At 59.1% G+C, this 57671-nt stretch carries 45 protein-coding genes; 15 read left to right on the plus strand and 30 right to left on the minus strand.

Annotated features, from left to right (window positions below):
* From ABVT36_RS10055 to ABVT36_RS10065, 3 genes are all read right to left on the minus strand, one after another.
* On the minus strand, positions 1-796 hold a 796-nt coding region (locus tag ABVT36_RS10055), incomplete at its 3' end, for an IS5 family transposase (protein ID WP_368456549.1).
* 30 nt (positions 797-826) lie between these two features.
* Positions 827-1366 (minus strand): alpha/beta fold hydrolase, encoded by a 540-nt coding sequence (locus ABVT36_RS10060; protein ID WP_368456456.1) that lies wholly within the window; start codon positions 1364-1366, stop codon positions 827-829.
* Between the two features lie 61 nt (positions 1367-1427).
* A complete protein-coding gene (locus tag ABVT36_RS10065) occupies positions 1428-1589 on the minus strand; it encodes a hypothetical protein (RefSeq protein ID WP_368456457.1) in 162 nt (53 codons plus the stop codon).
* A 609-nt stretch (positions 1590-2198) separates the two neighbouring features.
* Between ABVT36_RS10065 and mutS the strand changes: the two genes are divergently transcribed.
* The 5 genes from mutS (at position 2199) to ABVT36_RS10090 (ending at position 11518) form a co-directional block, all read left to right on the plus strand.
* Positions 2199-4778, plus strand: a complete 2580-nt coding sequence (gene mutS, locus ABVT36_RS10070) for a DNA mismatch repair protein MutS (protein ID WP_368456458.1) — start codon at positions 2199-2201, stop codon at positions 4776-4778.
* Between the two features lie 123 nt (positions 4779-4901).
* Positions 4902-5225, plus strand: a complete 324-nt coding sequence (gene fdxA, locus ABVT36_RS10075) for a ferredoxin FdxA (RefSeq protein ID WP_367149028.1) — start codon at positions 4902-4904, stop codon at positions 5223-5225.
* 288 nt (positions 5226-5513) lie between these two features.
* The gene (locus ABVT36_RS10080) at positions 5514-6689 is read left to right on the plus strand and encodes an efflux RND transporter periplasmic adaptor subunit (RefSeq protein ID WP_368456459.1); all 1176 of its coding nucleotides are present in this window, start codon (positions 5514-5516) and stop codon (positions 6687-6689) included.
* A gap of 15 nt (positions 6690-6704) precedes the next feature.
* On the plus strand, positions 6705-9845 hold the full coding sequence (locus ABVT36_RS10085) for an efflux RND transporter permease subunit (protein ID WP_368456460.1): 3141 nt from the start codon (positions 6705-6707) through the stop codon (positions 9843-9845).
* Between the two features lie 212 nt (positions 9846-10057).
* Positions 10058-11518, plus strand: coding sequence for a S41 family peptidase (locus ABVT36_RS10090; protein WP_368456461.1), 1461 nt, complete (start codon positions 10058-10060; stop codon positions 11516-11518).
* Between the two features lie 512 nt (positions 11519-12030).
* Here the strand turns inward: ABVT36_RS10090 and ABVT36_RS10095 are convergent.
* The gene (locus tag ABVT36_RS10095) at positions 12031-12558 is read right to left on the minus strand and encodes a carboxymuconolactone decarboxylase family protein (protein ID WP_368456462.1); all 528 of its coding nucleotides are present in this window, start codon (positions 12556-12558) and stop codon (positions 12031-12033) included.
* A gap of 86 nt (positions 12559-12644) precedes the next feature.
* On the opposite strand from ABVT36_RS10095, the gene dinB reads away from it, so the two are divergent.
* The 3 genes from dinB (at position 12645) to ABVT36_RS10110 (ending at position 14932) form a co-directional block, all read left to right on the plus strand.
* The gene (gene dinB / locus ABVT36_RS10100; protein WP_368456463.1) at positions 12645-13736 is read left to right on the plus strand and encodes a DNA polymerase IV; all 1092 of its coding nucleotides are present in this window, start codon (positions 12645-12647) and stop codon (positions 13734-13736) included.
* 252 nt (positions 13737-13988) lie between these two features.
* Positions 13989-14504, plus strand: coding sequence for an RNA polymerase sigma factor (locus ABVT36_RS10105; protein ID WP_368456464.1), 516 nt, complete (start codon positions 13989-13991; stop codon positions 14502-14504).
* Complete coding sequence (locus ABVT36_RS10110; protein ID WP_368456465.1) at positions 14501-14932, plus strand: hypothetical protein; 432 nt, start codon at positions 14501-14503, stop codon at positions 14930-14932. Before ABVT36_RS10105 ends, ABVT36_RS10110 begins: the two co-directional genes overlap by 4 nt.
* Positions 14933-15010: 78 nt before the next feature.
* Here ABVT36_RS10110 and ABVT36_RS10115 read toward each other — a convergent pair whose 3' ends face one another.
* The gene (locus tag ABVT36_RS10115; protein WP_367149141.1) at positions 15011-15988 is read right to left on the minus strand and encodes an NADPH:quinone oxidoreductase family protein; all 978 of its coding nucleotides are present in this window, start codon (positions 15986-15988) and stop codon (positions 15011-15013) included.
* Between the two features lie 750 nt (positions 15989-16738).
* Here ABVT36_RS10115 and ABVT36_RS10120 point away from each other — a divergent pair.
* Positions 16739-17245, plus strand: coding sequence for a cytochrome b (locus tag ABVT36_RS10120; protein ID WP_368456466.1), 507 nt, complete (start codon positions 16739-16741; stop codon positions 17243-17245).
* A gap of 81 nt (positions 17246-17326) precedes the next feature.
* On the opposite strand, the gene ABVT36_RS10125 is transcribed toward ABVT36_RS10120, so the two are convergent.
* The 5 genes from ABVT36_RS10125 to ABVT36_RS10145 form a co-directional block, all read right to left on the minus strand.
* On the minus strand, positions 17327-18109 hold the full coding sequence (locus tag ABVT36_RS10125; protein WP_368456467.1) for an SDR family NAD(P)-dependent oxidoreductase: 783 nt from the start codon (positions 18107-18109) through the stop codon (positions 17327-17329).
* Entirely contained in the window at positions 18110-18886 is a 777-nt protein-coding gene (locus tag ABVT36_RS10130) for an SDR family oxidoreductase (protein WP_368456468.1), read from the minus strand.
* A 75-nt stretch (positions 18887-18961) separates the two neighbouring features.
* Entirely contained in the window at positions 18962-20020 is a 1059-nt protein-coding gene (locus ABVT36_RS10135; RefSeq protein ID WP_368456469.1) for a phosphotransferase family protein, read from the minus strand.
* A 10-nt stretch (positions 20021-20030) separates the two neighbouring features.
* A complete protein-coding gene (locus ABVT36_RS10140) occupies positions 20031-21245 on the minus strand; it encodes an acyl-CoA dehydrogenase family protein (protein ID WP_368456470.1) in 1215 nt (404 codons plus the stop codon).
* A gap of 90 nt (positions 21246-21335) precedes the next feature.
* A complete protein-coding gene (locus ABVT36_RS10145) occupies positions 21336-21485 on the minus strand; it encodes a hypothetical protein (protein WP_368456471.1) in 150 nt (49 codons plus the stop codon).
* A gap of 200 nt (positions 21486-21685) precedes the next feature.
* Between ABVT36_RS10145 and ABVT36_RS10150 the strand changes: the two genes are divergently transcribed.
* Positions 21686-23707, plus strand: a complete 2022-nt coding sequence (locus tag ABVT36_RS10150) for an FAD-dependent oxidoreductase (RefSeq protein ID WP_368456472.1) — start codon at positions 21686-21688, stop codon at positions 23705-23707.
* Positions 23708-23787: 80 nt separating this feature from the next.
* On the opposite strand, the gene ABVT36_RS10155 is transcribed toward ABVT36_RS10150, so the two are convergent.
* Positions 23788-25041, minus strand: a complete 1254-nt coding sequence (locus ABVT36_RS10155) for an MFS transporter (protein ID WP_368456473.1) — start codon at positions 25039-25041, stop codon at positions 23788-23790.
* A gap of 598 nt (positions 25042-25639) precedes the next feature.
* On the opposite strand from ABVT36_RS10155, the gene ABVT36_RS10160 reads away from it, so the two are divergent.
* Positions 25640-26188, plus strand: coding sequence for a histidine phosphatase family protein (locus tag ABVT36_RS10160; protein ID WP_368456474.1), 549 nt, complete (start codon positions 25640-25642; stop codon positions 26186-26188).
* A gap of 79 nt (positions 26189-26267) precedes the next feature.
* On the opposite strand, the gene pepN is transcribed toward ABVT36_RS10160, so the two are convergent.
* Positions 26268-28895: an aminopeptidase N gene (pepN, locus tag ABVT36_RS10165; protein WP_368456475.1), complete on the minus strand. Its 2628-nt coding sequence runs from the start codon at positions 28893-28895 to the stop codon at positions 26268-26270.
* Between the two features lie 268 nt (positions 28896-29163).
* Positions 29164-30876 carry a gamma-glutamyltransferase gene (ggt, locus tag ABVT36_RS10170; protein ID WP_368456476.1) on the minus strand — a complete coding sequence of 571 codons (1713 nt, stop codon included), beginning with the start codon at positions 30874-30876 and terminating at the stop codon, positions 29164-29166.
* Between the two features lie 109 nt (positions 30877-30985).
* On the opposite strand from ggt, the gene ABVT36_RS10175 reads away from it, so the two are divergent.
* The 3 genes from ABVT36_RS10175 (at position 30986) to ABVT36_RS10185 (ending at position 34802) form a co-directional block, all read left to right on the plus strand.
* Positions 30986-34093 (plus strand): YdbH domain-containing protein, encoded by a 3108-nt coding sequence (locus tag ABVT36_RS10175; protein WP_368456477.1) that lies wholly within the window; start codon positions 30986-30988, stop codon positions 34091-34093.
* Positions 34094-34269: 176 nt separating this feature from the next.
* A complete protein-coding gene (locus ABVT36_RS10180; protein WP_368456478.1) occupies positions 34270-34464 on the plus strand; it encodes a YnbE family lipoprotein in 195 nt (64 codons plus the stop codon).
* Between the two features lie 11 nt (positions 34465-34475).
* Entirely contained in the window at positions 34476-34802 is a 327-nt protein-coding gene (locus ABVT36_RS10185; RefSeq protein ID WP_368456479.1) for a YdbL family protein, read from the plus strand.
* A gap of 171 nt (positions 34803-34973) precedes the next feature.
* Here ABVT36_RS10185 and ABVT36_RS10190 read toward each other — a convergent pair whose 3' ends face one another.
* The 13 genes from ABVT36_RS10190 to tilS all read right to left on the minus strand — a co-directional run bounded on the left by ABVT36_RS10190 (position 34974) and on the right by tilS (position 47342).
* The gene (locus ABVT36_RS10190; protein WP_368456480.1) at positions 34974-35264 is read right to left on the minus strand and encodes a hypothetical protein; all 291 of its coding nucleotides are present in this window, start codon (positions 35262-35264) and stop codon (positions 34974-34976) included.
* 79 nt (positions 35265-35343) lie between these two features.
* A complete protein-coding gene (gene rpoS, locus ABVT36_RS10195; protein WP_367149058.1) occupies positions 35344-36384 on the minus strand; it encodes an RNA polymerase sigma factor RpoS in 1041 nt (346 codons plus the stop codon).
* A gap of 179 nt (positions 36385-36563) precedes the next feature.
* The gene (locus ABVT36_RS10200; RefSeq protein ID WP_368456481.1) at positions 36564-37337 is read right to left on the minus strand and encodes a peptidoglycan DD-metalloendopeptidase family protein; all 774 of its coding nucleotides are present in this window, start codon (positions 37335-37337) and stop codon (positions 36564-36566) included.
* Between the two features lie 223 nt (positions 37338-37560).
* Positions 37561-38511: a DUF368 domain-containing protein gene (locus ABVT36_RS10205; protein ID WP_368456482.1), complete on the minus strand. Its 951-nt coding sequence runs from the start codon at positions 38509-38511 to the stop codon at positions 37561-37563.
* Positions 38508-39149 (minus strand): protein-L-isoaspartate(D-aspartate) O-methyltransferase, encoded by a 642-nt coding sequence (locus ABVT36_RS10210; protein ID WP_368456550.1) that lies wholly within the window; start codon positions 39147-39149, stop codon positions 38508-38510. The genes ABVT36_RS10205 and ABVT36_RS10210 overlap by 4 nt, the downstream gene beginning before the upstream one ends.
* A gap of 107 nt (positions 39150-39256) precedes the next feature.
* On the minus strand, positions 39257-40222 hold the full coding sequence (truD, locus tag ABVT36_RS10215; protein ID WP_368456483.1) for a tRNA pseudouridine(13) synthase TruD: 966 nt from the start codon (positions 40220-40222) through the stop codon (positions 39257-39259).
* Complete coding sequence (gene ispF, locus ABVT36_RS10220; protein ID WP_368456484.1) at positions 40215-40718, minus strand: 2-C-methyl-D-erythritol 2,4-cyclodiphosphate synthase; 504 nt, start codon at positions 40716-40718, stop codon at positions 40215-40217. The genes truD and ispF overlap by 8 nt, the downstream gene beginning before the upstream one ends.
* A complete protein-coding gene (ispD, locus tag ABVT36_RS10225) occupies positions 40715-41437 on the minus strand; it encodes a 2-C-methyl-D-erythritol 4-phosphate cytidylyltransferase (protein ID WP_368456485.1) in 723 nt (240 codons plus the stop codon). The genes ispF and ispD overlap by 4 nt, the downstream gene beginning before the upstream one ends.
* Positions 41427-41723, minus strand: a complete 297-nt coding sequence (locus ABVT36_RS10230; RefSeq protein ID WP_368456486.1) for a septum formation initiator family protein — start codon at positions 41721-41723, stop codon at positions 41427-41429. Before ABVT36_RS10230 ends, ispD begins: the two co-directional genes overlap by 11 nt.
* A 65-nt stretch (positions 41724-41788) precedes the next feature.
* Positions 41789-43075: a phosphopyruvate hydratase gene (gene eno / locus ABVT36_RS10235; protein ID WP_368456487.1), complete on the minus strand. Its 1287-nt coding sequence runs from the start codon at positions 43073-43075 to the stop codon at positions 41789-41791.
* A gap of 115 nt (positions 43076-43190) precedes the next feature.
* Positions 43191-44051 (minus strand): 3-deoxy-8-phosphooctulonate synthase, encoded by an 861-nt coding sequence (kdsA, locus tag ABVT36_RS10240; RefSeq protein ID WP_368456488.1) that lies wholly within the window; start codon positions 44049-44051, stop codon positions 43191-43193.
* A gap of 238 nt (positions 44052-44289) precedes the next feature.
* Positions 44290-45918 carry a CTP synthase gene (locus ABVT36_RS10245; RefSeq protein ID WP_368456489.1) on the minus strand — a complete coding sequence of 543 codons (1629 nt, stop codon included), beginning with the start codon at positions 45916-45918 and terminating at the stop codon, positions 44290-44292.
* A 122-nt stretch (positions 45919-46040) separates the two neighbouring features.
* A complete protein-coding gene (gene tilS / locus ABVT36_RS10250; protein WP_368456490.1) occupies positions 46041-47342 on the minus strand; it encodes a tRNA lysidine(34) synthetase TilS in 1302 nt (433 codons plus the stop codon).
* 502 nt (positions 47343-47844) lie between these two features.
* Between tilS and ABVT36_RS10255 the strand changes: the two genes are divergently transcribed.
* A complete protein-coding gene (locus tag ABVT36_RS10255) occupies positions 47845-48753 on the plus strand; it encodes a DegV family protein (RefSeq protein ID WP_367149070.1) in 909 nt (302 codons plus the stop codon).
* A 96-nt stretch (positions 48754-48849) separates the two neighbouring features.
* On the opposite strand, the gene accA is transcribed toward ABVT36_RS10255, so the two are convergent.
* From accA to ABVT36_RS10275, 4 genes are all read right to left on the minus strand, one after another.
* Positions 48850-49806: an acetyl-CoA carboxylase carboxyl transferase subunit alpha gene (accA, locus tag ABVT36_RS10260; RefSeq protein WP_368456491.1), complete on the minus strand. Its 957-nt coding sequence runs from the start codon at positions 49804-49806 to the stop codon at positions 48850-48852.
* A gap of 248 nt (positions 49807-50054) precedes the next feature.
* The gene (gene dnaE / locus ABVT36_RS10265; RefSeq protein ID WP_368456492.1) at positions 50055-53582 is read right to left on the minus strand and encodes a DNA polymerase III subunit alpha; all 3528 of its coding nucleotides are present in this window, start codon (positions 53580-53582) and stop codon (positions 50055-50057) included.
* Between the two features lie 480 nt (positions 53583-54062).
* A complete protein-coding gene (locus ABVT36_RS10270; protein ID WP_368456493.1) occupies positions 54063-55763 on the minus strand; it encodes a Zn-dependent hydrolase in 1701 nt (566 codons plus the stop codon).
* A gap of 73 nt (positions 55764-55836) precedes the next feature.
* Complete coding sequence (locus tag ABVT36_RS10275; protein ID WP_368456494.1) at positions 55837-57633, minus strand: ABC transporter ATP-binding protein/permease; 1797 nt, start codon at positions 57631-57633, stop codon at positions 55837-55839.
* Positions 57634-57671: the final 38 nt, after the last annotated feature.

Genomic DNA, 57671 nt, shown 5'->3' on the forward strand with positions numbered 1-57671 from the left:
GTACGCTTGCCTTGGTCGTTTCAGCTCGCTCAATGTCTGCAAATTTTAGCTGCTTTCGCCTACCAGGCCGCATCGCAATATGCCAATCCAAATTCCTTGATGAGAGTGCCTCCCGGTTTTGTGCACCTGTGTAACCCGCATCCGCCCAGACGCGTTTTTCTTCTCCATGAAGTAGCTTGTCCACCACATTCAGATCATGCTCGCTAGCTGGTGTGGTTTCGATACTGTGAATCAAGCCGAGCGATTCATCGACGCCAATGTGCATCTTCATACCAAAGTGCCATTCATTGCCCTTCTTTGTCTGGCGCATTTCCGGGTCACGCTCACCGCCCTTGTTCTTCGTCGAACTCGGGGCTGAAATAATGGTGGCATCCACTATGCTGCCTTCTCGCAAAATCAGACCGTGCTGCCCTAAGTGCTTGTTGATCTTGTTAAACAGTTTTTTGCCAAGCTGATGCTCTTCAAGCAGGTGACGGAAGTTTAGGATCGTTGTCTCATCCGGCACGCGATCCAACCGAATACTGGCAAAGCGGCGCATTGATTCTATCTCATAAAGAGCGTCCTCCATGGCGGGATCGCTCAAGTTGTAGGCCAACTGCATAATGTGGATACGCAACATGGCGGGCAGTGGATAAGGTGGCCGACCCATGCCGCCACGGGCATAGTACTTGGCGACGGATGACTCCAACTGCCTCCACGGCAACAGCTGATTCAGCTTCTCGAGGAACAGTTCGCGCCGTGTTTTGCGTTTCTTGATAGTGTATTCGGCTTCGGCGAAGGTCAGTTGGCTCATGATTGAATCTGTGTATGTTGGAAATGGGGTAAATTATGCCAGACTGGAGCAGTTTTTCAGAGGTTCCTTAACAGGCCCTAGTTTAACTTGAGCAATTTCCTTTTCTGCTTTTACAAGGTCAATTTGTCTCATGATATCTACGTCGTGTTCAGAGGCTGGCTCAACCAGCATCAACCCAGCAACCCATTCGGGATAGCTAGCAGCGAAGTGCCTAGCGATATAAGCACCATACGAATGAGCCACATAAACAACTGGCTTTCTAACATTTAGAGATTCAAGAACTAAACGAGCCTCTTCGGCATGCTCTTCAGAGCTGTAATTTTTTCTTAATTTTTCTGAGCCGCCGTTACCAATCCGTGAATAACGAACAACACGCGTTTTTTTGGCAAGACTTTCAAAAATAGGATCCCAATCAGATAAACCTGCTGAGCCTCCTGCCTCTAAAAAAACCGTGTGTTTTCCACTACCTGATATTTCGTATTCGACATCATAGCCGTTAATTGTGATGAAACTAGGTTTCGCAAAAACAATCGTGGGAACACAAAAAGTTAAAAACGACCGCCCTAGTCTCATTTCTTCTCCTTAAACACTAACATCTGAATACTGGTCACCATGATCACTATTATCCCGATGCTCATCCCAGAAGCAATTCCGCGCCGATTACCCACATCCGCATTAAAAACAGCCAGTTGCATGGATGCGCCGGGAGTTCAGGCAGGCGCTTACCATCAGCCGGGTCCTGCAGAACCTGCTTCCAGGCGTCCCGAAAAGCGGCCTCTTGCTCTTTGGTCGGCATCTGTGACACTACGCTCCAGCCCATGTGGCAGTAAGCCGCATAGACCGCTGGGTTTAACTGGGTGAAATCCCGCTTTACATGCCTCGGCCCAAAAAAACGAGCCTCCTGGGCTTTTTGGGGAGGCTAAACAACTTCCCAAAGTCATGTGCCTCTATCTATTCCACACCCATGACAAGCGCACCCCATACAGCTATCGAGCCATCCGAGACGCTTTTAACCGAGCCAGACTGAAAGCTGGAGTGGAACACACCACTATCCACGACATTAAGGAGAAATCATTAACGGATGCTAAACGTGCCGGCATTGATGCTCAGAGACCAGGGCCTGTTCACATTAACGGAGTTGGCCCTGTTGTGACAGAAAAGGTGCCAATCGAGGCAAGAGGAGCGAGGTTCCTGCCTTGCAGGTCACAAAACCTGAAGCAGCAGGGCTATCTCAGTTAATGTGAACAGGCCCTAGCAGGACACACCAGTCCATCTATGCAGGAGTGCTACATTCGCCTCCGGTTAACTGATAATGTAGCCGGCCCGAGTCTTGAACACCCTTTACACAATAGGCATTAAATTGGAAGAAAATGCAATAAAATCAAAGACTTCGCAACATACTCCGATGATGCAGCAATACCTGCGCATCAAGGCCCAGCACCCGGCGGAGCTGGTGTTTTACCGCATGGGCGACTTTTACGAACTTTTCTACGACGACGCCAAGAAGGCGGCGGAACTGCTGGATGTCACCCTCACCTCGCGGGGCAAATCCGGCGGACAGCCGATTCCCATGGCGGGCATTCCCTATCACGCGGCGGACGGCTATCTCGCGCGACTGATCAAGGCGGGGGTGTCGGTGGCAATCTGCGAGCAGATTGGCGACCCGGCCACCAGCAAGGGGCCGGTGGAGCGACAGGTGGTGCGTATCGTGACTCCAGGCACCGTCACCGACGAAGCCCTGCTCAACGACCGCCGCGACAATCTGCTGGGCGCCATCGCCAACCACGGCGACCGGTTCGGCCTGGCGCTGCTGGATCTGGCTACGGGCCGTTTCGTGGTCCAGGAACTCGATTCCACGGCGGCGCTGGCGGCACAGGTACAGCGACACGAACCGGCGGAACTGCTGGTACCGGAGGATCTGAATCTGCCCGCGGAGGTTTCGCGCCGCACCGGCCTGCGCCGCCGGGCCCCCTGGGAGTTCGAGCTGGAGACCGCCCTGCGCCTGCTGAACCAGCAGTTCGGCACCCTGAACCTTGAAGCTTTCGGCTGCAGCCACCTGCACGGCGCCATCATGGCCGCGGGCTGTCTGCTGCACTATGCACGGGACACCCAGCGCACCGACCTGCCCCATATTCGCAGCCTCACTACCGAAACCGACGATGAGACTGTGGCCCTGGACGGCGCCAGCCGCCGCAATCTGGAAATCGACCAGAACCTGAGCGGAGGGGATCAGAATACACTGCTGTCGGTATTCGACAGCTGTCAGACTTCCATGGGCAGCCGTATGTTGCGACGCTGGCTGAACAATCCGCTGCGCCAACCCTCGACACTGGACCAGCGGCAGGACGCCATCGCCACACTAATCGACGGCTACGCATTCGAGCCGTTGCGGGAGTCGCTGAAACCGGTTGGCGACATGGAGCGTATCCTCGGCCGCCTGGCGCTGCGCTCCGCACGGCCCCGGGACCTGGTTCGGCTGGGCGCTTCCCTGGCGCAGTTTCCGGCCATCCAGCAGCAACTGGCGGAAAACCGCTCGCCGCTGTTGGAGACGCTGGGCGGCCAGATTGGTGAATGGCCGCAGACGGTGAGCCTGCTGCAGACCGCCCTGGTAGAAAACCCGCCCGTGGTGATTCGCGACGGCGGCGTTATTGCCACTGGTCACGACAAAGAGTTGGACGAGCTGCGCGCTATCAGCGAAAACGCGGGCGACTATCTGCTGCAGCTGGAACAGCGGGAAAAGGAGCGCACCGGCATCCCCACCCTAAAGGTGGGTTACAACCGGGTACACGGCTATTTTATTGAAATCAGCCGAGGGCAGAGCGACAAGGCGCCGGCGGAATATATCCGCCGACAGACGCTTAAAAACGCGGAGCGTTTTATTACCCCGGAACTAAAGGAGTTCGAAGACAAGGCTTTGTCCGCCAAGAGCCGCGCCCTGACGCGGGAAAAAGCCCTGTATGAAGACCTGATCGACCAGCTGAACGAATCCCTGCCGGAACTGCAGGCCGCCGCGGCAGGGGTCGCCCAACTGGATGTGCTCGCCTGCCTGGCAGAGCGCGCGGACGACCTGCGCCTGTGCCGCCCGCAGTTGAGCGCGGACCCGGGGCTGGATATCGTGGGGGGCCGCCACCCGGTGGTGGAACAGGTGCTCGATGAGCCTTTCGTGGCTAACGATGTCCGCCTGCACGACAAGCGCCGCATGCTGGTGATTACGGGCCCCAATATGGGGGGTAAATCCACCTATATGCGCCAGACGGCGCTGATTGCACTGCTGGCCCACTGCGGCAGCTATGTGCCGGCGGAATCCGCCCGCATCGGCCTGCTGGACCGGATCTTTACCCGCATCGGCAGCGCCGACGACCTGGCCGGCGGCCGCTCCACTTTTATGGTGGAAATGACCGAAACGGCCCATATATTGCGCAATGCGAGTACCAACAGCCTGGTGCTGATGGACGAGATCGGCCGCGGCACCAGCACCTACGACGGCCTCTCGCTGGCCTGGGCCTGCGCCCACTACCTGGCCGGCAGTGTGCGGGCCTTCACCTTGTTCGCAACCCATTACTTCGAGCTGACGGCGCTGCCGGAACAGTGTCAGGCCGCCGCCAATATCCACCTGAACGCCACTGAGCACGGCGATGGCATTGTCTTTCTGCACAAGATTGAGGAGGGGCCCGCGTCCAAGAGCTACGGCCTGCAGGTGGCCAGACTGGCGGGGGTCCCGGAGCCGGTCCTGGCGGAGGCGCAACAGCGGCTGCAGGCCCTGGAGGCCGACGACTCCCAGACCTCGGCAATGAAGCGCCAGGCCACCGCCGACCCGGCGCTGACGACGCAGCCGAATCCACCCGCGACTGACACACCCCGGCAGGTGGATCTGTTTGCAGCGCCGCCCCATCCGGCGGTGGAGGCACTGGCGGGCCTGGACCCGGATGAGCTGACTCCGCGACAGGCTCTGCAGCAGTTATACGCTCTGCGAAACTTGTTATAAGCAGTCAGCCGTTTGGGCTGAAAAGCCTCTACAATTGGCGCCAGTAATTGCTAAAATCCGCAGCCGTACCGCACCGCCAACACCCTGCCGGCGGTGACCAGAACGCAGCTTTGAGGGACAGACATGACATTCGTAATTGGGGAAAACTGCATCAAATGCAAATACACCGACTGTGTGGAAGTGTGCCCGGTGGACTGCTTCTATGAGGGCCCCAACTTTCTGGTCATTCACCCGGACGAATGTATCGACTGCGCCCTGTGCGAGCCGGAGTGCCCCGCCAACGCTATTTTCTCCGAGGATGAAGTGCCGGATGACCAACAGGAATTCATCGAGCTGAACGCCGAACTGGCCGAGATCTGGCCCAATATCACAGAAAAGAAAGACCCTCTGCCCGATGCCGACGAATGGGACGGGAAAAAAGGCAAGCTGGAGCAGCTGGAGCGCTGAGCCCGGGGCTGATAGTTCCAGTGCCTACAGCCGCCCGTCGGGGCGGCTTTTTTATGCCCCCTTGCCCCGGGTCAGACTATCGGGGAACAAGTCACTCCGTCCGCCGCATTGTGTCCACTGGCGGATAAATTTTGCGGCACACTGCATCCAAATCCCCCTGCCATCCCGTCAATAGAATCGCTGGCATCCAGGGCCCGGGGAACCCTTGAGATTTTGTACTCTTGAGGGAATCGGGCGACGATGATGACCGCCGTCGGCGAATCTGGCAATTCAGGCAAGAAGGACGCAATGAAAAACAAATATTTAAAGGCTGCAGCACCGGTCGCGGTGCTGGCTCTGGGCTTTGGGGCTGTGCAATTAATGTTCTCCGCGAAACCGGAACCGGAGAAGAAAGAGGAGGAACAGCGCCTGGTGTCGCTGCTGTATGCGGAGGCCCGGGAGGAATCTGTAAGACTGACGGTCACCACACAGGGGGAAGTACGTCCGCACACCGAGATAGATCTCACACCTCAGGTTTCCGGACGCATTTCCTCTATTTCGGACAACTTCGCCGAAGGCGCGGGGTTCAACGCAGGGGAGGCACTGGTAGAGCTGGATGACGCCGATTACCGATTGGCCGTAGCCCGCGCCGAAGCGAGTGTGGCACAGGCCGAGGTCCTTTTGCTGCAGGCCAGGGCCCAGGCCAGTATCAAACGCCAGCAGTGGCTGGCGGCCGATCCCAACCGGGAGCCGACGCCCCTTCAGGTCAATGAGCCGCAGGTGGCGGAGGCGGAAGCCATGCTGCGGTCCGCGAAAGCGGAGCTCAGCGACGCCAAGACCAATCTCCGGCGCACCCAGATCAAATTGCCGTTTCGCGGCCGTGTAATCAGCCGCATCGTCGGCGAGGGCCAGTATGTGAGTGCCGGCACGCCCCTGGGGCGGGTGTTTGCCACCGACCGTGTGGAGGTGCGCCTGCCGCTGACCGACTCGCAACTGGTGGAACTGGGCCTGCCCATGGGTTTTGTCGCCACCGGCGCACACCCGGGACCGGCGGTGCAGCTGTCGGCACAATTTGGCGGAACACTGCACCAGTGGCAGGGGCGCATAGTGCGCACCCAGGCGGCCATCGACCAGCAGACACGCCTGATTTATGCCATAGCGGAGGTGCGGGACCCCTATGGCAAAGGCGCCAGCGACGGGGTGCCCCTGGCTGCGGGGCTGTTTGTGACCGCGCAGGCGGAGGGTATGCAACCGCACCAGGCGCTGGTATTGCCGCGGGAAGCCCTGCGCAACGCCGATAAGGTCTACGTCATCGACGGGGACAACCGCCTGGACATCCGCACCGTGGAGGTGATGTCCACCTCGGAAAACCGTGTGGTGGTGGCCTCCGGGGTGGCCGACGGGGAAAAGGTGGTGACCTCCACTATTGCCAATGCCGTGGATGGAATGCAGGTGCAGCCCGTCACCCAACTGGCTCAAAAATAACAACGGAAAGCGCGCATGAATAAGTTAATCGAATGGTGGGCGCGCAACAGCGTGGCCGCCAACCTGATGATGTTGGGGATTTTCGTCACCGGCTTCATGGGCTTTGGCATCATGGAGCGGGAAATGGACCCGCAGGTGCGTTTCCCGGGCCTGGAAATCGAGGTCTCCTGGCCGGGGGCGGCCCCGCAGGAAGTGGAAGAGCAGATTGTCGCCCGGATCGAGGAGGCGGTCAGCGACCTGGACAATATCGAGTGGGTGCGCTCCACCTCGGCGGAAGGTTATGGAGGCGTCTATATACTGGCGGATACCGACGTCGATTTCCCCCGTTTTATGAACGAGGTCAAAATCCGTGTCGACAGTATCTCCTCCTTCCCCCGCAGCATAGAGCCGCCGCAGGTACGCCAGTGGGTAAACCGCGACGAATATATCCGCGTGGCGGTACACGGCGACTTGAGCGAACGGGAACTGAAACGCCTGGCGGAGCAGTTGCGACGCGAGGCGGTAGCCCTGCCGGCTATCTCGGTGGTGGAACTGTTCGGCACCCGCATGGAAGAAGTCTCCATCGAGGTCAGCGAACAGGCGTTGCGCCGCTACGGCATGACCTTTCAGGAAGTTGCAGACGCTATCCGCGCCGACTCCCTCAACCAGTCCGCCGGCACGGTGCGCACCGAGGTGGGCAGCTACCAGCTCAAAGTCCGCAACCAGGCGGATACGGAGCGGGAGTTTGCCAGTATCATCGTGCGGCAGACCGCAGATGGGGGCACCATTCGCATCGGCGATATCGCCAGAGTGGTGGACGGCTTCGAGGACAATGAAATCCTCGCCACCCTGAACGGCGAGCCGGCGGTGCTGTTGCAGGTGATGACCACCGAGACCATGAATATCGTCGCCGCTTCCGACTCCATCCGCCAGTGGATCGAGGAGCGGCGCGAAACACTGCCGGCCGGAGCCCAACTCACCCTGTGGACCGATAACGCCGAGGACTTCAAGGGTCGCATGGAGACCATCGGGACCTCCGCTTTTCAGGGGCTGCTGTTGGTTATGCTGGTGCTGGTGTTCAGCCTGCGCCCCAAGGTGGCCTTCTGGGTGGCGATAGGTATCGCCACTGCCTACGCCGGCGCCTTTGTATTGCTGCCCAGCGTGGGTGTATCCCTCAATATGCTGTCCACATTCGCCTTCCTGCTGGTGCTGGGTATCGTGGTCGACGACGCCATAGTGGTGGGGGAAAGTATCCATACCCAGTCCCACCTCCCGGAGCACCAGGGGCCGGGCGGCAGCCTGCGCGCCGCGACATTGGGCACCCAGCTGGTGGCCAAGCCGGTCGTCTTCGCGGTGGTGACCACCATCCTCGCCTTTTTGCCGTGGATCTTTCTGCCCGGCTCCACCAGTGAGTTCACCCGCCATATCACCTGGGTGGTCATCCTCGCACTGGTGTTTTCCCTGGTCGAATGCCTGTTTATCCTGCCGGCGCATTTGCGCAACCTCAAACCGCGCACCAAACTGGGCAGGTTTGGACGGGTACAAAAACGCATTGCCGACGGCATAGTCCTGTTCGCCCAAAATCACTACCGCCGCATCGGCCAGTGGGCAGTCAACCGTCGCTACCTGACCCTGAGTATTTTTATCGCCACCCTGATGATCGGCATGGGCATGTTTGGCAGCGGCTGGGTAAAGAAAAGCTTTATGCCCGACATCGAATCCGACGAGGTGATCGTCAATGTGGTGATGCCCGAGGGTGCGCCCTATAGCCGCGCACTGGAGATACTGGCGCAACTGCAGGACGCGGAAAAGCGCCTGGAGGAAGAGGTAAACCAGCGCACCGACGGCCAGGGCGTCCTCATCGAGAACTGGTATACCCGCTCCCGGCGCGACAGTGTGATCGCCATAGTGCAGCTGGCTCCACCGGAAGTGCGCGATATGTCCGCCAAGGACGCCGCCCTGCGACTGCGGGAGCTGATCGGCGAGATTCCCGATGCCAAAGAGGTCTCGGTGCGCTATTCGCTCAACGACAACGGCCCCGGCTTCGAGTTGTCCATCCGCCACCCGGACCTGGACGTGCTGCGTGCCGCCACCGCGGACCTGGAAACCCAACTGCGCAGTTACGAAAGCCTGTACGACGTACGCAACAATCTCGAGGGCGCCTCCGAGGAAATCCGTATCGACCTGAAACCCGGTGCGACCAAACTCGGGCTCACCCTGGCGGAAGTGAATCGCCAGGTGCGCCAGGCCTACTTCGGCGAAGAAGTGCAGCGCCTGCCCCGCGCCGGTCAGGACGTCAAGGTGATGGTACGCTACCCCCTGGCTTCGCGCCGCTCCATCGAGAGTCTCAAGGACTTTCGCGTGCGTACCGCCGACGGCCGCGAGGTGCCCCTGCTGGCAGTGGCTGACCTCGAATATGCGCCGGGTATCAAGCGCATCCAGCGCTGGAACGGCAATCGCGCGGCGCGGGTGATGGCGGACCTGAAGGACGATGTGCGCGGCGACATCATGAAGGATCTGGATGAAAATTTCTTTCCCGACTGGGAAAAGCGCTACCCGGGCATTATTCGCGGTGCCGTGGGTCAGGCCGAGGGGGAAAAACGCTTTATTCAGGAGGTTCTAAAACTCTACACCACCGCCTTCTTTGCCATGTACAGTCTGCTGGCCATCGCCTTCCGCAGCTATTCCCAGCCGATCCTGATCCTGATCGCGATTCCCTTCGCGTTTGTGGGCGCCATCTTTGGCCATGCGGTGACCGGCATGACCATGGCCATTTTCAGCTACTTCGGTATCGCTGCCGCTGCCGGAGTGGTGGTGAACGACAACCTGGTGTTGATGGACCACTGCAACCGCTTGCGCGACGGGGGCATGAAACCACTTAATGCCATAGTGGAGGCGGGTGTCGCGCGCTTCCGGCCCATCCTCCTGACCACCGTCACCACCATTGTCGGCCTCTTGCCGATGATGCTGGAGCGGAGTATCCAGGCGGCCTTCCTGCAGCCGATCGTGGTGGCGCTGGCCTCCGGTGTGTTCGTGGCCTTCTTCGTCACCCTGCTGCTGGTGCCGTCACTCTATGCGATCGGGCAGGATATCAGCGCATTTGCCGCGCGCCAGCGGCGCCGGCTGGCATCGCTGCTGAACAGGGATATGGATGAGGCGGTGGTTAGAAGCGAGTAAGGTTGCTTCGGAATGGCTTAGGGCCTGGGACGAGCGCCGCCGCCCGGGCCCGGTCATCATAGTGTTTGGCCACTATTACTCAGTGTCCCACTCGACCTCGAAGGCGGCCCCGCTGAGGCCGCTGCGGTATGAATAATCGAACCTCTACAGTGTCCACGGAGCGGTAACAGCCGCCCCGCGGCATCTCCGGCACCCACAATCCGAGATCGAATATGAATTTTCGCATTGTCTCCCGCGGGATTGGTCTCGCAGTCATACTACTGGTGACCGCTTGCCGGGGGGAGCACCAGCAAGTCTATTTGGATCTTGAGGACGAGTCCGTGATGGATCGGGTGTTTCCCGAAGACCAGCTCCGCGAGGATGTCGAATACCTATTCGCCAGACTCCATGAGTTGCATCCTGATCTCAACGCGCGCCTGCCAGAGCAGGAACGCCTCGCGCTGCTAACATCGCTGCTCGCCGGCATCGACCGGCCGATGAACCGGCGTGAGTTTCATCGGCTGATTGGCGTCGCGACGGAGAAATTCCGCGACGGCCACGCGGGTGTTTTCTATCCCTACCCGGAATTCGACCGCTTCACCGAAAATGGCGGCCAGGTGTTCCCAATGACCGTGTCCGCGACTGCGGCGGGCCTGTTTGTGAAGAACGACTACTCGTCGACGGGTGCACTCCCAGCTGGAGTCCGCCTGTTGGACGTCAATGGCATACCCGTGCCCGAGATACTCGCAACAATGGCGCGCTATACCCGTGGCGAGAGCCAAGTGCTGCGCGAGCAGATCGCCGCGTCGCACTTCTCGACGCTACTGTGGCACTTCTACGATTTCCACACCGACTTCCGCGTCGGCTACGAGATCGACGGTATGGTCCGATCGGCTCAGATCACCGGCATTTCCCACGAGGCGTTCAACCGCAAGGTGAAGGAGATCGAGGAAAGCGGCGGTGTCAACCTGGCCTATCGTTCGCTGGGCCACAAGGTCGGTTATCTCGACGTATCCTATTTCGGCGGCGACAAGGGTGACTTCAAGCGGGCGATCAAGCAGGCGGTCGATACCGCACAGGAGGAGGAGACCCGGGCGATCGTGGTGGACATCCGCCGCAATCCCGGCGGTTCTACAGACAATGTCGAAACCCTGCTGGCGCGGCTGGCTCCGAAGGAGTGCGGTCTGGTGTCGGAGGTAATGGAGAAGTTGAACGACAAGAGCGCGAGTGGTCTCTTCTCGAAAGGGAAGCCGGGCGACCTCGTGCCCGCCGGCGGCAGTGTAACCGTTTACCCTGAATCTGAGTCCAGGCGCTTCCCGGGCAAGGTCTATCTACTCATAGGCCCCTATACCTATTCCGCTGGCATCGTGATGGCGACCGCTGTTCAGGACTGCGGCGTGGGCACCCTGGTCGGTGAGGAAACCGCCGGTTTCGCCAACCAGACTGGCCAGATCTATTTCTTTAATCTTCCGCACACGCAGCTGCGGGCTTTCGCCCCGACACGTGCCCTGCTGCGCCCCAGCGGCGACAGGAAATGGCATGGTGTCGTGCCTGATCATGTATTCGCACCCAGTGCCGAGCAACTGCGCAGCGGTAGGGACGCGGTAATCGAGTTCACCAAGGATTTGGCACTCACAGCACACTCTACCCGAGTTCAGGACCGAGACCAGGCGCCCGACGGGTCCCAGGAGTGATCGTACCCCGCCCGCGCACGCCCAAAATTGACCAGCTACCTCAGGTAGAGGAGTCGAAACCTGTGGAAGGTGAGTGTTGAGCTTTGGAGCAACATACATCTATGCTTCAGTCTGCGGATTGTTCTCAGCTGCGGCATTTCAAATAGCAGCTATCCGTTTCTTAATATACTGTTGCTGGAGCTAATCGGCTGAAAGCCAGGCCCTGTTCATACTATCAGCCCGACCATTCAATAGATGATCCTTCATCAATTGGATTATCGCTGGCCGCGACTCGGCTGAGGCACATCCCTGTACCCCATGAATCCGGCAACTTATTTTAGTGGCCTGGCCCTGGGGAACCTCTGAATAAATCAGGGATTCCCTGGCAGACTGTTGGAAAGTGTTTTTCAGCAGCCTGCTGTCCCAAACAGGGATGTTCGGGCTGCAAATCAATCATGTAACTGCTTGATTTGTCGGACATGCGCCGCAAACCCGGGTTGAGGGAAGCCAGGGAGGGCTTTGTCAACAACCTGCTAGTAGTCGGAAGGCAGATTGAGGATGGCGGCGAGCTTGCTGGCTCCCGCATACCACTCCATCATCCCCAGGGCTTCGACAATCTCCTCGTCGCTGGCCCCCTGGGCCCGGGCTGCGTCCAGCCACCGCTCGCCGTGGTCGTAGGGCGTCAGATTGGCATAGCGTGCCAGCTCCAGCAGTGCATGGTCCTTGGGAGACAGATGGGGTTCATCGGGATGGGTGCGGATACGCAGAACCTCCTGTGGATCCACTCCCAGCTCCTGCAAAACCGCGGTGTGGCGGCGGATAAAGTAATCACACTGATTGTCCGTCGCCACCACCAGCGCTATACACTCCTTCAACACCACCGACAGGCAACCGCCGATCATCAGGGCCTTGAACCTGGACCAGTTGGTTTCGAGCAGACGGGGATCGTGGGCGTAAGCCCGATAGATATTCGGAATACACCCCTTTTCGTCGAGAATTTCCTGAAATATCGCTGCAACCCGCTTATCCGCAGAATTCTCAACCAGTGTTATCCGGTCCATAGTGTTGGCCCTGTGCTCATGTGCCCCGGCTTCCCCGGCTACCGGCGCAGTTTCCGAAAATTGCAGATACTGGATATAATCCCAGCATGCGCAAGATCATCCACTTCGACTGTGACTGCTTCTACGCCTCCGTGGAAATGCGCGACGATCCCTCTTTGCGGGGACGACCGCTGGCCGTGGGCGGCAGCAGTGACCGGCGCGGTGTGGTCTCTACCTGCAACTACGAAGCCCGCAGTTACGGCGTACACTCCGCCATGCCGACGGCCCAGGCAAAAAGGCTGTGTCCCGACCTGATTGTAGTACCCGGTAATATGAAAAAGTATCGGCAGGTGGGGACAAATATCCGTGAAATTTTCCTCGAGTACAGTGAACTGGTGGAGCCTTTGTCCCTGGATGAAGCCTATGTGGACGTATCCGAGAGCGGCCACTGCCAGGGCAGTGCCACACTGATCGCCCGGGAGATCCGGCAAAAGGTCAAGGATACCCAGGGCATCACCGTGTCGGCCGGGGTGGCGCCAAATAAGTTTTTGGCCAAAATTGCCAGCGACTGGCGCAAACCCGACGGTCTCACTGTTATAGAGCCGGATGCCGTCGACACCTTTATTCTCCGCTTGCCGGTAGCCAAAATCCATGGTGTAGGGAAGGTCACCGCGGACAAAATGCGTCGCGACGGTATTCACACCTGCGCCGACCTGCGCCAACTGTCGCAATTGGAGCTGGCCAAATCCTACGGCAAGTTTGGCGGGCGTCTGTACGAACTGTGCCGGGGCATCGACAACCGCCCTGTCGAAAGTGACGGCTCGCGCAAAAGCGTCAGTGTCGAACACACCTTCAGCGAAGACCTGCCGACCCTCGCCGACTGGCAGCAACAGCTGCCAGAGCTCTATGGGCGCCTGATGGAGCGGCTCGAGAACCTGGACGATCACTACCAGATCAGCGGCACCGGGATAAAAGTGAAATACAATGATTTTTCCACCGTCACCCAGGAGCGCGCCAGCCATTCCTGCCGCCTGTCGGAATTCCTCCGCCTGATGGAGCAATGCTGGGAAAGGCGCCCAGAAGCGATCCGACTGTTGGGTCTGGCGGTCAAACTAAAAGACCTGCGCGCCGAATCCGGGCCGCAGCAGCTTTCCCTGCCACTGGAGCGGAAGGAGCACCAGGCAAGCCATTACCCGTGAATTCTCCACACCAGATGGCAACCACCGGTCAGCAAATCTGGCGTAGGGCTGTACCTCTGATCCGCAGGGACCAAGCCGCACATCTATAATTAGCCTACCGGCAAAGGTGCTGGATGCCATTCACCCGGCAATTCAATAAGTTGCCCGGTTAATGCAGCACGGGGATGTGCCGCCGCCAGGCGGAGGCCGGAGCAAACCCTCCCCTGTTTCGGGATTATGAAAAGGACATACTGCGCAGGGAGGTGCGAGCTGTTGTCACCCAGTAAATTTCCACAGCTCAGCGACGAGGATCTCCTCGGTCACTACCATAGGACACGGAACTTCAAAGTTTTCCGCCAGCTGTATCTGCGCCACAAGGATGCGCTCTACCGCTACTGTGTACAAATCAATTCGGTTGCGACACACCCGCTTGTACAGCGGCTTTGGCAGGACCTGCTGGAGCGGCCGCCGGAACTCTGTGGTCGCCTGTTCCGCAATTGGCTTTATATTCGCGTCAACAAAATGCTGGGACAGGAAAAAGTCGAACACGTGGAGCCGCCGGCCGGCGGTAACAGGTTACTCGAAGCCATACAGCACCTGCCGAGGCTGGAAAAAAATTTATTCCTGCTGCATAACGAATGCGGTTTATCGTTGGCCACCGCGGCTGACATCGAGAAAATATCGCTCAGTGAATGCACTGAACACTATCGGTCTGCAAAAGCAATGATGGAAGAATTTCTGTTCGGCGCCAAAGGGCGGCCCTGGCCTGTGCGTGAGGTCGCCGTATGAGAGAGTGGGAGAAGCAGTACAGAGCAGCAGTGGGCAATACCCGTTCGCCAACCTGCCTGGACGACCAGATTTTTCGCATGGCCCGCCGATACAAGCCTGTCAGGCAGCGCAATTCCTGGAGCACTGCGGCGGGCAACAGCATCGCCACTATGGCCGTAGTAGCGATGTTGATCCACCCGGCGCAATACCTGGGCGCCCTGACACCCGCTCCCCCCCCTGGCATCAATAGTGCAAACCGGCCCTGGACTGGCACCGAAGCAGTCGACCACAGATGGTTTGCGTTGCGCAGCGAAGTACAGGCGGGGAACTATATTGAACTCTGTAACCAATGGCGGCGACAGCAGCGGGGGTCCAGCGAAAACGCCCTACCCCGCGATCTGGAACAAAAAGCGAGGTTGCACTGCCGTATCCTTCCGACCCGGCGATAGCTTCGCAGGCTGTTGGCAATTGTTTTTCCACAACCAGCCAGCCAGAGCCACAAAGCCGCCTTCCTTGGTCGGGCTGTATCATTCAAACGACAATATGACCTTGCCCCGAGCGCGGCGCTCCGTGATGGTGGCAAAGGCCCGCGCGTAGTCCTCAAACGGGTAAACCTCGGTCACCAGGGGGTCGAGTTTTCCCTCCTCTACCATCTGCAGTAGGTCGGCGAAATTTTCCAGATTCCTGTCCGGATCCCGCTGTGCCCAGCTACCCCAGAAGACCCCCATGATGTCGCCTGCTTTCAGTAACGGCAGGTTCATGGGCAGACGCGGAATGTCCCCTGAGGCGAATCCAATCACCAGGTAACGGCCACTCCAGGCGATGGAGCGATACGCCTGCTCCGTGTAGTCGCCGCCCACGGGATCCATAATCACATCGGCACCGCGCCCGCCGGTCAACTCCCGGATGCGCTCCTTTAAATCTTCCGTGCGGTAGTTCACCAATTCGTCGGCGCCAATCCTGCGACAGAACTCCAGCTTTTCGGCGGAAGAGGCGCAGGCGATAACACGGGCGCCCAGGGCTTTGCCCAACTGGATGGCGGTAGCCCCCACTCCACCGGCGGCGCCCATCACCGCCAGAGTTTCATCGGGCCTGATATCCGCCCGCTGCTTGAGCGCATAATAGGAGGTGGCGTAGGTGATGCAGAAACCGGCCGCCTGGGTAAAGCTCATCCTTTCCGGCATCGGTACCAGCTGCTGCCGATCCACCTGCACCTGTTCTGCGAATGCGGCCATCCCGGGCATGGCGATCACCCGGTCGCCAACTTGAAAATTATCAACCTCCTCACCCACTGCACTAATAACCCCGGCGCATTCGCCACCGGGAACAAATGGCAGTGAAGGCTTAACCTGATATTTCCCGGCGATAATCAGCGCATCGGGAAAATTCATACCCGCCGCACGCACATCGACGCGTACCTGATGCGGCTGCAATAGCGGCAGATCCCAGTCTTCAATGGCCAGCGATTCGGCCGTACCGAACTGGCTACATACCAGTGCTCGCATCATTTCCCCTGTTTTCCTCTACACCCGTGGGAACTGGACAATTTGGCAATGGGATTCAGCACGGTTTCCCTTTGCGGTCAGGCCAATAGACAGGTTTTTTTCACAGTGAATTTATAGTCTCAATACCACTGCCCGACAGTATTGCAGCTCCCTCGAATTAGGTTGCTCGCGGCGAAGGCGCCTTTAACAGAGGCCCCTTACTTAATAGTAAGGGCACCAGGTCGTTCAGACTTTATCGCTGTCAGCCAGAACCTAACTGGTTATCCCATTGAGGCCTCTGACCCAGTCAAGCCCAGGGAAACAGGGCAGAATATTAAAAGTTGTTTTGCTGCCATTATCCCAACTGGCAGGTTGTTGAAAAAGGCATCCTGCCTGTTTCAAAACACGAAAAGCGAAAAATGTGATTTTCACTTTTCTCCCAAAATCAACGACTTAGGCGTCTTCGATTTTTCCGGAACCTCCATATTCCGGTACCAGGCGTCGAAATTCTTCGAATTCCAACAGCCTGCTGGAGTTTACCTGTATTTATATGCCAATGGTTGAATTTTATGATCCCAGGCCCACTTATGGCCGACGAAGGTACCACTGTTATTTTTTTATTAACCGGAAAATTCATTTTCCTGCCGGGGCGATTAGAAATATGACAGCGTTTTCCACGGGTTAAAGAAGGGAATATTTAAGGTTAATCTATTTTATTTTATTATCTTAATTTAAATTATTTTAATAAATAGACCGCCATAGGATAATAAAATGAATAATCGATATTCACCTGGCGCGCGCTTCTTGCATTGGTCTTCTGCAGCTGTGATTATCTGGGCCAATGCCAGTGGGTTTTACGTGGCATTCCTCTCCGACAGCCTTGTCAGCAAGAATTTGGTTTCCTTTTTGAACGTCTCTATAACAACCCTGTTTATTCCATTATTTTTATTCCGCTGTTTTCATGCGTTTCATTATACTAAACCTAAAAATGATAACCTGGCTCGCTGGAATCAGTGGCTGGCGAGCCAGATGCACCGAATGCTCTACATCGTCACAACAGTGGTACTGCTGTCAGGGGTCTTGATGATGGACAGAAACATCAATGTCTTTAACCTCTTCTCCCTGCCCTACCTGATTAAGGATAGAGAAGTGACCTGGCTGATTAATCAGGTGCATATATACAGCTGTATGGTCCTGAGTGTCATGGTGCTTATGCATATAGCTGCAGTGATCAAGCACGAATTAACCGGCATGCGGATTTTGAGAAAAATGCTTTAGAACCTGTAAAAGCACAAAATATGAAGCGCCAGACCCGCAGGTTGACGCGGCGATAAAGCGGCTGTGTAAACGGCTCAGCTATCAATAGGCGGAGCGACCCCCATCGACCGGCAGTGCCAGCCCTGTTACATAGCTCAGTTTCGGCGACAGCAGCATCAGCATGGCCGCAACCACCTCTTCGGTTTGCGCCAGCCGTTTCATGGGACTTCCGGACGCCAGCAACGCCTGGAATTCCTCCCGGCTGGCGCCCGGCGCCTGGATTTCGGCAACCATGGGGGTGAGAGTAAAAAAGGGGCAGATGGCATTGACCCGCACGCCCTGACTGGCGCACTCTATTGCCGCCGTGCGGGTAAGGCCGACCACCGCGTGCTTGGCCGCCGCATAGGAGGCGATATTGGGTGCTGCGCCTATGCCCGCCATGGAGGACACATTGAGAACCACTCCCGACTGCTGTGCTTTCATTACCGGCAACTGGTAGCGCATACCAAACATCACGCCTTTGAGATTGACGTTGTACTGACGGTCCAGTTCCGCTTCGTCTGTATCCTCCAGCGCCATCATTGGCGGGGCTATGCCGGCGTTGTTGACCGCTATATCCAGGTTTCCGAACTCTGTCCTGGCCAGCTCCACCAGCGCCTGGCAGTCCGCTGCGGAGGAGACGTCACAGACCTGTGTTTTACACTGGGCGCCGGTATCGTCCAGCTCATCCGCCAGTGCCGCCAGCCCCCCGTTATTGATATCCCCGAGTACCAGACGAGCGCCCCGGGCAGCCAGATCCCGCGCCAGCTGTTGACCCAGTCCACTGGCGGCGCCGGTGATCAGGGCAGTCTTGCCTGCGAAGTCGAGCAGTGGATCGCTATACATTCAAAGTCCTCCGCAGGTTGTCAGGCCGCCGTCCACAACCAGGCACTCCCCGGTCGTGTAACTGGCGGCATCCGAAACCAGATACAATACCGCACCCGCCATTTCTCCCGGCTCCGCATGTCTTCGCAATGGGATATGGGCGACAGCGGTTTTGTAAATCTCTTCGTTGGAGAAGAGCGCGCCGGCAAAATTTGTTTTGGTCAGCCCCGGCAACAGGGCGTTGACGCGGATATTGAAAGGAGCACATTCCTTGGCAAATGCCTTGGTCATATTGACCACCGCGGCCTTGGTCATGGAGTAGATGCCCATGCCCATACCCGGTTGCAGCGCATTTACAGAGGCCGTATTGACGATACAGCCACCACCCTGCTCGCGCATCAGTTTGCCGGCTTCCACGGACATATAAAAATATCCCCGAATATTGACGTCCAGGGTTTTCTGCAGGGCATCGCCGGGCGTATCCAGTATATGGCCAAAATAGGGGTTGGTGGCCGCATTGTTGACCAGGATATCCAGTCGGCCGTACTGATCGCGGATATGGCCAAAGGCTCGGGCAATATCCTCCATACTGCCGATATGACAGGGCAGCACAGCGGCCTTTCCGCCGGTATCGATAATGGCGTCCACCACGGCCTGGCAGCCCTCTGCTTTTCTGCTGGAAACCAGCACAAAGGCCCCCTGCTCCGCCAGCAACCGGGCAATTCCCTCGCCAATACCGCGACTGGCCCCGGTCACCAGGGCAATTTTTCCATCGAGCGCAAACAAATTGGTGGTCATTGCAGAAATCTCCGATCGGTATTATTAATCCGGCAACCTGTTTAATTGCCGGGTAGGTATCAGCGGGACCGAATATCAGCCTTCCTGTTGCAGAATATCCAGCGCGAAACGGGCTACCGGGTCCACCAGTGCGCCCATACGCACGGCATTTTTATTGGACGCATTCCCTGTTAGCGCCCGCTTGGCGACACCTTGAATGATGGCCGCCAGGCGAAAGAAACTGAATGCCAGACAAAAGGCCCAGCAGTCTATACGGTCAATACCCATGCGTGCACAGTAGCGCGCCACATACTCCTCCTCAGTGGGAATACCCAGCGCCTGGCGGTCCATGCCCATCAACCCTGCCATCCTGTCGCCATCGGCGGGCATCCGCATCTGCATACACTGATAGGCCAGGTCCGCAAATGGATGACCGAGGGTGGAAAGTTCCCAGTCGAGCAGCGCTATGGCTCTGGGCTTCACCGGGTCAAAAATCACATTGTCGAGGCGGTAGTCCCCGTGAACCAGGGCAATCCGGCCATCGTCTTCCGGCAGCGCTGACCCGAGTTGGGATATCAGGGTATCCATCGCCGCTATCGGTTCTATTTCAGATGCCCGGTACTGCCTGCTCCAGCGGTCCAACTGACGCCGGAAATAATTGCCTGGTTTACCGTAATCGGCCAGACCTGCCGCCTCTATATCGACACTGTGCAAACTGGCGAGCATGCGGTTCATGTCATCGTAGATGGCGCCGCGCTGGGCCTTGTCCACCTGAGGCAATGCGGCGTCCCAGAAAATGCGCCCCTCGCAGTACTCCATCACATAAAACTGCGAGCCGATCAGGTCCCGGTCCTCGCACAGGTGCAGTACCGCCGGTACCGGCACCTCAGTGCTGGCGAGGGCGGACATCACCCGGAACTCCCGGTCCACCGCATGGGCGGAACGCAGCAGTTCCCCCGGCGGCTGTCGGCGCAGCACATAGGTGCCGGAAGCCGCCTGCAGCTTAAAGGTGGGGTTGGACTGGCCACCGGGAAATTTGCTCGCCCGCAGGGGGCCGTTAAAATTGGGAATCCTGCCCTTTAGATATTTCTCCAGAGTTTCCAGTGGCAGCTGCTCCACCGCTCTGGTATCCCCGCTTGTCACTGTTTCCGACATGGCAGCCTCCCTATTCACCGACGCTGTCATAGTGGGCCGCCAGGTTGCGGCCCAGTTGCATCATGTGCACCTGATCCGGCCCATCCGCCAGGCGGATGGTGCGCGCATAGGCGTAGCCATGGGCCAGCACCAGATCCTGGCCGAGCCCCGCTGCGCCATGAATCTGAATCGCCCGATCGATAACATCGCAAGCCATTTTCGGTGCGACTATCTTGATCATGGCAATCAGTTCCTTGGCCGCCTTATTGCCCAGCCGGTCCATCTGTTCCGCCGCCTTTAACGTCAGCAGTCGCGCCTGCTCTATGTCACAGGCGGATCTGGCAATATCCTCCCGCACCGACCCCTGGCTGCTCATGGGGCGCCCGAATACCTGGCGCCGCTGGGCGCGACTGGCCATCATTTCCAGAGACCGCTGGGCCAGGCCGACGAGTCTCATACAGTGGTGTATGCGCCCCGGACCCAGGCGCCCCTGCGCTATCTCAAAACCGCGGCCCTCACCCAGTATCAGATTTTCCACCGGCACGCGCACCTGGTCGAAAATAATTTCCGCATGCCCCTCCGGTGCGTCGTCATAGCCAAATACCTGCATCGGCCGCACTATTTTGACGCCTGCGGTATCGACGGGAACCAGTATCTGGGACTGCTGCAAAAGGCGATTGGTATTGTCCGGATCAGTTTTGCCCATCACTATCAGGACCTTGCAGCGCCGATTCAGCGCACCGCTGATATAGAATTTGTGCCCGTTTATCACATAGTCGTCACCATCCCGGACTATGGATGTCTCGATATTGGTGGCATCCGAAGAGGCCACCTGCGGCTCCGTCATGGCGAAAGCTGAGCGGATCTCGCCGTTCAACAGCGGCGCCAGCCACCGCTCCTGCTGCGCCGGACTGCCGTACCGGGCCAGCACTTCCATATTGCCCGTATCCGGTGCGCTGCAATTGAAAATTTCCGCGGCAAAAAGCACACGTCCCATCTCCTCTGCCAGCGGCGCATATTCCAGGTTGGTCAGACCGGCGCCAAAGCGGGAATCCGGCAAAAAAAGATTCCACAGCTCCGCCTCGCGGGCCCGGGCCTTCAACTGGGCCAGGATGGGGGGCTCCCCCCAGCGGTCCTCGGCGAGCTGATCCACAAATGTCGATTCGGCCGGGTAGACATACTCGCGCATAAATTCGCGCAGGCGATCGAGCAATCCTTTTACCTTGTCTGTGTATTCAAATTGCATGCTTTTATCTCCTGCTGGTGGTTGCGGCCGATAGGAGCCCGCCGTGACCGGGATTACCCTGGAACCTGTTCACTTTATTAACCCGGCAATTTACTTTTCAGTTGCCAAGTTAATAACGCCGCTGGCTGCTTCGTCAAAGCGAATTGTGTAGGTAGAGAATTCCACTCCCATCGCCCCGGGTTTTGAATCCAGGGCCATCACCCCCAAAAGTTCTTTGGCAGGGAAATCGGGAAAATTCACCCGGCAGCCACAAACGGCTCAATCGCCACCACCAAAGCGGTCCAGTGCCCCGTGCAGCGTATACGGCCAGAGATTTCGGCCGAATTGGTCACTGTCGCAATGGGAATCGCTTGTTATTCTGCCGCTCATCATATGCAAAGAGTTGCATATATATGAATCGTCGACAAGCGACCCCGGCAAGCTGACAAAGTGAGGCATCCATGTCCAACCCCTACCCCCACCTGCTGGCGCCACTGGACCTGGGTTTTACCCGATTGAAAAACCGGGTACTGATGGGCTCCATGCACACCAATCTGGAGGAACACCAGGACGGCTTCTCCCGGCTGGCGGCCTTCTATGGCGAGCGCGCCAAAGGTGGCGTGGGCCTCATAGTGACCGGGGGCATAGCCCCCAACGAGGAGGGCGGCGTGTTTCTGGGCTCGGCCAAGATGACCACCCAGGACGAGGTAGAGCAACACCGCCCGATCACCGATAGGGTACATACCGAGGGCGGCAAAATCTGTATGCAGATACTGCACGCCGGCCGCTACGCATACAACCAGGCACTGATAGCGCCATCCGCCATCCAGGCGCCCATCAATCCGTTTACACCCCGGGAAATTACCGCGGAGGAGGTAGAGGAGCAAATCTCGGATTATGTGCGCTGCGCGACCCTGGCCCGGGAGGCGGGTTACGACGGTGTCGAGATCATGGGGTCAGAGGGTTACTTCATCAATCAATTTGTCGTTACACGCACCAACAAGCGCGACGACCAGTGGGGCGGCAGCTTCGCCAACCGTATCCGCCTGCCGGTTGAAATCGTCCGCCGGGTTCGCGCGGCGCTGGGTAGGGATTTCATCCTTATCTATCGCCTGTCCATGCTGGACCTGGTGGAAGACGGCAGCAGCTTCGAAGAGGTAGTCGCGCTGGGCAAGGCTATTGAGGAGGCAGGCGCCACCATTATCAGTACCGGGATCGGCTGGCACGAAGCCCGTGTCCCCACCATTGCCACCAGTGTGCCCCGCGCGGCCTTCACCGGGACCACCGCCAGGGTAAAACAGCACCTGTCCCTGCCGGTGGTAGCCAGCAATCGCATTAATATGCCGCAGGTGGGCGAAGAGGTGCTGGCCGCGGGCCACGCCGACATGATTTCCATGGCCCGCCCCTTTCTCGCCGACGCAGAATTTGTCAACAAGGCCGCGGGGAATCGCGCTGACGAAATCAATACCTGTATCGCCTGTAACCAGGCCTGCCTGGACCACACCTTCGAACTGAAGCTCACTTCCTGCCTCGTCAACCCGCGCGCCTGTCACGAGACGGAACTGCGCTATCTGCCAACGGACAAACCCAGGGCAGTGGCCGTGGTTGGCGCCGGCCCCGCCGGGCTTGCAGCCGCAACCATTGCCGCTGAGCGGGGCCATGCGGTCACCCTGTTTGAAGCCGACGACAGCATCGGCGGGCAGTTCAATATCGCCAAACGGATTCCCGGCAAGGAGGAGTTTGCGGAGACACTGCGCTACTTTGCGCGCAAACTGGAACTCACCGGCGTGACGGTCAAACTGAACACCCGCGTGGAGGCTTCCGATCTGGACGGGTTTGACGAAGTGGTGGTTGCCACCGGTATCGAGCCGCGCACGCCGTCGATTCCCGGTATCCAGCATGAGAAAGTATTGAGTTACCTGGATGTGCTCAAACACGGAAAAACGGTGGGCACTAAAGTGGCCATCATCGGGGCCGGAGGCATAGGCTTCGACCTGGCCGAGTACCTCACACACGAAGCGGACGCATCGATTGCCAGCGACAGGGATGTATTCTTCGCCGAGTGGGGCGTGGATAGTGAACTGGGGCAGCGCGCAGGCCTGAAAGAACCCACTGCGATAACACCCCGGCGGCAGGTGACGCTTCTCCAACGCAAGACTTCCAAGGTCGGGGCCGGCCTGGGCAAAACCACCGGCTGGATTCACCGCGGCAGTCTGAAACACCGCCAGGTACAGATGGTTGCCGGTGCAGAATATGAGTGCATCGACGACCGGGGCCTGCATATCCGCCTGGGGGATGAACGGCAGACGCTGGAGGTGGATAACGTCATTATATGCGCGGGACAGGAGTCCGCCCGCTCACTCTACAAGGCATTGCAGGGTAGCGAAGCGCGGGTTCACCTGATCGGCGGTGCGGATGAGGCTGTAGAACTGGACGCCAAGCGTGCCATTGACCAGGGCGCGAGACTGGCTGCCGCTCTCTGACCCCAAGGCCCATTTGGGCAAACAATAATCCCGGCGACCCCGTCGGGATTATCTTTCCTCTATCTGGCTGTCGCTGGCTTTTAACCCGCCGACAGCACCTTATCCTCCGTAACCGCATCCCACTGGGGGCGCGATGCCCGCTGTGCCAGCCGGTAAAGTAATAAAACCAGGCCGCATAGAAGGAACATCATCCAGTACAGCACCGGCCCATTCCACCAAGTGAGCACCAGACCGCCAAACAGCGGCGCCAAAGACCAGCCGAAGGAATAAAAGGACGAAGCGCCAAAATAGCTCCCTCGCAGGTGATCCGGTGCCAGCCGGTCGATCTGCACGCTCAAGATGGGGAACAGCACTGCCTCGGCCAGGCTGACAACAAAGGTGGCTCCCAACCAGCCGACAAACCAGTCCACAGGGTTGACGGCGTACCAGGCCTGCCCTGCGGCCAGCACCCCCAAACCCAGGGCGATGCGGTCGTTCAGTGCGATTCCGCCCAGCAGCTGCATCAGCGGAAACTGCAGGGTGATAACCGTCAGTGCGTTCACCAGTATCATACTGGAAACCAGACTGACCAACTGTGGCGCCTGGGCCTGGGTCAGGTACTGGACCAGGCTGGAATCCATGTGCGCATAAATGAACAGGGTCAGAACGTTTGCAATCACCACCAGCAAAAACATATGGTCGCGCCGCAGTACCCTTAATGTGCTGCGGACAGTCACTGCATCATCGCGCCGCCCCCGCGCCTGGCGGCCGCTTCGGGTATAGGCAAATCCCCACAGAAAAGCCATCCACAACAGCAGGTAGCTGAAGGCGGTCAGCCCGAAGGTGGACTGTTGGGCACTGAGCCCCGCCCAGATACCCACTATGGGACCCAGTGCTACACCGACGTTTATAAAAAAGTAACGCAACTGCAGCGCCAACTCGCGTTTGTGCTGGTCCTTGACCAGATCCCCGATCAAGGCGCCCGCCGGTGGTTCCCAGACCGCGCGCCCGATTGAGCAAAGGGTCATTGCCAGTACAAACAATGGCAGGGACTGCGCTACGGCCAGTACCGCGAATGCGAAAATATTAAGTGCCGTGCCCGCCAGCAAAATTAGGCGGCGGCCATAGCGGTCGGACAAGGTGCCGACAAAAAAACCCAGCAGGGACGCACCGCCGGCGGAAGCGGTGAGAATAATACCGATAACCGCCGGACCCAGCTGAAACTTGTCGTGCAGGAGAATGGCCAGAAAGGGCCACACCATAAAATAGGTTCCCCGGCACAGGAAACTGCCCAGTAAAATGATCCACACCAAAGGCGGGAAACCGTACAGCCTTTGCCACCACTGCCTGCCCATCAGCAAGCCTCCCTTTCAATAAGGCAAAAAAAACCCGGAGGGATCACCTTCCGGGTTTTTGGCGGCGGAAGGTGAAACACCTTCCAGCTGTATGCGTTCTCAGGTGTTCAATTGGGCCAAAGCCAGGATTTTGCCTAGCGGGCACTTGGGTGATCGAGTTGCCACCACTTCCTCCAGGCACCCTACCGGCCACAGGCACACGCGCAGAGCGGAGACCGCCTGAGGTGCAGTGGAAATTACCGGTGAATACGTTTGGCTGAACATAGTGAAGCCCGAACATAACGATTGAACAATACTCATAGTATCCCAATACCTCTGGTTTGCAAGCAAAATAAATCCCGCAGGAAAATTTATGCGGAAACAGGTTCAGGACACTCAGACTATCGGCGACTATACTGGGACCCGGAGCATGTCCACAAGGCACAACTATTAACCCGGCAATCCAATAGAGATCCCCCATCCATTGGATTAACGCCGTTAAAAACCTGTGTTATTACGTGTAATCGCTGGTTTTTCAAGGGTTTGCGGACATGCCCACAAACCCACGCTGTAAAAAGGCCAGTGAAGGCTTTTTCAGTAACCGTTAGGCGCAGACCCTATGCCCAGAATACTGCTGATTCGTCACGGCGAGGCGGCCAAGGCCCCCGGAGTGGAAGATCCCCGGCTCACTCCATTGGGCGAGCAGCAGGCCGAAACCCTGGTGCAACGGCTGGCCCAAAAGCGGCCACTTGCCCTGGTCAGCAGCCCCAAGGCCCGCGCCCGGCAAACCGCCATGCCCCTGTCCCGGGCATGGCATCAACCCATGACTATCGAGCCCAGGGTCACCGAGATCCCCTCCCCCCGGGAACTGCCCCTGGCGCAGCGCGGCCGCTGGATCCGCGAACTGCTCCAGCGGCAATGGGATCAGCTGGAGGACCACCAGTTAGGCTGGCGCCGGGAAATAAAGGATTACCTGGTTCGACTGCAGGTGGACGCCGCCGTGGTGTGTCATTTTATGGTGATCAATTCCGTCGTGGCGGCGGTCCGCGGAGATTCCAGAATTCTGCAGTTCCGGCCGGACTACACTTCGGTGACGGAATTACAGCTGCAGGAAGGTTCGCTCACGCTGGTACAGTGTGGCGAGGCGCGGACAAGCCAAATTCTGTAGCAGGCTGCTGAAAAAGGTTTTTGCAACAGCCTGTTGTCACCGACAGGGATGTTTGGGCCCTACCGCCAGTCAACCGGCGCTACAGACTCTTGCTCACCACTTCATACAAATCCGCCGACAGCTGGCCACCGGCCATCACCGAGGCAAGGGCGGCCCGCATATTTTCCCCCACCTGGGGCAAATATTTTTTCCAGTGTGTCAACGGCAACACCAACCGGGCGGCAATCTGGGGATTCAAGCTGTCGAGCGCGACGACCTGTTCCGCCAGGAACTGATAACCGGAGCCGTCAATACTGTGGAACTGGGTGAAGTTGCCGTTGGCAAAACCACCGATCACCGCGCGCACCTTGTTGGGGTTGGTCAGTTCAAACGCCGGGTGTTGCATCAGCTCCCTAACCAGGTCCAGTGAGCCGTAGCTGGCGCTGCTGGACTGCAAAGACAACCACAGCTCCACCACCTGGGTATCCTCCTGCCAACGCTGGTAGAAGTCATCCAGCGCCTGCCGGGCCACTGCCCTATCGGCATGGTTGACCAATACCCGCAATGCCGCCGAACTGTCCGTCATATTTTCCGCACCCAGGTACTGGGCCCGGGCGAGCCGGATTCCCTCGGCGCCGCCGGACGCAGCCAGGTAGCCCAGGCAGGTATTTTTCAGGCTGCGCTCGGCAATATCCTCCGCCTCCGGACGGTAGGGCTTGTGGGTGTTCAATCGCCGGTAGCACTCCAGCAATTCCCCCTGCAGGGACTTGCCCAGCGAAAGCCGGCAAAAATCCCTCGCGGCGACGATCGCCTCCGCATCGATGAGGTCCGAATGCTCCGCCAGCGCCTGTTCACTGGGCAGTGACAGCATTTCCGCCAGCAGGGCCGGGGCCGTGGAGCCTCTCTGCAGAAGGCCGCGGCAGGCACCGATCAGCGCTACCGGCGGTTCCAGCGCGGCGCCGGAACGATAATCCGCCTGCGACTGCTCGATCGCATTGAATGCCAGGCGTTGACCCGCGTCCCACTGGTTAAAGGCGTCGCGGTCAAACTGCATCAGAAACTGCAGTTGCTCCTCCGTGTATTCGAAGCCCAGTTTTACCGGTGCGGAAAAACCCCGCAGAAGTGACGGCACTGGTTTGGCCGCCGGTGCACTAAAGGTAAAACTCTGCTCCGGCTGCGTGATTTCAAGTACCCTGCTGCTGTTGCCCGCAGCGTCCAGGGCCAATTCAGCACCATCGCTGGCCAGCAGGCCCACCGCTATTGGAATATGCAGTGGCAGCTTTTCACTCTGGCCGGGTGTCGGCGGACAACTCTGGCGAAAGGTGAGCCTGTACTCGCCCGCTTCTGCGTCATAGGTCTCGGAGACATCCACCACCGGTGTGCCAGCCTGGCTGTACCAGCGCCGGAACTGGGTGAGATCGACACCGTTGGCATCCTCCATCGAGCGCACAAAGTCTTCACAGGTCACGGCACAGCCGTCGTGACGAGTGAAATAAAGGTCGGTGCCGCGCCGAAAACCCTCGGGCCCCAACAGCGTGTGAATCATACGCACCACTTCCGCACCCTTCTCATAGACGGTCAGGGTGTAAAAGTTGGAAATCTCCATATAGGAATCCGGCCGCACCGGGTGCGCCATGGGTCCGGCGTCCTCGGCGAACTGCGCCGTCCGCAAGCGGGTGACTTCCTCGATCCGCTTCACATCGCGGGAATTCATGTCTGCGGAAAACTCCGCGTCCCGGAAAACGGTAAAACCCTCCTTGAGGCTGAGTTGAAACCAGTCGCGGCAGGTCACCCGGTTGCCCGACCAATTGTGGAAGTATTCGTGCGCCACTATGGATTCTATACGCTGAAAAGCGCCGTCGGTCGCTGTCTCGGGGCTGCTCAGCACGCAGGCGGAGTTAAAAATGTTGAGCCCTTTGTTTTCCATGGCCCCCATATTGAAATGGTCGACAGCCACGATCATGAATATATCCAGGTCATATTCCCGGCCATAGACTTCCTCGTCCCAGCGCATGGCTTTTTTCAGCGACGCCATGGCGTGGGCACACTTGCCGATATTCTTCGCCTCGGTAAATATCTGCAGTTTCACCCGGCGCCCGCTGGCAGTGCTAAAACTGTCCTCGACACACTCCAGGTCGCCCGCCACCAGTGCAAACAGATAGGCCGGCTTGGCAAAGGGGTCCTCCCAGGTGACAAATTGCCGCCCGTCATCCATGCGGCCGCGGTCGATCTCATTGCCGTTGGACAAGAGCACCGGGTACTGCGGCGGCGCCACTATCCTGGTGGTGAACCGGGACATCACGTCGGGACGATCGGGATAGTAGGTGATTTTGCGAAACCCCTCGGCCTCGCACTGAGTACAGTACATGCCGTTGGACAGATACAGCCCCTCCAGCGAGGTGTTGTCCCCGGGATTGATGCGGTTGTGAATTTCCAGCAGGAACTCCGGCTTGTCAACCCGGACTGACAGCCCCTGCTGCAGCTCCTGGTAACGGGATGGCGGTAGAGGTTCACCGTCGACGGCGATATACAGCAGCTGCAGATCCACACCGTCCAGCCGCAGGGGCGGCAGCCCCTCCGCAAGTGCCGGATTGCGGCGTATCTCCAGGCTGGACTTCACCAGGGTGGAATTTGGTTCCAGTTCGAAACACAGGACAGTGCTATCAACCAGGTAATCGGGAAGGCGATAGTCTTTGCGATATACGGTATGGGGCCGGATGTCATTCATAAGGGGATTCGACAGAGGCGTTAAAACAGTGTCCCGCCCAGGGGGCGGTGGCGATGGCGCCCACTATACGGCAAACACCGCCGCTGCCAAGCGGCGATACTTCCGGGTGGGCTATGGGAAAAGCAGTTTCAAGGGGCAACTGCGCGGAGCAGGGACGCCCATGCCGCAATTCCCACCTGCCAGTGTTTAATTGGTCGCACAGGGTTTGCGCGTGGCAGCTGCAAGCCCGGGGACAGGAAGGCCGCGAAAGGCCTTTTCCTGTAACTTGTCAGTAACCTGCCGCGTGACCGTCCTTGCGGCTCTCCGAGGCTCCCCAGTAGACTCCCGCCGCATCCCGCATAATGCCCTGGTAGCCGCCATAGGGCCCGCTTTCGAACCGGACCTTGTGCCCCATCTGCACCAGCTTGCGGCGGGTTTCCATGGGAAATCCGTCCTCCAGGCTCAGGTATCCGCCGTCCTCCATCACCTCGTCCGTGGGCTGGCTGGAGCCGGTGTGGAGTATACGCGGCGCATCACCGGCCTCTTGCACATTGAGGCCAAAGTCAATCATGTTAATCATGATCTGCGCGTGCATCTGCGGTTGGGTGGCACCGCCCATGACCCCAAAACTCATCACCGGTTTGCCGTCCTTGGTGACAAAGGCCGGGATAATGGTGTGAAAGGGGCGCTTGCCCGGCTGGTACTGGTTGAAGTGCCCGGGCTTGAGGCTGAACATCTCACCGCGATCCTGCAGGATAAAACCCAGCTCCCCGGGGGTCATACCGGACCCCATGCCGCGGTAATTGCTTTGGATCAGGGACACCATATTGCCGTCCTTGTCGGCGGAGGTCAGGTAGATGGTATCCCCATGGCGCAGGGCGACTTCGCCCGCATCGTAGCGTTTGGCAGCCCTGTCAGGGTCGATGAGCTTGCGGCGCTCAGCGGCGTATTCCTTGGAGATCAACTGTTTGACGGGCAGCTTGTTAAATGCGGGATCGGCGTAGTATCTGGCCCTGTCCTCGAACGCCAGCTTCTTGGCCTCCGCGAACAGGTGGACATACTCGGGGCTGGTCCTGCCCATGGCGGCCAGGTCGTAGCCCTCCAGAATATTGAGAATCTGCAGGGCGGCAATACCCTGCCCATTGGGTGGCAGTTCCCACAGGTCGTAGCCGCGGTAATTGGTGGAGACCGGCTCAACCCAATCCGACTTGTGCGCAGCCAGGTCCTCGTAGGACAGGAAACCGCCATTCTCCTTCATGTAGGCGGCAATTTCCCGGGCGATATCCCCCTTGTAGAAAGCGTCCCGGCCACCCTCAGCTATGCGGCGGTAGGTCTTGGCCAGGCGGGGATTGCGAAACACCTCCCCTTCCTGGGGCGCCTTGCCGCCGGGCATGAATGTCTCCTTAAAACCGGGAAACTTCTGCAGGAGAGGCACCGACCGGTTCCAGTAGTAAGCCACCAGTTGGGTCACGGGAAATCCCTGCTCGGCGTAGTCGATAGCCGGCGCCAGCAGGTCCGCCATCGGCAGGCGGCCAAACTTCTGGTGCAGCTCAAACCAGCCGTCCACAGCGCCGGGCACCGAGACCGGCAGAGGGCCGTGGGAGGGAATCTTGTGCAGACCATTGCTGGCGAAATACTCGAACGGCAGGGACTTCGGAGAGCGGCCGCTGGCATTCAGCCCGTAAAGTTTGCCCTCATCGGCGCTCCAGACGATGGCGAACAGGTCGCCGCCGATACCGTTGCCGGTGGGCTCCATCAGTCCCTGGGCCGCATTGGCGGCAATCGCCGCATCCACGGCGCTGCCACCCCGCTTGAGAATATCCAGCGCTATCTGGGTGGCTAAGGGCTGGCTTGTGGCCGCCATGCCGTGGGTGGCCAGTACCGGTGAACGGCTGGCAAAACCCTCGCCGTTGACGCGGTCATAGGCCGCGGCAAACCCTGTTCCGAGGAGCGTCAAACCCAGGCAGACAACGACAGCGATGCTATGTAAAAAACGCCTCATAGAATACGGCCCTCTCTTTATTTTTCCCGGCCGGTTACACTGCAACCGGATAACGGCACCAGTCTGCATATTTCCCCCCGGATAGCAAGTCAGATCAGCGAGGTTCCCAGTGCACAAGTTGCGCCTAACGGCAACGGCTATCATCCTGGCGATCGTGCTCGCCGCGGCACTGGCGTGGCAGCTGCGGGATCAAATTGCGGCAACCCTGCTGAACGCTGCACTGGGCCGGGTAAGTGTGCAGGAGTTGCGTGGGCTCAAGCTGCACTGGCGCAGCGTCTCGCTCCAATATCTGCGGCTTGAACTGGATTCGGGCAGCGCCGCAACCCTGACGGCGAAGGCATTGCATATTGCCAGCCCCTGGGGGCTGATGCTCGGCAGTGCACAAAATAAATCCCGGATTTCCCTGGCCCAACTGGATATAACCACCCCCGCAATCCCCGCCCCCACAAGCGGCGTAGAGTCCGGCCCGATAAATCCTGAGCAACCCAAACCGGCACTGGCACCACCGGCTGCCGCCGACCCCGGCGCGCGGACGCAGAAAGCGGTCACCCCGCCAATTTCCCTGCGGCACCTGACGAAAAATCTGCAGCAGCGTATGCCGCTGGAAATCCTGGTGGAGCGGATCTCATGGGATCATCCGGAGCCGCTGTTGGGCCGGGTGCAACTCCGCCGGGATGACAAGACCCGGAGCACCCGCATTGAATTGTCCACCCAGTCCTCTGGGGATATCCCCGCATTGGAGGCAAGCCTGCGCCTGGGCTTCGCACCGAATCGGCTGCAACTGGACAGCCGTATCGCCATCGCGTCCCCGGATACCCCGGAGAGACAGACCTTTTTTGCTTTCAATAGCGAAGCCGGACCCGGCGATAACATGGTCTGGCGCGTGCAAGGCACCGCATCCATCGATCTGGCTGTCACTGGCCGCCTGCCGGAAATCCTCAATTGGCGGCGCTATTTGCGCAGTGCAGACGGCGAACTGGCGATGTCCATAGAGGGCGTCATCCCCGATAATTTGCGGGCGCTGGAGCGTTACAGGGATTTTTCTATCACTGTTGAGGCGCAATCCGTCGCCGTTGATCTCCCACAAGCGCTGGCCGGGGTTCCACTGGCACTGCAGTTGAATTCCGACGTCCCCCTGGCAGCCGAGTTCGGGACACTGTCGCCCCTTCAACTGACGAGCCTGAGGGGCACAGGCGATCTCAGTCTGGCACCCGGCGAAGGCGGAGGCCCGCTGCTGACAGTGCATCTGGCCGGAACGGTGGCGCGGCAACAGGGCTCACTGCGGGCCGAGGGCCAACTGCACACGGAACAGCTGGAAACAGTCCTGCAGGCACAAAAGCGGCACCTGGTGGACGGGGCCCTGGAGCTGAAAAACCTGCGCGGGCCGGTCGACTTTATTCTGCAGGCGGAAGTCCCGGGAGCGGATACAATACCGTCAGCCGCCCCGGCATTTCTGCGCAATGTCAAACTTCAGTTGCCAGAGGCAACCGGGTTGTCGATGGAAATCAGTGCCCCCCCGGCAGGCGCCTCCCCCCTGAGTGCCCTGGGCTGGGACAGCGGCCGGGTAAAAATTGAAATACCCGCAGGCCTGACCCTGACCGCAAACCGGTGGCCCGGCCCTGTCCATGTGGCCGGAACAGAGATCGCCGTCTCCGCCCAGGAACGTTCGGGCGATGCGGATATCCGGGCCAAATTCACCGGGATTGCCTGCGAGGTCGAGCCCTCATTGCCGGCACCCGGCAATGGCAACGCAAAGAGACAAGGCGAAAAATTCCTCTGCAGCGCCGACTCCGCGATTCATATACCGCAGCTGTCGCTGCAGGAACTGGAAGCCTCAGTTGGCCGCGCCGATATAGTCACCCGGCTGCGCCTGTCCGGCAGCGCGGAAAAAGCCGCAGTGACGCTGCTCGATACGGCCATTAACGCCGGCGAGGCCAGCTTCGGCCAGGCAGCTGCGGACTCTATCCAGATGTCCAGCTCCACACTGAACTGCAATGCCTCCCCGGAATCAATCTCCTGCCGGGCTCCCCGGGTAGTCGTTGAATTTACTGCCATGCGTTTTGCCGACGATAGTGTCACTGGCACGGTGGTTAGCGAAGATCTCCGGTTCAGCCGGAGTGAAGACCAGCTCAGCTTCAGCGGCAATCTCAGCGAAAGCACTCTGCAACTGGATCTGCGCGATGGCGTTTCCGCCCAGACCCGGTTGAGCGGCAGGATTGCGCTGGAAAATCAGCAGTTGACCGGCAGGCTGAGCGCCGAAATCGGCGATCTTCCGGTATCCGGTGACCTGTCCCTCAACCTTGCCACGAATGCCGGGCAGGCCGACTTCGATTTTGGCCCAGTGGCGTTCAGCCGCGACAAACCGCTCAGTGACCGCATCGCCGGCCTGCCGGTAGAAGTGGTTGCCGGAACCCTCTCCGGCGGTGGCCGGTTGCGCTGGCCCCAGGCGGAAGGTTCCAGCCTGACCCTCGAAGCGGATGGGATTGCCGCCACATACGGGGATATTTTTGTACTGGGCGTCTCCACCCGGGCCAAAGCGGTCCATCGCAAGGGGCACTGGCTGATCCCGGCCACCCCGGTTGCCATCGAAACCCTCGACCCGGGCCTGCCGGTGGAGCGGATCAGTTTCAGCCTGGCCCTGGTTCCGGAGCGAGACCTGGTACTGCGAGAGCTGCGGGGCAACCTCTTGCAGGGGTCCCTGGAGTCACAGGAACTGCGCTGGAATCTGGATGGCGAGGCACGCCACAGCGAAATTCTGGTCAGCGGACTGTCGCTGCAGGCGCTGGAACAACAGCTGCAGACCTCAAACCTCGCCGCAACCGGCACTGTTGACCTCAAGATACCCCTGATCACCGCCGGCGCAGGTGTGACTGTAGAACGCGGAGAGATTACCGCTCGTGCTCCCGGCGGGCGGCTGCGATATTACGGCGCTTTCTCCCCCGCCATGCTGGCCGACAACCCCCAGCTCAAGCTGCTGGCGGGAGCGCTGGAGGACTACAGTTACCGCCAGCTGAGCGGAACCGTGCAGTATCCTCCCAGTGGTGATATGCAAATGCAGTTGAAACTGGTGGGCCGCAGTAAATCCCTGGCCGCCGACAGGGATCTGATCATCAATCTCAACCTGGAGAACAATATCCCCGCAATGTTACAGTCACTGCAGGCGGGCCGGGATCTCAGTGAAACCCTGGAAAAGCGCTTGCAATCGGCAACTCAATAGATTGCCGGATTAAAAACCGGGACTACTCCCCCCTGTTCAGATTGCGTTAAGCTAGCACTTGTAGACTAGCCTGGTTACATCCGCTCACGAACTTTTCCGGGAGCTGATTCGCAGACGGCCGCAGTGGCCGGCCTGTGCCAATAGTGACAGGGCGAGGAAATCCGGAGAGACAATAAATGACCACTTACCCTAGGCTCTCACTACTATTCGTGTCAGTACTGGCCCTGCCCGCCTGTACGCCCACTGTGGCTGTGCAGGCTCCGAGCGAGCCGATTACGGTTAACCTGAATGTGAAGATCGAACATGAAATCCGCGTAAAGGTGGACAGGGACCTGGACGACGTGTTTGAAGATAAAGAAGGCATCTTCTAAGGAGGTGTAAGATGAACTTAACCAAAACCGCCGTGCTGGCCCTGGGCCTGCTTTTGGCACTCCCCGCGCTGGCCATCACCCTCAACGAGGCCCGCTCCCAGGGACTGGTGGGAGAGGCCAACAGCGGCTACATCGCCATCGTTGACCAGAGTTCCCAGGAGCTGAAGCAACTGGTCAGTGAGGTCAACACCAAGCGCAAGCGCGAGTATGCGGCCATTGCCAAGCGCAACAACATCGACATTGCCCAGGTGGCGGCGAGGGCGGCGGAAAAACTGGAGGCGCGGGTCAAACCCGGAGAATACTACCAGGACACGCTGGGGCGCTGGGTCAAAAAATAAGAAGTCGCCGGGCGGGGGAACAGCGCCTCCCCCCACTGCCATCGACTTTCAGTAGTCGGATACTGCCTGGGGTCGCCGTTACTTTCACAACAACTGGCGCCGGCTTGTGATAGCCGGCGCCAGCCTCCGCTCGATTGACCCAACTGCCAGGCTCGACGGGTCAATCGTTCTTCAGTCTGCCAGATTCAAAAAAACACCAACCGCCAATTCAGACCATATGTAGAAAAAGGCGAGCCCTAAAACCACACCAGCGAAGATCCTCTGTTGGGGTTTTATCCTTCTGGCAATCAAAACGTACAGGCTACAGGTTCCAAACAGCAGGGCTCCCATAGCGCCAAAGTCCCCAAAACTCCATTGCACCTGGCTGCTTAGCTGCATTGCGACAAAAGGTATTAGCAACAAAATACCTGTCGCGAGTGCCAGCCAGGCAAAAATACTGTTACGGGAAATTATATTTTTCATATCAGGTCACCTTGATTCAAAAATCCTCAGCGATTGACACAGCAACCCAGGTCAACGCAATCAGACTTCCGGTGGCCCTCTACAAGTTGGCAAACAGAGATTGGCTGTCCAGCCCCTGCTTCTCCATAACTTCCCGCAACCGCTTGAGTGCGTCCACCTGAATCTGGCGCACGCGTTCCCGGGTGAGGCCTATCTCGCGACCAACCTCTTCCAGGGTGCTGGCTTCATATCCCCGCAAGCCGAAACGGCGGGAAACCACTTCACACTGCTTGTCCGGCAATTCACCCAGCCAGCGATTGATACTTTCGAACAGATCACTGTCCTGCAGCAGTTCTGCGGGATCCGACTCCTGCTGGTCGGGAATGGTATCCACCAGGGTCTTTTCGGACGAGGGGCCAATAGGGGTATCGACAGAGGTTACCCGTTCATTGAGACCCAGCATACGCTCGACATCCTCCACCGGCTTTTCCAGCAGACTGGCGATTTCATCGGCGGAGGGTTCGTGGTCCAGCTTTTGCGCCAATTCACGGGAGGCCCGCAGGTAAACATTCAGCTCCTTAACCACATGAATGGGCAGGCGTATGGTGCGGGTCTGGTTCATGATCGCCCGCTCGATGGTCTGGCGAATCCACCAAGTGGCGTAGGTGGAAAAGCGAAATCCGCGCTCGGGGTCAAATTTTTCCACCGCCCGGATCAAGCCGAGGTTACCCTCTTCAATCAGATCCAGTAGGGCGAGGCCGCGACTGACATAGCGGCGGGCAATTTTTACCACCAGGCGCAAATTGCTTTCGATCATCCGCTTTCTTGCCGCCCCATCACCGCGCAATGCCTTGCGTGCATAGTAGACTTCCTCCTCGGCTGTCAACAGCGGAGAAAAGCCAATTTCATTTAAATACAATTGAGTGGCGTCGAGGTTTTTCTGCAGGTGCCGGTCTGACTCGGCGACCCGCGCTCTTGCTTTAAAGAGGGATGCTTCGGAGTTTTTCTTCACTGTTGTTTTGCGATTGCGGCCCTTGTCATTGTCCTCCGTTCGATTTGCCCGCCGCTGTTGCTCCACACTTAATTCTGCTGAAAGATCCGATTTTCCGGCCATAGGCCCGTCTTGTCGTTGTGCTTCCATTTCCCCGACTCCTTGTACTTTGCCGGTCCAGCCCCACCGCAGTGCGACAGATGCCTATCCAGCTCTGTCCGTGCGACAGCTAGTGGCCTCGGCCAACCTTGCGGGTGTGGCGCTTCCGGCGACTACGTAAAGTGGTACTCAGCAAAAATCCATTTTTATTTGCCGCAGCCAGGCTGGCATTATCCGGGTCGGGGCAGATAGGCAAGGGGATCAACCGGCTGACCGTTGCGGCGTATTTCAAAGTGGAGTTTGTTGCGATCGGTACCACTGGATCCCAACTCCGCTATCCTTTGCCCCGCTTTGACTGCACTGCCCTCGTCGACAAGCAACTTGTCGTTGTGGGCGTAAGCACTGAGGTATTCCCCACTGTGCTTAACGATCAGAAGTTTTCCGTAGCCTCTCAGCGCACTGCCCGCGTAAATCACGGTACCATTGGCCGCGGCCACGACAGAGTCCCCTTTTTCTCCGGCGATATCAACTCCCTTGCGCAAGGGGTCGCCTGCGCGAAATCCGTTGATAAGTCGCCCCCGGACCGGCCAGTGCCAGCGGATTTTCGCCGCCACTCTCCCAGGCGCGGCCGGGCGTTTTCTTTCCGATGTTAATAATTTTGTATTTTTTCGCTTTGGAACAGCTGCCGGTCCGGCTTGCTTCGCTGACGCCTTAGGCTTCTTTGCGGGAGTTGGCGATGGGATCGAAGCGTATTTCTGCCCCTCCAGCTGCAACCGCTGCCCGGGCCGGATCAAATAGGGGGGCGCTATGCCATTGATGGCTGCAAGATCTCTGTAATCCTTGCCATAACGCCAGGCGATGGAATAGAGCGTCTCCCCCTTGCTGACCAGGTGGGTGTTTATCCTGTCGCTGGAGGGCTGCTCCAGTGAACTGGTGGGGGCCAGATAACCACTACAGCCCACAAGCGCAAACAGTGTGAGCGCAGTGATTAAAATTCTAAACACGCCTGCATTCCAGCGGTTAGTCGTTTGGCAGTTCATCCACCCACACGCCAGCTTATCCCATTAAATTCGACGACATTTTATTATTCTCTTTTTACATCAAAGGCAAATATTTGCGCGAAAAGTTGTCTAAAAAAAGCCGCCAATTCGGTCCTGCAAGCGGCATAAAACCGTCATTTTCCGACCTGTAAAGGGCCCTATTGCTGCGCTTGGCACCACCCGTGACTCAGCCCGATTTGCCCCCGGCGCGTCTACCCCAGTGGTCCACCGACAGCACCAGCAGGACAGCCGCCAGAAAAGCTATTATCGCCAGTCCTAAATAAGCACTCTCTCCTGTCTGGGCGACAAAATTCCAAGGCGATGTGTTCGACAACATGGGCGCCAACTTTTCTCCCATCGCCACCCCGGTCCCGTCGACCAGCTTCCACGGCCAGATGATTTTGAGGCTGCCCATCAGAATGCCGGCCAGAAACGCCAGGGTCCGGGCCATAAAACGGCGCATCAGCCAGCTCAGCAGTCGGCTGAACAGCAGCAGTCCCGTCACCGCACCCGCGGCAAAATACACTAAATTCAGCAATTGTAGCTGGTGCACCGCCGCCAGCACCCGGGGGTATATTCCGATCAACAGGAGGATAAAGGAGCCGGAGATTCCCGGCAGAATCATGGCGCAAATCGCCAGTGCCCCGGACAGAAACAACGTCAGCGGCGTCGCCGGAATTTGTCCGGGACGCAACTCGCTGATGGCGATCGCGACAAACAACCCCAGCAGCAAACAGACAAACACCGATACCGACCAGCGCGGAATGCGCCGTACAATAGGCACTGTGGAAGCCAGCACCAGACCGAAGAAAAAAGCCCAGACCAAAATGGGATAGGTTGCCAGCCAGTGGCCGATCAAGCGCGCCAAACTAAAAATACTGACAAGCACACCGGCGAAAAGCGCGAGCAGGAAACTGCCGTTGATATATTGCCAGGCTACCAGCGGCCCCTGGCGGCGCAGGACAGTGACACAGTGCGGGCCGATGCGGCTGAGGGATTCCAGCAGTTCGCGGTAGATGCCGGTGATAAAGGCAATGGTTCCCCCCGAAACACCCGGTACCACATCCGCCGCACCCATGGCCATACCGCGCAGGGCGATACCCCAGTAGCGATTGCTGCAAAATTCCGCCACTTTCACCGCACTACCCCACTCAGCAAAGGCACAAAGCGCACCGGCTCCATCTTTTCCACGTCGAACTGGTCACTGTCCCCACGGCGGGAGACCACCACCAGATGCTGCCGCTCAGCGCCCACCGGCATGACCAGTACACCGTCCGGCGACAACTGCTGTTTGAGTTCCGCGGGAATGGCGGACGGCGCAGCGGCGGAAAGGATGGCATCAAAGGGTCCCTTCTCCGGCCAGCCGAAACCGCCCTGGCTGAGAGCGGCTTCCACATTGTGAATGTTCAGCTCCCGCAGGCGCCGTCGGGCCTGCTCCAGCAGCGGCGCGATACGCTCCACCGAATAGAGATGCTCCACCAGTCGCGCCAGGATCGCCGTCTGGTAGCCGGATCCGGTACCTATCTCCAGCACCCGCTGCAGCGACCTGGCCCGACTGAGCAACAACTCTGTCATTCGCGCGACCACATAGGGTTGCGAAATCGTCTGGCCGTAACCGATGGGCAGAGATGTGTCCTCATAGGCCCGGACCGCCAGCGCCTCGTCCAAAAACAAATGGCGCGGTGTCGATGCCATGACATCCAGCACTTGCTCGCTGGATATCCCCTCTTCCCTCAAACGCTGAATCAAACGGTTGCGCGTGCGCTGGGAGGTCATACCCAGGCCCTCACGTTTTAAGCGATCCACCAATGACTTGCCCCTTTCCACATCTGCCGGCCAGTGCCGCCGGCGTCACGGTGCTGACACCGTTTATTATTGCTTGGTTATTCTATGTTGGCGGCGGATGAATTGACCAGTTCGGCCAGCTCACCCAGTACCGTTGTGGCAAATGCCCCGACGGGCAGGGTGAAAGACAGCTCGAGACTGTCTTCCTCCCAACTGTGCGCCAAATCTGCAGGTTCCAATATCAACCGCCGCCGTTCCTGCCGCAGCCCGCAGTGCTCCAACCAGTCGCACCACTGCTGCCAGGGCGCCAGAAGGGCAGCTTCCAGTTCCCCCTGTTCGGCGGTGGCCGGATTGCGCCCCCGCCCCCAGAGGGGACCGCTGGGCCCTGTGTCCGGATCACCCGCCAGCAGCGCCCGCCAGTTCCCGGCGCGCACCCGCTCCCCCAGCACCTGATTGAACAGCCAGCTGCGGGCGGCGGACATGGCAAACGCCTTATCTCGCCTGGAGCAGCGAATACCCTCCTCCGCCAGGCTCCGGGCCAGATCCAGGTTGGCACCGCGGCGGCCAAACCGCTGCTCGCCAAAGTAATTGGGCACACCGGCCGACAATGCCGCCAGCAACTCCCCGGCGCCATCGCGATCGCCGCTTACCCGGCGCAGCCGGATGCGAAACCGGTTGCCATGGTGTTCTCCACGGCGCAACTTGCGCGGCCCGCGCCACTTTTGCAGCACACGGATCTGGTCGCTCTGCAGTTGCGCCCAGTCCGGCTCTGGCTTGCGGGGGAGGTAGACACTAAACCACTGAGTGGCTACCGCATGCCGGTCCTTGAGACCACAAAAACCAATATCCTGACTGCGCACGCCCGCCAATCGGGCTATCTGCTGCGCCACCCAGTGGGTGTTGGCGCACCGCTTGCACAGCTGCAGATAAACATGTTCCCCGGAGTCGGCGCGGTCCGGCGTGACCAATTCATCCACGGCGAAATCTTCGGGCAAAGTGCGAAAATCGGCCCGGATCGCCGGCCCTCCCAGGCCGCGGGGCCAGTTCAGATCCCACTCAGACATGGGTGCCCTCGAGCAACACTGCGGCCTGAGCGGCGATGCCCTCTTTGCGCCCGGTGAAGCCGAGCCCTTCGGTGGTGGTTGCCTTGACGCTCACCGCGCTGACAGCCACCGCACAGTCAGCGGCGATATTGCTGCGCATGGCGTCGATGTGCGGGGCCATCTTTGGTGCCTGAGCGATCACTGTGGTATCCGCATTGACCAGCCGATAGCCGCGGTGCTGGGCCAGCTCCATTACCTGTCGCAACAATGCGCGGCTATCCGCGCCCGCATAGCGGCTGTCCGAATCGGGAAAGTGATGCCCGATATCCCCCAGTGCCAGCGCGCCCAGTATGGCGTCGGCCAGCGCGTGCAGAAGCACGTCGCCATCAGAGTGCGCTTTGAGCCCCCGCTCATGGGGAATCCTCACTCCACCGATGACCAGGTGATCACCGCAGTCTCCTTCGGCGGGGGAACGGAAGGCATGGACATCGAAGCCCTGGCCGATGCGGAAGTTCACTGCTTGTCCTCTGTAGCTGCGTGGCGCAAACGCAAAATGGTTTCGGCCCACAGGATGTCGGCGGGGTGTGTGATTTTCACATTGTCCCTGCGCCCGGCAACCAGTTGCGGGGCATGGCCACCCAATTCCAGCGCACTGGCCTCGTCGGTAATCGCCGCCCCCTGCGCCAGGCCCTGGCGCAGACAGGAAAGCAGCAACCCCAACGGTGCTTTTTGCGGGGTTTGGGCCAGCCAGATAAGGTCCCGGTCCAGAGTTTGCGCGACTCTAGTGGCCCCAGACGACTCGGCACCACTCAGTTTTACCGTGTCACAGGCGGGTTGCGCCAGCAGGGCAATGCTGGACACTCCCGGCTCCAGGAGTGCCGCGACATCCCCCTGTGCGACACAGGGCCTGGCGGCATCGTGCACCAACACAGTGGTCCCGGGGGATTCGCGCCGGCTCAGGAACTCCAGCGCGGCGAGCACTGAGTCCACCCGCTCAGCCCCGCCGCTAACCCGGTGCACCAGTGGGTGCCGCGCTTCGGCCAGGCGGGAAAAATAGGAATCTTCTGCCGAGACGGCGACTACCACACCGGCGAGGCCGGGCCAGCTGAGAATATTGCGCAGGGTAACCGCGAGGAGCGGCCGGCCCAGTATCGGCAGGTATTGTTTCGGCTTGTCGGCACCCATGCGTTTGCCAACCCCAGCGGCCGGCACCACGACCCAGAAACTACTGCTCACCGCCGGAAGCCTCCTTGGGATCGAGAAAAATAAACAGTGTTTCGCCTTCTTTGATCAGACCCAGATCATAGCGAGCCTTGGCTTCGACGCCATCGGTGCCCTCTTTCAGACTGCGCACTTCCCGCGCCAACTGGCGATTGGCAAGCGCCAGGGCGGCATTTTTGTGCTGTTGCTGCTCCAGTTCCCGCTTTAGACGGGTAACCTCGGCCAGACTGCCGTTACCGATCCAAAGGCGATACTGGGTCATCAACAGCAGTGCGATCAGTGTCACCAACAGCCATCTCATCGCTTCCATCCCTCTGTGGGGAAGCGGCGGGAACCGGATATCCGTTGCCGCCGCCGACCCGGGGCTTATTTAAATTCGGCGCGGCCGCGATAGGGCGCAGCGCCATTAAGTTCTGCTTCTATACGCAGCAGGCGATTGTACTTGGCGACCCGGTCGGAGCGGCACAGGGAGCCGGTCTTGATCTGGCCCGCGGCAGTGGCTACGGCCAAATCGGCAATGGTAGTGTCCTCGGTCTCTCCGGAGCGATGGGAAATAACCGCGGTGTAACCGGCGTCCTTCGCCATTTTGATTGCATCCAGAGTTTCGGACAGGGAGCCGATCTGGTTGAATTTGATCAAAATGGAATTGCCCACGCCTTTTTCGATACCCTCTTTCAGGATTTTGGTATTGGTGACGAACAGATCGTCTCCAACCAGCTGAACCTTGTCACCAATCTTGTCAGTGAGGACCTTCCAGCCCTTCCAGTCGCTCTCATCCATACCGTCTTCAATGGACAAGATTGGGTAGTTGGAAGCCAGCGTGGCCAGATAATCCGCAAAGCCTTCGCTACTGAACTGCTTGCCCTCACCTACAAGATCATAGCCACCATCGTTATAGAATTCCGAAGAGGCGCAGTCCAGTGCCAGTGTGATGTCCTCCCCCAGCCGGTAGCCCGCCAGCTCCACGGCCTCGGCGATCACCTCTAGCGCCGCCTCGTTGGACGGCAGGTTGGGGGCGAAACCGCCCTCGTCACCTACGGCGGTGTTCAGGCCATTGCCGGACAGTACCTTTTTCAAACAGTGGAATATCTCAGCACCCTGGCGCAGCGCCTCGGCGAAACTGGTGGCCTTTACCGGCTGAATCATAAATTCCTGAATATCCACATTATTGTCGGCGTGCTCGCCGCCATTGAGAATATTCATCATCGGCACCGGCATAGTGTACTCGCCGGCGCTGCCATTTATTTCGGCAATATGCCGGTATAGCGGAACCTTTTTGGAAGCCGCCGCCGCTTTGGCCGCCGCCAGCGAAACCGCCAGGATAGCGTTGGCGCCCAAGTTGGATTTATTCTCGGTACCGTCGGCGTCAATCATGGCCCTGTCCAGCGCACCTTGATCGCTGGCGTCCATCCCCCGCAAAAGGTCGGCGATAGTGGTATTGATATTTTCCACCGCGGTCAGCACACCCTTGCCCAGGTAGCGGCCCCGATCTCCGTCGCGCAGTTCCAGCGCTTCACGGGAACCGGTGGAGGCTCCGGACGGCGCACAGGCGGAACCGACGGAGCCATCCTCCAGTATCACATCGGCTTCCACTGTGGGGTTGCCGCGGGAATCCAGTACTTCGTAGGCCTTTACTGCAATAATCTTGCTCATCAACAAGGGCTCCATATTGGCGGTTAGCTATAGAAATCTGTTTACCCGGCGGCTCGCCGGGTTTTGGAGATACAGGGTGTCGCGCCAGTACAACACCGGACAGATCCTGGCAAAACTACTGGTCACCCGAAGCGAGGGTATCCAGCTCCGGGAAACTCTTGACCAAATCGTCCACGGCTTTCATTTGCGCCAGGAAAGGCTCCAGCTTGTCCAGCGGCAGCGCACTGGGTCCATCGCAGAGTGCCCGGTCGGGATCCGGGTGCGTCTCCAGGAACAAGCCGGCAATGCCAATCGCCAGACCGGCTCTCGCCAACTCGGTCACCTGCGCCCGACGGCCGCCAGAGGCGGCGCCGGAGGGATCGCGCATCTGCAGGGAGTGGGTCACATCGAAAATCAGCGGAGCGCCTCCGGTAGACTCGATCATGGTGCGGAAGCCGAGCATATCCACCACCAAGTTGTCGTAGCCAAAGCAGGCGCCGCGCTCACATAGAATAATTTTCTCACTGCCGCCCTCGACAAATTTCTCCACGATATTTTTTACCTGTGGCGGACTCATAAACTGGGGTTTTTTGATGTTGATCACTGCCCCGGTCGCGGCCATGGCCGCCACCAGATCAGTCTGGCGCGCCAGGAAGGCCGGCAACTGGATGACGTCAACCACTTCCGCCACCGGTGCGGCCTGGTAGGGTTCATGCACATCAGTAATGAGCGGCACCCCGAAGGTCGCCTTGATCTCTTCAAAAATACGCAGCCCTTGGTCCATTCCAGGTCCGCGGTAGGAGTGAATCGATGACCGGTTTGCCTTGTCGAAAGACGCCTTGAAAACGTAGGGAATTCCCAGTTTTCCTGTCACTTCAACGCAGTGTTCCGCCACCCGCATGGCGAGGTCGCGCGACTCCAGCACATTCATCCCCCCAAACAGGGTAAAGGGCCGCTGGTTGGCCACTGACAGACTTCCCACCTGTACTGTCTTCATAATCCTAATTCCCAGTTATTTACCCGGGCATCCAGTGGATGACCCTTCATCGGTTGGATTGTCGCACTGCAACCCGCTTGCCCCACCGGCGACCTAACAGGCGTTGTCCCGAACACGGATGTTCGGGTCGCAAATCAAGCCCGCAACTGCTCGATTTCTCGTGGAGGGATTGCGGACAAATACCGCGACCCCGGGTTGAGGAAAGCCGGGGAAGGCTTTTCCGCAACCTGCATAGTAGTCAGTTGCCGTTGTGCTCCATCGCGGCGGCAATAAAGCTCTCGAACAGGGGATGCCCGTCCCGCGGGGTGGAGGTGAACTCCGGGTGAAACTGGCAGGCGACGAACCAGGGGTGCTCCGGCAGCTCCACCATTTCCACCAGTGTGTCGTCGGCGGACCAGCCACCGATTTGCAGGCCGGCCTGTTGCAGCCGGTCGACAAAGTTGTTGTTCACTTCATAGCGGTGGCGGTGGCGCTCCACTATTACATCGGCACCGTAAATCTCCCGGGCCTTGCTGTCCCTGGTCAGGCGACACTCCTGCCCGCCGAGACGCATGGTACCGCCGAGATCCGACTGCTCATCGCGGGTTTCGACTTTACCCTCACTGTCGATCCATTCAGTAATCAGGCCGATAACCGGATTGGAGGTCTCCACATCGAACTCTGTGCTGTTGGCATCCTTAAGGCCCAACACATTGCGCGCATACTCAATGACCACTGACTGCAGGCCGAGACAGATACCCAGGTAGGGAACGCCGTTTTCACGCGCATAGCGCACCGATTCCAGTTTGCCCTCGAGACCGCGCTCGCCAAAGCCGCCGGGCACCAGCACGGCGTCGGCCCCCTTGATAAGGTCCAGGCCGCCCTCCGCTTCCACGTCTTCGGCGTTGATAAACTCGATATTCACCTTGCAGCGATGCTTGATACCCGCATGGGTCAATGCTTCGATCAGCGACTTGTAAGCATCCAGCAACTCCATGTATTTACCGACCATGGCGATATTCACCTCCCGCTGCGGATGCAGTTTGCCATCCACCACCGAGTCCCACTCGGACAGGTCCGGAGCCGCGCACTCCAGTTGCAGCTTTTCAACCACGATATCGTCGAGACCGAAATCGTGCAGCAGGCGGGGCACGCCGTAGATGGTTTTGACATCCGGCAGCGGCACCACAGCGCGCTCCTCCACATTGGTAAACAGCGCTATCTTGCGGCGGGAGTCCGCATCTATCTCGCGCTCGGACCGGCACAGCAGAACGTCCGGCTGCAGGCCGATAGAGCGCAGCTCTTTGACCGAATGCTGGGTGGGCTTGGTTTTGGTTTCACCGGCGGTGGCGATATAGGGTACATAACTGAGGTGGATCAGCAGGGCTCCGTGGGCTCCCAACTCTACCCTCAGCTGGCGCACGGACTCCAGAAACGGTTGCGATTCTATGTCGCCCACGGTGCCGCCAATTTCGACTATCGCCACGTCCATGTCGCGGCCACCCTCGATCACCCGCCGCTTTATCTCGTCGGTGATATGGGGAATCACTTGCACAGTGCCGCCCAGGTAATCGCCGCGGCGCTCTTTGCGCAGCACCGTCTCGTAAACCCGGCCGGTAGTGAAATTGTTGCGCTTTGACATGCGCGTGCGGATAAACCGCTCATAGTGCCCCAGATCCAGGTCGGTCTCGGCACCGTCCTCGGTGACGAAAACCTCGCCGTGCTGGAAGGGGCTCATGGTGCCCGGGTCGACATTGATGTAGGGATCCAGCTTGAGGATGGTCACCTTGAGGCCGCGGGCCTCGAGAATGGCCGCCAGGGAGGCAGAGGCGATACCTTTCCCCAATGAGGAAACCACGCCACCAGTGACAAATATATAGCGTGTCATGCAAAACCTTGGTCAGTTGGGTGCCCGACGAATTCGGGTTTCGGGACTGGCGCGGACAGACGCTTGTGCGCCCGCCACTGCCTCGGGATGGGAAACCAGAGTAACAGAAACGCCCTTTTCACTCAATCGAAAAACGCTTCCCAGCGCCATCTGGGAGGAGCGGAAGGCGGCTTGGCACAGGGCGGGATCTGACACAGAAACAGGTCGCCCACCGCCAGCAACCTCTCCTCCTCATAGACCAACGGCACCCGGTCCCGAAGCCACGGCTCCAGCCCCTGCTCCTGCAGCAGCTTTTTCAGCGCCTGCGAGTGCTGGCGGCCCAGGGGCCTAGCGCGCTCCCCTCCCCTGCGGTAGCGGACCATATAATCCCCCGGCGGCCAACCCGGCGAAGGCGACAGACACCCCCCGCCCGGCAACGACAGGGCATCCCGGCCATTCCACAACTGTTGCGTGTCGGCCGGGGCCGCTATCGGCAATTGCGGGGTCAGATACAGACGCTGACGATAGCGGCGAAACACAACTGGCCCATGTTCCAGCACCGGCGAGCGGTCCGCAGCGGCCTCCACCAGCTGACGCCACAGCTCCGCCAACTGGTCCGCAGTGAGTGGGGCAGCGCCGGCCAGATGCAGCCAGCCCCTGATCAGGTTATTGCGCCGGCCGGCACTCAGGGCAGCCAGTTCCGCCAGCGCGACACTCTCCCCCAGACGCTCAGCGCGGCGGCCGCACACCTCTAGGTCCGCATCCGCCACTTCCCTCAGCAATTGCGCGGACTCCCGCAGATGTGACGCCGCGACGGAGATCCGCTGCGTGGCCGGCCAGCGCGCATTCAGTGCCGGCAGTACCCGCTGACGAAGATAATTGCGCTCAAACCGCAGCTCTGTATTGCTTTCATCCTCAATCCACTGCAAACGGTGCCTGCGCGCATAGCTCAGCAGTTGGCTCCGCGGCACCTGCAACAGTGGTCGCAGCAGCAGTCCCGCACCCAGTGCACGGCTATACGGCATCGCCGACAGACCCTCGACCCCGGCGCCGCGCATCAGCCGCAGAAGGAAAGTCTCGGCCTGATCATCGGCATGATGCCCCATCAATAGCTGGTCACGGGACTCCAGCAACTGGGCAAAGGCGTTGTAGCGGGCATTGCGGGCACCCTGCTCGACACCGCCATCCGCTGCGTCCACGCACACGCGGATTTCGCGCAATGGCACTCCCCAGGCCCCGGTCGTGGCGGCGCAGTGAGTCGACCAGGCATCGGCGTTCGCGGACAGACCGTGGTGCACATGGACCGCCTGCAGCAGCTGCCCCTGGCGGCTCAGCAGGTGCAAAAGGACGGTGGAGTCCAGACCGCCGGAATATGCCAGCCAGCGGTGAGCCGAACAGGGGTGGTCCGCGAGAAAATCCTCAACGATAGTTTCTAGGTCCCGCATAAAAACCGCTCCAGGCTGGCCCACAGGGCGTCAACCATCCTCATTATTTGTTTTCATCCACACATGTTTTGCACTATCGAACAGGAATTCCCCAAAAGCCAACGCTGAGGTCAATACCTTTGAACTGTTTGGCCAATTCGGCCGGGTGGATCCAGGCTGATTGCCACCCTGTTGTTTACAATTGATTGTACAAACTGCCCAACATTATTGATCAAAAATAAATTCGAATTACCGGCCTGCAAAATCGGGAAAAAAACCTAATCAAACTGGGCCCAAAACAAAATTGTTGCACTTATCAGGGCAGGGGCGAACGGGCCAGCCACAGTGAAATCCTTCTAACCAAAAATCCACTGCCAACAATTACCCGATCCCCATCACTCGTGTAGCCGTGAAACAAACAAAGTGCGGCACTACAGCGATTTTTTCTATCACCAATGGTCGAGTGGTGATACAGTTGGCCGGCATAAAAAAGTTTGTCAATCACTATCCCGCAGAGTGTCTTATGATTCAGTTGGTTGTTGATTCCGGCTGTGACCTACCGGATGATTTTTTGCGCAAATTTTCCATTCCAGTACTGCCTCACATTGTAAGCGTAGGCAACGACACCTTTGGTGACCAGCGCAACCCAGCACAAATGTCCCACTTCTACTCATTGTCACTGGTGGATCGAGCCCACCAGATTGTTACCGGACCGGCGCCGGTGGAAGAGATAGAGACGGTCCTGGAATCCCTGGTGCAAAAGGGATATCGCGACATAGTGGTACAGACCATCAATAGCATTAACAGCCCCACCTATACCAATGCGGTTACAGCCGCAGACAGGCTGGGGGAATCTCCGGCGAATGACGCAGTGCGAATACACACCATCGATTCGCATACTTTGTTCAGCGGCCAGGGGCTACTGGCACTCTATACACTTGCGCAAATTCAGCGCGGCCGCACCGGCGAGCAGGTGAAGGCGCAAGCGGAAAAGTTTCGCCGCAAAATACACGGCTATGCGGCAATCAAGGATGTCTACTATGTGCGCCAGCGCGCGCGCAGCAAAAACGAGAAGAGTATCAGCTGGTTTAAGGCCGTGGCCGCCAAACTGTTCAAACTGCACCCGATCCTGTCCATCCACCACGAGGGAAGTACCGTCACCAACACGGTGCGCGGCTACGGCAACTGCACCGAGACCCTGTTCCAACTGGCTATCGACAAGATCCTGGACGGTGAACTACTGGTACCCACAATAGTGGTGAGCATCGCCGGCAAGCTGGAGGATCTGGATCGGGTCCGCGGCTTCAAAGCTCTGCAGGAAGTGGCCGAAGCGCGCAAAATCCAGATCTACAGATCCGTGATGAGCCTTTCCGGCGGTATCAACCTGGGGCCCAACACCGTTTCCCTGGCCCTGGCTGCGGAAAACCCCTGAACTATCGGGCTCCGGTAAATAAATTTCCGCGGCTCACCAGCTGCCGCATTTTGGCGCCAATTGCCAAAAATTGCCCGGGAAGGGTCCGACCGCCCACTAAGAAGCCAGGTTGCCGTAACTCATCAGGCGCTGGTAGCGATTTTCCAACAGCTCATCGATAGGCAGGCCGCACAGATGATCCAGTTGTACCGCCAGCCGCTCCTGAAGTCGCGCGGCCATTGCATCGGGATCCCGGTGGGCACCCCCCAATGGCTCGGCGATGGTTTCATCCACAATACCCAGCTCTTCGAGCACGCTGGAAGTCACCCCCATGGCCTCGGCGGCCAGCGGTGCCTTTTCCACTGTTTTCCAGATAATGTTGGCGCACCCTTCCGGAGAAATCACAAAGTAGGTTGAGTACTGCAGCATGTTCAGCTGATCGCCCACGCCTATGGCCAATGCGCCCCCCGAGGAGCCCTCGCCGATGACCGTGCAGATAATCGGCGTGCGCAGACGGGACATGACCGCCAGATTCTGCGCTATGGCCTCGCTGATACCACGCTCTTCACTGTCGATACCGGGATAGGCGCCGGGGGTATCGATCAGCGTCAGCACCGGCAATTTGAAGCGCTCCGCCATCTCCATAATCCGCAGCGCCTTGCGGTAGCCTTCGGGCTTGGGCATACCAAAGTTGCGCACCACCTTGTCGTTGACACTGCGCCCCTTTTCTTCACCGATTACTGCCACCGGCCTTCCGTCGAGGCGCGCTATACCGGAAATGACCGCCTTGTCGTCGCCAAAATGGCGGTCTCCGTGCAGTTCATCCCAATCGGTGAAAATGCGCTGGATATAGTCCTGGGCATAGGGTCTCTGGGGGTGGCGGGCCACCTGAACGATTTGCCAGGGGGTCAGGTCGGCGTAAATGGATTCCGTCAGACTGTGGCTCTTCTCCCGCAGGCGGGCCACTTCGTCGGCGATATTCAACTCGTTGTCGTCACCGACATGCTGTAATTCCTTGATCTTGCTTTCCAGCTCGGCTATCGGCTGTTCAAACTCGAGGAAATTGAAATTCATGCAATCCGCGCCTTCAACTTTCTATTGACCCGGTCCGCGGCCGGGTCTACCACAATCTGTTTACGACTCACCGATGAACCGCCTGGTGCCGCCTGTCCTGTCAACCCCGCCCTCTACCTGGCAGCAGAGGGATGACTCCCGGCCATAATGGCGGCATAGCTTACCCCCATGAAACCGGGCAGTCGAGGAATCTTGCCATTATGCCGGCTGCCGCGTCCGTTATCTCCCCGGCATCTCCCCGGCCACCGCTAGTCGCATTTACCATAGTCCAGAAAAACGCGCTCGCGCCCCAACAGTTCGCGCAGAGACTGAACAAGCTGGTCGCTGGGTTCCACCTGCCATTGCGGCGGAAGGCGGAAGCTGCCACGGGCGTCGTTTAGTTCAACCACCAGGTTCACCGGGCAGGCGCTGGCGGGGCCCGCTGTATAGGGTTGCAGGCAGGCGGACAGGCGCCTGGCCAGCCCGGACTGCGCTGTGGCGCCATGCAGGCACAGGCGCAGCCCGGACACGCGCTCCCGGCGCAGCTCATTGAGCGTCGCCACACTGTTCACAGTCATTTTCAGGCCGCCACTGTAGTCGTCGGGGGCAACCTGGCCATCCAGTACCAGCAGGGAATCCTTGACCAGCTTTTCCCGGTGCTCGGCAAACGACTCGCTGAACACAGCCGCCTCCAGGCGCCCGCTACGGTCATCCAGCGTAACCAGCGCCATGGATTCACCGCGCTTGGTTTTCATCACCCGCATAGCCACCACCAGGCCGGCCACCTTCTGGCTCTCCTTGCCCGGCTTGAGATCGGCAATGCGCGCTTTCACCAGATACTTGAGTTCGCCTTCATATTCATCGATGGGATGACCGGTGAGGTAGAGGCCCAGGGTGCCCTTCTCCCCCTCCAGGCGCTCGCGAATACTCCAGCTGCGGGTGCGGCGAAAGTCCGCATACACATCACCACTGGAAGCCGAGGGCACCACCTCACCGAACAGGTCCATCATACCGGCGCTGGCATTTTTGGCCTGCTGCTCCGCCGCCTTCACCGCCTCATCCAGGGCGTTGAACAGTACCGCCCGGGCGTAATTCAGTCCATCCGGCCCGTCTGCCCGCGGGCCGATACTGTCCAGGGCACCGGAGCGCACCAATGCCTCCAATGCCCGCTTGTTCACCCTGCGCGGATCGATACGGGAGCAGAAATCGAACAAATCGGTGAAGGGGCCAGCCTCTTTGCGGGCGGCGATAATATTCTCGACCGGCCCCTCTCCCAGTCCCTTGATAGCCCCCAGACCATAGATAACCCGGTTGTCTTCATCCACCGAAAACTGATAGCCCCCCAGGTTCACGTCCGGCGGCACCAGCACCAGCTGCATCGCGCGGCATTCCTCGATAAAGGTCACCACCTTATCGGTTTTGTCCATGTCGGAAGACATGGTGGCAGCCATGAACTGCGCCGGGTAATGGGCCTTAAGCCACGCAGTCTGATAGGAAACCAGGGCGTAGGCGGCGGAGTGGGACTTGTTGAAGCCGTAGCCGGCAAATTTCTCCACCAGATCGAAGATCTTGATAGCCAATTGCGGATCGACGCCCTGCTCCTTGGCCCCCTCTTCAAAGGTGAAGCGCTGCTTGGCCATCTCTTCCGGCTTTTTCTTGCCCATGGCGCGGCGCAGCAGGTCAGCTCCGCCGAGGGTATAACCCGCCAGTTCCTGGGCAATCTGCATTACCTGTTCCTGGTATACGATGACCCCGTAGGTGGGCTCCAGAATGGGCTTGAGCTTGTCGTGCTGGTATTTGGCATCCGGGTAGGCCACCTGGGCGCGGCCGTGTTTGCGGTTGATAAAATCATCCACCATGCCGGACTGCAGCGGACCCGGCCGGAACAGCGCCACCAGTGCGATCATATCCTCGAGGTTGTCCGGTTGCAGGCGCTTGATCAGGTCTTTCATACCGCGGGATTCCAGCTGGAACACCGCCGTGGTTTCCCCTTTCTTGAGCATTTTGAAAGTGGTTTCATCGTCCAGCGGCAGCGCTGCGATATCCAGGGGCTGCAATCCGTCCCGGGCGCGCTTCTGGTCCACCATGCGCTTGGCCCAGTCGATAATGGTGAGGGTGCGCAAACCGAGGAAGTCGAACTTGACCAGACCCGCGTCTTCCACATCGTTCTTGTCGAACTGGGTCACCAGGCCGCCGCCGGTTTCATCGCAGTACAGGGGCGCAAAATCAGTCAGTTTCGTCGGGGCTATCACCACGCCGCCGGCATGCTTGCCCACATTGCGCGCCACCCCCTCCAGCTGCAGGGCCATCTCCCAGATTTCCTGCGCCTCTTCGTCGGTGTGCAGGAAATCCCGCAATACCTCTTCCTGCTCGCGGGCCTTGGCCAGTGTCATACCCACGTCCGGCGGAATCATTTTCGACAGCTTGTCGGCGAGGCCATAGGACTTGCCCTGCACCCTGGCCACATCCCGCACCACGGCCTTGGCTGCCATGGTGCCGAAGGTAATGATCTGGCTCACCGCCTGGCGACCGTAGTTGTCGGCCACATAGCCGATCACGCTGTCGCGCTTTTCCATGCAGAAGTCGATATCGAAATCCGGCATGGAGACCCGCTCGGGATTCAGAAAGCGCTCGAACAGCAGGTCGTACTGCAGCGGATCGAGATCGGTGATGTCCAGTGCATAGGCCACCAGCGAGCCGGCACCGGAGCCCCGCCCCGGCCCCACCGGAACATCGTGTTCCTTGGCCCAGCGGATAAAGTCCATCACGATCAGAAAGTAGCCGGGAAATCCCATCTGGATGATGATGTCCAGCTCAAAGCGCAGCCGCTGCTCATATTCCCCGCGCCTTTCCCCATAGTCGGGCGCCGACCTGTCGAGTATTTTCGCCAAACGGCGCTCCAGACCCTCCTGAGAGACCTGCTGGAAAAACTGGTCTTCCGTCATTCCCCCGGGAATCGGATACTCGGGCAGGAAATACTTGCCCAGTTGAATGGGTGTCGAGCAGCGCCTGGCGATCTCGACCGTGTTCTGCAGCGCTTCGGGAATATCGCTGAACAGCTCCCACATTTCCCCGGCGGTGCGAAAATACTGCTGCGCAGAATAGCGGCGTTCGCGGCGTGGATCATCCAGGGCGCGGCCTTCGTGGATACAGACGCGTACCTCGTGGGCCTCAAACTCGCTCTGTTCGAGAAACCGCACATCGTTGGTGGCCACCACCGGCAGCCCCAGTTTGGTGGCCAGGTCCACTGCAGCGTGCAGGTACTCCTCATCCCCCGCGCGGCCGGTACGCTGCAGTTCCAGGTAGTAGCGCCCGGGGAAAATCTCTGCCCAGTCCCTTGCCAACTCCTCCGCCTGGGCTGTGCGGTGCGCCACCAGGGCGTGTCCCACATCCCCGTATCTGGCGCCTGACAGCATCAGCACACCCTGGCTGTAGGCAGGCAACCACTCGCGACGCACATAGGCATTGCCGTGGTACTGGCCCTCCATCCACGCCCGCGACATCAGCTCAGTGATATTGCGATAGCCGTCGCCATTCATCGCAAACAGGGTAAACAGGGTGGGCTTGTCCGAACCGCCCTCACTGAGCCAGAAATCGGCGCCGGTCAGGGGCTTGATGCCGGCCCCGAGACAGGCCCGGTAGAATTTGATCTGACCGTAGAAATTAGTCTGGTCCGTAAGCGCCAGTGCCGGCATTTCCAGCTCCGCCGCCCGCGCCACCAGCGGTTTGATCCGCACCAGTCCGTCGATCAGGGAAAATTCCGAGTGGGTTCTGAGATGGACAAAAGTCTGGGTCATAAATTTCTTGTGCAGTATTTTGATTTTACAAAGGGTACTGAGGCCGCAACGGCCACAGCAATTGGGCGCCGCTGTCCGGCAGCGGGGCTCCAACCGAATTCAGTTCGGAGGCCAGGGGCTTGATTGCCCAACGGGGCGCAGAGAATCCCCCGGCCCAGGCCTGCCATTATCCGTATCAGCCACCGCCCTGGCCAGCCGAGTCAGGGACAACCAGAGACTTTTTGGAAAGGAGGGGGGATAGGTGACAGGGGACTTATCCAACCGGCACGCCAATAGATGCCCCCGCATCCATTTGGATATCCGACTGCCACCGGTGATTTCCGCGAGGTTATGGGGAATCGCCGCTACGGAACCTCTGATTAATGGCTGGTGGCGCCCCCAACGAGGTAGGCTTCACCAATGGCAAAGGCCCTGACCGCAACCCGGACCGCCAGCTCCGGACTCGCCGGATTGAACGGGTGCGGGGGTGATGAAGGGGGCCTACTGCAGTCCCAGCACCTGCTTGCCTTGAATAAAGGTGACATCTACCGGGATCTTGGCTGCCGCCAGCCGGTCCAGGTCCGCCTGCAACTGGGCGCCGACGACACCCTTGTCCTCCAGGAGTGCCTTGGCCTGCGCATAGTCTCCGTCTCCCTGGATGGTGAGTATCAGGTTGGACAGCTTGGTCATGGCCGCCTGCATCTTGTCGAAGTCAACCCGATACTGACCCGAATCCGGGTCGCGGCTAAAGGCCCCCTCCTCTTTGAAGAAGTTGAAACGCATCATATTGGCCTTGCCGTGGGCACTGGCGGCACCGAAACGCACACTGCGGAAGATACTGGCGAGAAAGGTGACATAGTTGTCCATCAACTCCCCATCTTCAATCTCACCCTTTTCGTGCAGGCGGGTAACCATGTAGAGGCCCAAAATATCCGCCTTGCCCTCTTCCAGCGCCGAGGAGGTTTCCTTCAGCGCCTGACGCACATTACTGCCATCGGTGACGGTCTTTTTAATTCCCAGACCGTGGGCCACTTCATGGAACATGGTATTGGCGAAAAATGCCGGAAAAGTGATGTGCTGGCGCTGATCCTCGGCGATCAGTTGTTCACTGATCGGCACCAGTATCTTGTCGAATTTGGCGCGCATGGCGTTCTTCAGTTGCAGGCGGCGGGTACCCTTCGCCAACTGCACCTCCTCGTCGTTGGGCAGATTGATGGCGATGGTTTTTGAGCCGGCATTGCTGTGCCCCGCGTAATAGAGGACATCGTAGGCGTTCAGGTCTGAATCGGTGCCGGGCTCTTCGGCCTTGTACCTGTCCTCTACCGGCAGGCCCCGCTGCAGCTCCGGCAGAAAAGCGGCAAACCGCGCCAGTTTCTCGCTCCACTCCATGTCCTTCAGCAACACATAGGATTCATAGGCGGTGCGATAGGCGAACAACTGATCCTCATAGTTTTCGATGGGGCCTATCACCACATCGATGCGATTGTCCTTCATATCCATCCACGCCATATCACTGGGGCGGAAGTCATCCGACACCAGTGCGTCGGCACGCAGTTTCAGATAGCCGCCGAACTCCCGGTCCTGTGCCAGTGCGGCCGCCTTGCGCAAAATATCCGCCGCGCGATGCAGCTCCTCCCGGTAGGCGACGTGATAGGGAACCAACTCCAGCTTCCCATCTTCATCGCGCCGCACCAGGGAGTAGAGGCCTTCCTTGCCCGGTTGGTTCCAGGCTTCGAACTCCGCCTTGGTCATATCCGCAGGGTAGAAACGGGCCCCCAAGGGCTTGCGGCCGTATCCCTCGATAAAAGGCTCGTTGTTGTTCAGCCGGTCCCAAGGACCGTAGTTGATACGCGCAAATTCCCGCTTGCGATTGTCCTCTATGTCAGGCAGCAGTTCCTCTGCCGGGCCATAGGACTGCAGCCAGAACAGCCGGTCCATAATCTGACTGGCGTCGATCAGCAAGCCGATCATCTGGCGCTGGTCGTCGGACAAATCAGAGAGATCCGCGTTCAACTCCACCGGCACATAAATTTCAAAACGGTCGCTGGGTTCCAGCGCCGCCGGCTCGGCGGCAGTGGACCCGGCCTCCTCTTTGGCGACCGGTTCGGAATTGGTGTCGGTCTGTTGCCGCGCGTCGCGCGGGGAGCAGCCGGCCGCCAGGGCCAGGGCCAGCAGCACGGCACTTAACTTTGCAGTGTTCATAAGCGATCTGCCTGTCTTATTTTAAGTCCGGCGCCACATTAGTCCGGCCCGGCCAATTTATCAAGGCTGGCTGTCACACCAGGCTGGCATCCCGCTGCTGCTGTTGCAACCGCCACAGGGCTGCGTAGTGGCCATCGCCGGCGAGCAGTGCACTGTGGCTGCCCCGCTCCACTATCCGGCCCTGATCCAGCACCACAATCACATCCGCATCCACCACCGTCGACAGGCGGTGCGCTATTACCAGAGTGGTCTGTTCGCTGGCCACTTCCCGCAGGGCGGTGAGGATGCCCCGCTCCGAGTGACTGTCCAGGGAGGAGGTGGCCTCGTCGAACACCATGATAGGCGGCTTTTTCAGCAGGGCCCGCGCAATGGCCACCCGCTGTTTCTCGCCACCGGACAGCTTGAGACCCCGCTCACCCACCTGCGTGTGGACCCCGTCGGGAAGCTGCTGCACAAAATCGTAGAGCTGGGCATGGCGTATGGCCTCCATGACCTCCGCATCGGTCGCACCGACGCGGCCGTAGCGGACATTTTCCAGAATCGACTGGTTGAACAGTACCGCATCCTGTGGCACAACGCCGATGGCGCGCCGCAGAGAGACCTGGCTGACGGCGCGAATATCCCTCCCGTCCACCAGGATGCGCCCCGCCTTGGGGTCGTAGAAACGGAACAGCAGTTTGAACAGGGTCGATTTGCCGGCACCGCTTGCGCCGACAATAGCCACCTTTTGTCGCGGCTCCACCGCAAAACTAATCCCCTGGAGAATCTCCCGCTCCGGGCGATAGGAGAAATGCACCCCCGCAAATTCCACACGCCCGGACGGCACCAGCAGCTCCGGCTCGTCGTCGCTATCCTTTACCGCCGGCTCCACCGTTAACAGCCCAAACATCTTCTCGATATTGGCCAGGGCGCCTTTCATCTCCCGGTAGACGAAACCGAGAAAATTCAGGGGAATAAAAATCTGCATCATAAAGGCATTGATCAGCACAAAGTCACCGATGGTCATATTTCCACGGGTGACGCTCACTGCGGCCAGAACCATGGCGCCGGTCATGGCCCCGGCGATGATCGACGCCTGACCGGCGTTCAGCGCGAACAGCGACAAGCGGTTTTTGCGTCGCGCCCTCTCCCACACGGCCAGTGCCCTGTCGTAGTGGTCCGCCTCGTGCTGCTCATTGCCAAAATACTTGACGGTTTCATAATTGAGCAGACTGTCCACCGCGTGGCCACTGCTCTTGGATTCCGCTTCGTTCAGCTCGCGCACAAAACGTGTGCGCCACTCTGTCGCCACCACGGAAAAGCCGATATAGACCAGTACTGCACCCAGCACCAGCAAAGCCAGGACTGCGCTGTAGTTCCACCACAGCAGTCCCGCCACCAGGACAATCTCCACCAGTGTCGGCACTATATTGAACACCATAAAGCGCATCAGAAACCCGATGCCGGCATTGCCGCGCTCAATATCGCGCGACAAGCCCCCGGTGCGGCGATTCAGGTGGAAGTCCATGTCCAGCGAATGCAGATGGCGAAAAACCTCCAGACCGATGCGGCGCTGGGCGCGCTCCGTCACCCGACCGAAAATCGTATCCCGCAGCTCCCCGAACAGAACACTGCAAAAACGCACCGCACCATAGGCCAGCAGCAGACCCAGCGGCAGGGCTATTATGGCAGCGGCCCCACCCGCCGCGTCGAGGCTATCGACAATGTGCTTGAGGATGAAGGGAAGCCCCACACTGGCGAGTTTGGCGCCAATCAGACACAGGAGCGCCAGCAGAACCGCCTGGCGGAACTCCAGCAGATAGGGAAACAGGGTTTTGAGTGCGCCCCAGTGCACATCCTCCAGGGCGACCGTGGATTTGGATCTCGGCATGTAAAACTCAACTGGTTGTGGCGGGCATTATATTAACC

This window comes from Microbulbifer sp. TYP-18 (assembly GCF_040932045.1).
In the GTDB taxonomy this organism is placed as follows: Bacteria; Pseudomonadota; Gammaproteobacteria; order Pseudomonadales; family Cellvibrionaceae; genus Microbulbifer.

Excerpts from the sequence above, each read along its gene's own strand:
- ABVT36_RS10060 (WP_368456456.1), bottom strand. The coding sequence starts at position 1,366 with ATGAGACTAGGGCGGTCGTTTTTAACTTTTTGTGTTCCCACGATTGTT.
- ABVT36_RS10065 (WP_368456457.1), bottom strand. The coding sequence starts at position 1,589 with ATGCCGACCAAAGAGCAAGAGGCCGCTTTTCGGGACGCCTGGAAGCAG.
- mutS (WP_368456458.1), top strand. The coding sequence starts at position 2,199 with ATGATGCAGCAATACCTGCGCATCAAGGCCCAGCACCCGGCGGAGCTG.
- fdxA (WP_367149028.1), top strand. The coding sequence starts at position 4,902 with ATGACATTCGTAATTGGGGAAAACTGCATCAAATGCAAATACACCGAC.
- ABVT36_RS10080 (WP_368456459.1), top strand. The coding sequence starts at position 5,514 with ATGAAAAACAAATATTTAAAGGCTGCAGCACCGGTCGCGGTGCTGGCT.
- ABVT36_RS10085 (WP_368456460.1), top strand. The coding sequence starts at position 6,705 with ATGAATAAGTTAATCGAATGGTGGGCGCGCAACAGCGTGGCCGCCAAC.
- ABVT36_RS10090 (WP_368456461.1), top strand. The coding sequence starts at position 10,058 with ATGAATTTTCGCATTGTCTCCCGCGGGATTGGTCTCGCAGTCATACTA.
- ABVT36_RS10095 (WP_368456462.1), bottom strand. The coding sequence starts at position 12,558 with ATGGACCGGATAACACTGGTTGAGAATTCTGCGGATAAGCGGGTTGCA.
- dinB (WP_368456463.1), top strand. The coding sequence starts at position 12,645 with ATGCGCAAGATCATCCACTTCGACTGTGACTGCTTCTACGCCTCCGTG.
- ABVT36_RS10110 (WP_368456465.1), top strand. The coding sequence starts at position 14,501 with ATGAGAGAGTGGGAGAAGCAGTACAGAGCAGCAGTGGGCAATACCCGT.
- ABVT36_RS10115 (WP_367149141.1), bottom strand. The coding sequence starts at position 15,988 with ATGCGAGCACTGGTATGTAGCCAGTTCGGTACGGCCGAATCGCTGGCC.
- ABVT36_RS10120 (WP_368456466.1), top strand. The coding sequence starts at position 16,739 with ATGAATAATCGATATTCACCTGGCGCGCGCTTCTTGCATTGGTCTTCT.
- ABVT36_RS10125 (WP_368456467.1), bottom strand. The coding sequence starts at position 18,109 with ATGTATAGCGATCCACTGCTCGACTTCGCAGGCAAGACTGCCCTGATC.
- ABVT36_RS10130 (WP_368456468.1), bottom strand. The coding sequence starts at position 18,886 with ATGACCACCAATTTGTTTGCGCTCGATGGAAAAATTGCCCTGGTGACC.
- ABVT36_RS10135 (WP_368456469.1), bottom strand. The coding sequence starts at position 20,020 with ATGTCGGAAACAGTGACAAGCGGGGATACCAGAGCGGTGGAGCAGCTG.
- ABVT36_RS10140 (WP_368456470.1), bottom strand. The coding sequence starts at position 21,245 with ATGCAATTTGAATACACAGACAAGGTAAAAGGATTGCTCGATCGCCTG.
- ABVT36_RS10150 (WP_368456472.1), top strand. The coding sequence starts at position 21,686 with ATGTCCAACCCCTACCCCCACCTGCTGGCGCCACTGGACCTGGGTTTT.
- ABVT36_RS10155 (WP_368456473.1), bottom strand. The coding sequence starts at position 25,041 with ATGGGCAGGCAGTGGTGGCAAAGGCTGTACGGTTTCCCGCCTTTGGTG.
- ABVT36_RS10160 (WP_368456474.1), top strand. The coding sequence starts at position 25,640 with ATGCCCAGAATACTGCTGATTCGTCACGGCGAGGCGGCCAAGGCCCCC.
- pepN (WP_368456475.1), bottom strand. The coding sequence starts at position 28,895 with ATGAATGACATCCGGCCCCATACCGTATATCGCAAAGACTATCGCCTT.
- ggt (WP_368456476.1), bottom strand. The coding sequence starts at position 30,876 with ATGAGGCGTTTTTTACATAGCATCGCTGTCGTTGTCTGCCTGGGTTTG.
- ABVT36_RS10180 (WP_368456478.1), top strand. The coding sequence starts at position 34,270 with ATGACCACTTACCCTAGGCTCTCACTACTATTCGTGTCAGTACTGGCC.
- ABVT36_RS10185 (WP_368456479.1), top strand. The coding sequence starts at position 34,476 with ATGAACTTAACCAAAACCGCCGTGCTGGCCCTGGGCCTGCTTTTGGCA.
- ABVT36_RS10190 (WP_368456480.1), bottom strand. The coding sequence starts at position 35,264 with ATGAAAAATATAATTTCCCGTAACAGTATTTTTGCCTGGCTGGCACTC.
- rpoS (WP_367149058.1), bottom strand. The coding sequence starts at position 36,384 with ATGGAAGCACAACGACAAGACGGGCCTATGGCCGGAAAATCGGATCTT.
- ABVT36_RS10210 (WP_368456550.1), bottom strand. The coding sequence starts at position 39,149 with ATGACCTCCCAGCGCACGCGCAACCGTTTGATTCAGCGTTTGAGGGAA.
- truD (WP_368456483.1), bottom strand. The coding sequence starts at position 40,222 with ATGTCTGAGTGGGATCTGAACTGGCCCCGCGGCCTGGGAGGGCCGGCG.
- ABVT36_RS10230 (WP_368456486.1), bottom strand. The coding sequence starts at position 41,723 with ATGAGATGGCTGTTGGTGACACTGATCGCACTGCTGTTGATGACCCAG.
- eno (WP_368456487.1), bottom strand. The coding sequence starts at position 43,075 with ATGAGCAAGATTATTGCAGTAAAGGCCTACGAAGTACTGGATTCCCGC.
- kdsA (WP_368456488.1), bottom strand. The coding sequence starts at position 44,051 with ATGAAGACAGTACAGGTGGGAAGTCTGTCAGTGGCCAACCAGCGGCCC.
- ABVT36_RS10245 (WP_368456489.1), bottom strand. The coding sequence starts at position 45,918 with ATGACACGCTATATATTTGTCACTGGTGGCGTGGTTTCCTCATTGGGG.
- tilS (WP_368456490.1), bottom strand. The coding sequence starts at position 47,342 with ATGCGGGACCTAGAAACTATCGTTGAGGATTTTCTCGCGGACCACCCC.
- ABVT36_RS10255 (WP_367149070.1), top strand. The coding sequence starts at position 47,845 with ATGATTCAGTTGGTTGTTGATTCCGGCTGTGACCTACCGGATGATTTT.
- accA (WP_368456491.1), bottom strand. The coding sequence starts at position 49,806 with ATGAATTTCAATTTCCTCGAGTTTGAACAGCCGATAGCCGAGCTGGAA.
- dnaE (WP_368456492.1), bottom strand. The coding sequence starts at position 53,582 with ATGACCCAGACTTTTGTCCATCTCAGAACCCACTCGGAATTTTCCCTG.
- ABVT36_RS10270 (WP_368456493.1), bottom strand. The coding sequence starts at position 55,763 with ATGAACACTGCAAAGTTAAGTGCCGTGCTGCTGGCCCTGGCCCTGGCG.
- ABVT36_RS10275 (WP_368456494.1), bottom strand. The coding sequence starts at position 57,633 with ATGCCGAGATCCAAATCCACGGTCGCCCTGGAGGATGTGCACTGGGGC.